This window comes from Pseudomonas sichuanensis, assembly GCF_003231305.1.
Lineage (GTDB): Bacteria > Pseudomonadota > Gammaproteobacteria > Pseudomonadales > Pseudomonadaceae > Aquipseudomonas > Aquipseudomonas sichuanensis.
Genome location: NZ_QKVM01000034.1, coordinates 1 through 56,791, shown reverse-complemented (window position 1 = coordinate 56,791; position 56,791 = coordinate 1). Strand labels below are relative to the sequence as shown.

50 protein-coding genes and 1 pseudogene (1 of these 51 cut by a window edge) are annotated in these 56,791 nt (G+C 64.4%); 23 read left to right on the top strand and 28 right to left on the bottom strand.

The genetic code is table 11. The annotated features are described in order from the left end of the window. The 4 genes from DM373_RS18055 to speB all read right to left on the bottom strand — a co-directional run. On the bottom strand, nucleotides 1-1,417 hold the 5' portion of the coding sequence (locus DM373_RS18055; RefSeq protein ID WP_110994875.1) for a purine-cytosine permease family protein. The gene continues 53 nt to the left of window position 1, outside the view; the window shows 1,417 of its 1,470 coding nt (coding positions 1-1,417); it begins with the start codon at nucleotides 1,415-1,417; its stop codon lies off the left edge, out of view. Next, nucleotides 1,414-1,593 (bottom strand): hypothetical protein, encoded by a 180-nt coding sequence (locus DM373_RS18050; protein ID WP_110994874.1) that lies wholly within the window; start codon nucleotides 1,591-1,593, stop codon nucleotides 1,414-1,416. The genes DM373_RS18055 and DM373_RS18050 overlap by 4 nt, the downstream gene beginning before the upstream one ends. A 92-nt stretch (nucleotides 1,594-1,685) precedes the next feature. Continuing rightward, nucleotides 1,686-3,194: an aldehyde dehydrogenase family protein gene (locus DM373_RS18045; protein WP_110994873.1), complete on the bottom strand. Its 1,509-nt coding sequence runs from the start codon at nucleotides 3,192-3,194 to the stop codon at nucleotides 1,686-1,688. Nucleotides 3,195-3,209: 15 nt separating this feature from the next. Further along, nucleotides 3,210-4,181: an agmatinase gene (gene speB, locus DM373_RS18040; RefSeq protein ID WP_110994872.1), complete on the bottom strand. Its 972-nt coding sequence runs from the start codon at nucleotides 4,179-4,181 to the stop codon at nucleotides 3,210-3,212. Nucleotides 4,182-4,445: 264 nt separating this feature from the next. On the opposite strand from speB, the gene DM373_RS18035 reads away from it, so the two are divergent. Beyond that, nucleotides 4,446-5,360 carry a LysR family transcriptional regulator gene (locus tag DM373_RS18035; RefSeq protein WP_110994871.1) on the top strand — a complete coding sequence of 305 codons (915 nt, stop codon included), beginning with the start codon at nucleotides 4,446-4,448 and terminating at the stop codon, nucleotides 5,358-5,360. Nucleotides 5,361-5,400: 40 nt separating this feature from the next. On the opposite strand, the gene DM373_RS29765 is transcribed toward DM373_RS18035, so the two are convergent. Both DM373_RS29765 and DM373_RS29760 read right to left on the bottom strand, forming a co-directional pair. Then, on the bottom strand, nucleotides 5,401-6,162 hold the full coding sequence (locus DM373_RS29765) for a methyl-accepting chemotaxis protein (RefSeq protein WP_425272598.1): 762 nt from the start codon (nucleotides 6,160-6,162) through the stop codon (nucleotides 5,401-5,403). A 141-nt stretch (nucleotides 6,163-6,303) separates the two neighbouring features. Continuing rightward, nucleotides 6,304-6,600 (bottom strand): annotated as a pseudogene (locus tag DM373_RS29760) (HAMP domain-containing protein); the annotation flags it as partial. 1,118 nt (nucleotides 6,601-7,718) lie between these two features. Here DM373_RS29760 and DM373_RS18025 point away from each other — a divergent pair. The 4 genes from DM373_RS18025 (at nucleotide 7,719) to DM373_RS18010 (ending at nucleotide 10,306) form a co-directional block, all read left to right on the top strand. After that, entirely contained in the window at nucleotides 7,719-7,991 is a 273-nt protein-coding gene (locus DM373_RS18025; protein WP_425272597.1) for a c-type cytochrome, read from the top strand. A gap of 166 nt (nucleotides 7,992-8,157) precedes the next feature. Beyond that, nucleotides 8,158-8,991, top strand: coding sequence for a phytanoyl-CoA dioxygenase family protein (locus DM373_RS18020; protein ID WP_110994868.1), 834 nt, complete (start codon nucleotides 8,158-8,160; stop codon nucleotides 8,989-8,991). 13 nt (nucleotides 8,992-9,004) lie between these two features. After that, nucleotides 9,005-9,421, top strand: a complete 417-nt coding sequence (locus DM373_RS18015) for a RidA family protein (RefSeq protein ID WP_110994867.1) — start codon at nucleotides 9,005-9,007, stop codon at nucleotides 9,419-9,421. A 180-nt stretch (nucleotides 9,422-9,601) separates the two neighbouring features. Continuing rightward, complete coding sequence (locus DM373_RS18010) at nucleotides 9,602-10,306, top strand: TetR/AcrR family transcriptional regulator (RefSeq protein ID WP_110994866.1); 705 nt, start codon at nucleotides 9,602-9,604, stop codon at nucleotides 10,304-10,306. Nucleotides 10,307-10,384: 78 nt separating this feature from the next. Here the strand turns inward: DM373_RS18010 and DM373_RS18005 are convergent, their stop codons facing one another. Then, nucleotides 10,385-10,654 (bottom strand): hypothetical protein, encoded by a 270-nt coding sequence (locus DM373_RS18005; protein WP_110994865.1) that lies wholly within the window; start codon nucleotides 10,652-10,654, stop codon nucleotides 10,385-10,387. 178 nt (nucleotides 10,655-10,832) lie between these two features. Here DM373_RS18005 and DM373_RS18000 point away from each other — a divergent pair, with 178 nt between their 5' ends. From DM373_RS18000 to DM373_RS17975, 6 genes are all read left to right on the top strand, one after another. After that, nucleotides 10,833-12,320 (top strand): flavin monoamine oxidase family protein, encoded by a 1,488-nt coding sequence (locus tag DM373_RS18000; RefSeq protein WP_110994864.1) that lies wholly within the window; start codon nucleotides 10,833-10,835, stop codon nucleotides 12,318-12,320. Next, the gene (locus tag DM373_RS17995; protein WP_110994863.1) at nucleotides 12,317-12,985 is read left to right on the top strand and encodes a c-type cytochrome; all 669 of its coding nucleotides are present in this window, start codon (nucleotides 12,317-12,319) and stop codon (nucleotides 12,983-12,985) included. The genes DM373_RS18000 and DM373_RS17995 overlap by 4 nt, the downstream gene beginning before the upstream one ends. A 337-nt stretch (nucleotides 12,986-13,322) precedes the next feature. Continuing rightward, nucleotides 13,323-14,822, top strand: a complete 1,500-nt coding sequence (locus tag DM373_RS17990) for a flavin-containing monooxygenase (protein WP_110994862.1) — start codon at nucleotides 13,323-13,325, stop codon at nucleotides 14,820-14,822. A gap of 73 nt (nucleotides 14,823-14,895) precedes the next feature. Beyond that, nucleotides 14,896-16,539, top strand: coding sequence for a 3-(methylthio)propionyl-CoA ligase (locus tag DM373_RS17985; protein ID WP_208642807.1), 1,644 nt, complete (start codon nucleotides 14,896-14,898; stop codon nucleotides 16,537-16,539). After that, the gene (locus tag DM373_RS17980) at nucleotides 16,536-17,477 is read left to right on the top strand and encodes an alpha/beta hydrolase (RefSeq protein ID WP_110994861.1); all 942 of its coding nucleotides are present in this window, start codon (nucleotides 16,536-16,538) and stop codon (nucleotides 17,475-17,477) included. The genes DM373_RS17985 and DM373_RS17980 overlap by 4 nt, the downstream gene beginning before the upstream one ends. 60 nt (nucleotides 17,478-17,537) lie before the next feature. Then, nucleotides 17,538-19,124 carry a GMC family oxidoreductase gene (locus DM373_RS17975; RefSeq protein WP_110994860.1) on the top strand — a complete coding sequence of 529 codons (1,587 nt, stop codon included), beginning with the start codon at nucleotides 17,538-17,540 and terminating at the stop codon, nucleotides 19,122-19,124. Between the two features lie 264 nt (nucleotides 19,125-19,388). On the opposite strand, the gene DM373_RS17970 is transcribed toward DM373_RS17975, so the two are convergent. The 10 genes from DM373_RS17970 to DM373_RS17925 form a co-directional block, all read right to left on the bottom strand. Then, nucleotides 19,389-20,813, bottom strand: a complete 1,425-nt coding sequence (locus tag DM373_RS17970) for a coniferyl aldehyde dehydrogenase (protein ID WP_110994859.1) — start codon at nucleotides 20,811-20,813, stop codon at nucleotides 19,389-19,391. A gap of 42 nt (nucleotides 20,814-20,855) precedes the next feature. After that, nucleotides 20,856-21,506, bottom strand: a complete 651-nt coding sequence (locus DM373_RS17965) for a hypothetical protein (RefSeq protein WP_110994858.1) — start codon at nucleotides 21,504-21,506, stop codon at nucleotides 20,856-20,858. 33 nt (nucleotides 21,507-21,539) lie between these two features. Beyond that, complete coding sequence (locus DM373_RS17960; RefSeq protein WP_110994857.1) at nucleotides 21,540-22,193, bottom strand: c-type cytochrome; 654 nt, start codon at nucleotides 22,191-22,193, stop codon at nucleotides 21,540-21,542. A 9-nt stretch (nucleotides 22,194-22,202) separates the two neighbouring features. Then, complete coding sequence (locus DM373_RS17955; RefSeq protein WP_110994856.1) at nucleotides 22,203-23,690, bottom strand: flavin monoamine oxidase family protein; 1,488 nt, start codon at nucleotides 23,688-23,690, stop codon at nucleotides 22,203-22,205. A gap of 84 nt (nucleotides 23,691-23,774) precedes the next feature. Next, on the bottom strand, nucleotides 23,775-24,491 hold the full coding sequence (locus tag DM373_RS17950) for a hypothetical protein (RefSeq protein ID WP_110994855.1): 717 nt from the start codon (nucleotides 24,489-24,491) through the stop codon (nucleotides 23,775-23,777). A 49-nt stretch (nucleotides 24,492-24,540) separates the two neighbouring features. Continuing rightward, nucleotides 24,541-25,902 carry an NAD(P)/FAD-dependent oxidoreductase gene (locus DM373_RS17945; protein ID WP_110994854.1) on the bottom strand — a complete coding sequence of 454 codons (1,362 nt, stop codon included), beginning with the start codon at nucleotides 25,900-25,902 and terminating at the stop codon, nucleotides 24,541-24,543. A 279-nt stretch (nucleotides 25,903-26,181) separates the two neighbouring features. Next, nucleotides 26,182-27,135, bottom strand: a complete 954-nt coding sequence (locus DM373_RS17940) for a WD40/YVTN/BNR-like repeat-containing protein (RefSeq protein WP_110994853.1) — start codon at nucleotides 27,133-27,135, stop codon at nucleotides 26,182-26,184. Between the two features lie 10 nt (nucleotides 27,136-27,145). Continuing rightward, nucleotides 27,146-29,560 (bottom strand): efflux RND transporter permease subunit, encoded by a 2,415-nt coding sequence (locus DM373_RS17935; RefSeq protein WP_110994852.1) that lies wholly within the window; start codon nucleotides 29,558-29,560, stop codon nucleotides 27,146-27,148. A gap of 8 nt (nucleotides 29,561-29,568) precedes the next feature. Further along, nucleotides 29,569-31,215 (bottom strand): DUF1302 domain-containing protein, encoded by a 1,647-nt coding sequence (locus DM373_RS17930; protein WP_341866392.1) that lies wholly within the window; start codon nucleotides 31,213-31,215, stop codon nucleotides 29,569-29,571. A 23-nt stretch (nucleotides 31,216-31,238) separates the two neighbouring features. After that, complete coding sequence (locus DM373_RS17925) at nucleotides 31,239-32,663, bottom strand: DUF1329 domain-containing protein (protein WP_110994850.1); 1,425 nt, start codon at nucleotides 32,661-32,663, stop codon at nucleotides 31,239-31,241. Nucleotides 32,664-33,088: 425 nt separating this feature from the next. Between DM373_RS17925 and DM373_RS17920 the strand changes: the two genes are divergently transcribed. Further along, nucleotides 33,089-33,649: a TetR/AcrR family transcriptional regulator gene (locus DM373_RS17920; RefSeq protein WP_110994849.1), complete on the top strand. Its 561-nt coding sequence runs from the start codon at nucleotides 33,089-33,091 to the stop codon at nucleotides 33,647-33,649. An 83-nt stretch (nucleotides 33,650-33,732) separates the two neighbouring features. Here the strand turns inward: DM373_RS17920 and DM373_RS17915 are convergent, their stop codons facing one another. From DM373_RS17915 to DM373_RS17905, 3 genes are read right to left on the bottom strand one after another with little or no spacing between them, the layout of a single operon-like run. After that, a complete protein-coding gene (locus DM373_RS17915; protein WP_110994848.1) occupies nucleotides 33,733-35,136 on the bottom strand; it encodes an efflux transporter outer membrane subunit in 1,404 nt (467 codons plus the stop codon). Beyond that, the gene (locus DM373_RS17910) at nucleotides 35,136-38,258 is read right to left on the bottom strand and encodes an efflux RND transporter permease subunit (protein WP_110994847.1); all 3,123 of its coding nucleotides are present in this window, start codon (nucleotides 38,256-38,258) and stop codon (nucleotides 35,136-35,138) included. The genes DM373_RS17915 and DM373_RS17910 overlap by 1 nt, the downstream gene beginning before the upstream one ends. Nucleotides 38,259-38,273: 15 nt before the next feature. After that, a complete protein-coding gene (locus DM373_RS17905; RefSeq protein ID WP_110994846.1) occupies nucleotides 38,274-39,413 on the bottom strand; it encodes a MexC family multidrug efflux RND transporter periplasmic adaptor subunit in 1,140 nt (379 codons plus the stop codon). A gap of 196 nt (nucleotides 39,414-39,609) precedes the next feature. On the opposite strand from DM373_RS17905, the gene DM373_RS17900 reads away from it, so the two are divergent. The 3 genes from DM373_RS17900 (at nucleotide 39,610) to DM373_RS17890 (ending at nucleotide 42,551) form a co-directional block, all read left to right on the top strand. Next, entirely contained in the window at nucleotides 39,610-40,122 is a 513-nt protein-coding gene (locus DM373_RS17900) for a cytochrome c-type biogenesis protein (protein WP_110994883.1), read from the top strand. A 1-nt stretch (nucleotide 40,123) separates the two neighbouring features. Beyond that, nucleotides 40,124-40,330 (top strand): YodC family protein, encoded by a 207-nt coding sequence (locus tag DM373_RS28785; RefSeq protein ID WP_157966857.1) that lies wholly within the window; start codon nucleotides 40,124-40,126, stop codon nucleotides 40,328-40,330. Between the two features lie 469 nt (nucleotides 40,331-40,799). Next, complete coding sequence (locus DM373_RS17890; RefSeq protein WP_110994844.1) at nucleotides 40,800-42,551, top strand: SH3 domain-containing protein; 1,752 nt, start codon at nucleotides 40,800-40,802, stop codon at nucleotides 42,549-42,551. Nucleotides 42,552-42,562: 11 nt separating this feature from the next. Here DM373_RS17890 and DM373_RS17885 read toward each other — a convergent pair whose 3' ends face one another. From DM373_RS17885 to DM373_RS17870, 4 genes are all read right to left on the bottom strand, one after another. Further along, a complete protein-coding gene (locus DM373_RS17885) occupies nucleotides 42,563-43,816 on the bottom strand; it encodes an OprD family porin (protein WP_110994843.1) in 1,254 nt (417 codons plus the stop codon). 67 nt (nucleotides 43,817-43,883) lie between these two features. Further along, a complete protein-coding gene (locus tag DM373_RS17880; RefSeq protein WP_110994842.1) occupies nucleotides 43,884-45,188 on the bottom strand; it encodes a CitMHS family transporter in 1,305 nt (434 codons plus the stop codon). A 120-nt stretch (nucleotides 45,189-45,308) separates the two neighbouring features. After that, entirely contained in the window at nucleotides 45,309-46,622 is a 1,314-nt protein-coding gene (locus tag DM373_RS17875) for a dicarboxylate/amino acid:cation symporter (protein ID WP_110994841.1), read from the bottom strand. A gap of 60 nt (nucleotides 46,623-46,682) precedes the next feature. Further along, entirely contained in the window at nucleotides 46,683-47,762 is a 1,080-nt protein-coding gene (locus tag DM373_RS17870; protein WP_110994840.1) for a 4-oxalomesaconate tautomerase, read from the bottom strand. Nucleotides 47,763-47,971: 209 nt separating this feature from the next. Between DM373_RS17870 and DM373_RS17865 the strand changes: the two genes are divergently transcribed. Next, nucleotides 47,972-48,865, top strand: a complete 894-nt coding sequence (locus DM373_RS17865) for a LysR family transcriptional regulator (RefSeq protein WP_110994839.1) — start codon at nucleotides 47,972-47,974, stop codon at nucleotides 48,863-48,865. A gap of 4 nt (nucleotides 48,866-48,869) precedes the next feature. Here DM373_RS17865 and DM373_RS17860 read toward each other — a convergent pair whose 3' ends face one another. Next, nucleotides 48,870-49,769, bottom strand: coding sequence for a MerR family transcriptional regulator (locus DM373_RS17860; RefSeq protein ID WP_110994838.1), 900 nt, complete (start codon nucleotides 49,767-49,769; stop codon nucleotides 48,870-48,872). Nucleotides 49,770-49,889: 120 nt separating this feature from the next. On the opposite strand from DM373_RS17860, the gene DM373_RS17855 reads away from it, so the two are divergent. From DM373_RS17855 to DM373_RS17825, 7 genes are all read left to right on the top strand, one after another. Beyond that, nucleotides 49,890-50,336: a PAS domain-containing protein gene (locus tag DM373_RS17855; RefSeq protein ID WP_110994837.1), complete on the top strand. Its 447-nt coding sequence runs from the start codon at nucleotides 49,890-49,892 to the stop codon at nucleotides 50,334-50,336. 128 nt (nucleotides 50,337-50,464) lie between these two features. Next, nucleotides 50,465-50,887, top strand: a complete 423-nt coding sequence (locus DM373_RS17850; RefSeq protein ID WP_110994836.1) for a nuclear transport factor 2 family protein — start codon at nucleotides 50,465-50,467, stop codon at nucleotides 50,885-50,887. Further along, entirely contained in the window at nucleotides 50,884-51,636 is a 753-nt protein-coding gene (locus tag DM373_RS17845) for an SDR family NAD(P)-dependent oxidoreductase (RefSeq protein WP_110994835.1), read from the top strand. The genes DM373_RS17850 and DM373_RS17845 overlap by 4 nt, the downstream gene beginning before the upstream one ends. Nucleotides 51,637-51,642: 6 nt before the next feature. Next, complete coding sequence (locus tag DM373_RS17840) at nucleotides 51,643-52,890, top strand: NAD(P)/FAD-dependent oxidoreductase (RefSeq protein WP_110994834.1); 1,248 nt, start codon at nucleotides 51,643-51,645, stop codon at nucleotides 52,888-52,890. Continuing rightward, complete coding sequence (locus tag DM373_RS17835; RefSeq protein WP_110994833.1) at nucleotides 52,887-53,699, top strand: DUF1365 domain-containing protein; 813 nt, start codon at nucleotides 52,887-52,889, stop codon at nucleotides 53,697-53,699. Before DM373_RS17840 ends, DM373_RS17835 begins: the two co-directional genes overlap by 4 nt. Then, entirely contained in the window at nucleotides 53,674-54,933 is a 1,260-nt protein-coding gene (locus DM373_RS17830) for an SAM-dependent methyltransferase (protein ID WP_110994832.1), read from the top strand. Before DM373_RS17835 ends, DM373_RS17830 begins: the two co-directional genes overlap by 26 nt. Before the next feature lie 2 nt (nucleotides 54,934-54,935). Next, the gene (locus DM373_RS17825) at nucleotides 54,936-55,424 is read left to right on the top strand and encodes a DUF2878 domain-containing protein (protein ID WP_110994882.1); all 489 of its coding nucleotides are present in this window, start codon (nucleotides 54,936-54,938) and stop codon (nucleotides 55,422-55,424) included. On the opposite strand, the gene DM373_RS17820 is transcribed toward DM373_RS17825, so the two are convergent. Genes DM373_RS17820 through DM373_RS17810 form a run of 3 tightly spaced genes read right to left on the bottom strand, consistent with a single transcriptional unit; the run spans nucleotide 55,374 to nucleotide 56,634 of the window. After that, complete coding sequence (locus DM373_RS17820; RefSeq protein ID WP_110994831.1) at nucleotides 55,374-55,544, bottom strand: DUF2256 domain-containing protein; 171 nt, start codon at nucleotides 55,542-55,544, stop codon at nucleotides 55,374-55,376. The two genes, DM373_RS17825 and DM373_RS17820, sit on opposite strands and share 51 nt — an antisense overlap. Beyond that, nucleotides 55,541-56,077, bottom strand: a complete 537-nt coding sequence (locus DM373_RS17815) for a DUF3833 domain-containing protein (protein ID WP_110994830.1) — start codon at nucleotides 56,075-56,077, stop codon at nucleotides 55,541-55,543. Before DM373_RS17815 ends, DM373_RS17820 begins: the two co-directional genes overlap by 4 nt. A gap of 2 nt (nucleotides 56,078-56,079) precedes the next feature. Further along, nucleotides 56,080-56,634, bottom strand: coding sequence for a chalcone isomerase family protein (locus DM373_RS17810; RefSeq protein WP_110994829.1), 555 nt, complete (start codon nucleotides 56,632-56,634; stop codon nucleotides 56,080-56,082). Nucleotides 56,635-56,791 lie beyond the last annotated feature (157 nt).

Below are 56,791 nucleotides of genomic sequence, written 5' to 3'. Positions count from 1 at the left end.
GGTAGCCGCCCCAGCCCAGGTGCGCCGCCAGCAAGCGGGTCAGGCCGTAGTGCACGAGCCCGGCCAGCAGGCAGGACGGCAGCGAGGCGGTGGCGAAGGTGAAGAAGCTGGTGTGGGCCAAGGTCTGCGGGTTGAACACCACCACGTAGATGGCGAAGCCCGCCGCCAGCGCCAGCAGCGCGATGGGGTTGAAGCCCCGGCAGAAACGCAGCGGCGAGGCGCTTTGTTCGGCGTAAAGGTGGCGCAGGTTGACCCGCTGGCGGCGCAGGAAGAAGTAATCGGCAATGCCGATGCCGGCCAGGGCGCTGTTGAGTGCCGAGGTCCACACCAGAAAGATGAAGAAGCCGTCGTAGATCCCCGGCAGCAGCACCACGATGGCCACCGGGATGATGCAGAACAGCCCGATCAACACCGCCCAGCCTAGGCTGCGCAGGCGCTCCCCGGCCAGCTGGCGCAAGCCGATCACCGCGGTGTAGAGGATGTTGACCATGCCGGTGAGGTTGGCCAGGGCCAAAAAGCCCAGGGCGATCACACCGAAGGCCATGCCCCCGGCCACCCGCATCCAGGCGGTGGGGTCGCTGCTGCCCAGGGTGGTGGCGGCGAACAGGCTGACCGACTCGCCCAGCACCGCCGCGCCGAAGATGCCCACCAGGTTCGGCCAGAAGGCCGTGCGCTGGTTGCTGCACAGGCGCGACAGGTTGCCGATGTAGGGCCACCAGGAGAAGCCGGCGGCGATGTTGATTTCCACCGCGACCATGAAGTTGACGTGGGGGTTCTCGAACGGCGGCTGCAAGGCCGGCATGGCCAGCAGTTCGGCGAGGCTGTGGCTGCGCAGGATGAAGTACATCAGCGCCAGCATGATCAGGATCAGGCTGGGCGCGATCAGCGCGCTCAGCAGGCGGATCATGTCCGGCCCGCGAATGGCCACCAGCGCCGCCAGCAGGATCGCCAGCAGCGCCCCGGCGGTCACCAGCCAGCCGTCGCCGTCGGGCTCGGCGTGCTGCACCAGGGTTTCAAGGTTATCCAGTGCCCGCCCGCACATCAGCCCGAGCACCGCCAGCCAGCCCATGGTCAGCACCACCACCGAAAGGAAGTACACCAGGCGGCTGCCGTTGAGGCCGAACATGCTGCGCAGGAAGGTGAACTGTTCGACGCCGTACTTGCCGCACGGCAGGCAGGTGGACGCGGAGGCCAGCACCACGCCGAGGATATTGCCGATGACGATCGCGGCGATGCCCTGCAGCGGGCCGACGAACAGCGCGGTGGCGCCGCCGATCAGGAACACCCAGGTGGCCACCGCCAGCGCCGAGTTGGCGTAGGCATAGCCCCAGAAGCCCCAGACCCGCTCACTGGGCAGCAACGGCGTGTCGCCGCGTTCGGCGGCCAGGCGAAACTCTTGATCCCGAGGCCCGCTCATGGCTGGCCTCCGAGCAGGTAGGCGCCGGCGACCATCACCAGCGTCAGCAGGGCCAGGGCAATCACGTCACGGGCGGTCAATGCGCCCGGCCACTGCGCCCTGCCCTCCAGTTCTTCATAGGCGCGCAGGCGCCGTTCCAGGTCTTGCGCACGCTCGACATCCACTTGGCTGTTCATTGGGCATCACCTCGACTTGTTCTTATTGTTGAAATTCGATGCGTTGATGAACCTGCGTCGCACGCCAGGCGACGCAGGCCGGCCTTGCTACCTCAAGGCAAGGTGATCCAGACTGCCTTGGTCTCCAGGAAGAACTCCAGTTGTTCCGCGCCCATGTCCTTGCCGTAACCGGACTGCTTGTAGCCACCGAACGGCATGGACGGGTCCAGGGTGCTGTGGGCATTGACGTAGACCGTGCCGGCGCGCAGGCGCGGGATCAGCCCGTGGACCTTGCCCAGGTCGTTGCTGTACAGCGCCGCCGCCAGGCCGTACTCGGTGTCGTTGGCCAGCGCCAGGGCCTGTTCCTGGGTGTCGAACGGCGCCGTCACCAGCACCGGGCCGAAGATCTCCTCGCGCACGATGCGCATGCTGTTGTCGCAGTTGGCGAAGATCGTCGGCTGCACGTAGTAGCCCGGGCCTTCGACCGGCTCGCCGCCGTAGTACACCTGCGCCCCTTCGGCCTTGCCCACTGCGATGTAATCCAGCACCCGCTGCTGTTGCTGGCGCGACACCATGGGGCTGATGAAGCAGTCCGGGTCCAGGCCGGGGGCGATCTTCAGGGTGGCGGTGTAGCGGGCCAGCGCTTGCAGGAAGGCCGGGTACACGCTGCGTTCGACATAGGCGCGGGTACCGGCATCGCACACCTGCCCTGAGTTGAAGAATACGCCGTTGGCCACCGCTTCGGCGGCGGCCTCGATATCGGCGTCGGCGAACACGATCACCGGCGACTTGCCGCCCAGTTCCAGGGTCAGGCGCTTCATCTGGTCCATCGCCGCCTTGCCCACCGAGCAGCCCACTGGCGTGGAGCCGGTGAAGCTCAGCTTGTCGATGCCCGGGTGGCGTGACATCGCCTCGCCGACCACGCTGCCGCGCCCGGTGACGATGTTGATCACCCCATCAGGGATGCCCGACTGCTGCACCAGTTCGGCGAAACGCAGGGCCGACAGCGAGGTCAGCTCGGCCGGCTTGACCACCACCGTGCAACCGGTGGCCAGGGCCGCGCCGAGCTTCCAGGCCATGGTCTGCAACGGGAAGTTCCACGGCACGATGGCGCCCACCACGCCGACCGCCTCCTTGCGGGTGTAGGCCAGGTAGTTGCCGGGCAGCGATGGCTCGACGGTGCGGCCGTGCAGCTTGCTGGCCCAGCCGGCGAAATAGCGCAGGGTGTCGATCGTGCCCTGGATGTCCACGGCGCGGGCCTGGGCCACCGACTTGCCCATGTCGATCGACTCGATCTGCGCCAGCTCGTCGCCATGGGTTTCGATCAGGTCGGCCAGGCGGTGGATCAAGCGCTCGCGTTCCAGCGGCTTGAGCTGGCTCCAGGGGCCGCCATCGAACTGCGCGCGGGCGGCCTGCACCGCACGGTCGAGGTCATCGGCCGTGCCCATGGGGATGCGTGCGAGCACGCCCTCGGTGGACGGCTCGATGACGTCGGCGCTGGCGCCGTCGCTGGCTTCGCGCCACTCACCGCCGATGAACATGCGCTGGGCCTTGCTCAGGAAACGCTGGGTGGCCTCGGAAACGCCATAGGCCTGCAGGTAGGTTTTGACCTTGTTGTCCACTGTCGAAGCTCCGGGTCAGCGCGCCTTGGCGCGGGCGTGGAAGATGAAGCCGAGGCTGTTCATCAGCAATTGCGCGGCGAGGATCGAGGTGACGCCGGCCGGATCGTACGCCGGGGCCACTTCCACCAGGTCCATGCCGACGATGCGCCCCTGGCTGCGCCGGGCCAGGGCCTGGATGATTTCCAGCACTTCGTAGTACTGGAAGCCGCCATGGCTGGGGGTGCCGGTGCCCGGGGCGATGGACGGGTCGAAACCGTCGATGTCGATGGTGATGTAGTAGTCGCGGCCTTCGGGGATCTTCGCCAGCACGCCTTCGCAGCCCAGGCGACGCACATCGCGCACCGAGAGGATCTGCGAGCCGGCCTCGCGGGCGGCGTCGTAGTCGTCGCGGTTGGAGGACGACACGTTGCGGATGCCCAGCTGGGTCATGCCGACGATGTGGTCCAGCTCCGAGGCGCGGCGCAGCGGGCTGCCGTGGCCGTAGCGCACGCCGTGGCGTTCGTCGACGAAGTCCAGGTGGGCGTCGAAGTGCACGATGTGGATAGGCCCGCGGCCTTCGAAGGCCTTGATCACCGGCGCGTGGATCGAGTGGTCGCCGCCCAGCACCACGGGCATGGCACCGGCCGCGAGGATCTGGCGCACGGCCGACTCGATGTTGGCGTTGCTGCTGGCCATGTCGGTGTGGACGATATCGGCATCGCCGACATCGACCATGCGCAGCTGGTCTTCGGTGAGGTAGGTGGCGTCGTCTTCGAAGTCGTAGGCGCCGGAATGGCCGAACGAGAACAGCGTCGATGCCTCACGGATGCCGCGCGGCCCGAAGCGTGCGCCGGAGCGCCATTGGGTGCCCATGTCGTTGGGTGCGCCAAGGATGGCCACATCGGCATCGATGGCCGCCCAGTCGGTGCAGATGGGCGCCTTGGCGAAGGTGCAATGGCCCACGAAGGGCAGGTTCAGGCGGCCGGATTCATAACCGTGCTTAGCCATGTGCGGGTTTCTCCACTTATTGTTCTGGTCAGGAGACGGCGTGCCGGGGCAGCGCCGTTGCAGCCACTATGGCGCCGGGTTGAACCTGGAAAAATGCGCAAGTGCAGATGCATACATCGCCACAGCCGAAGTATCTGCCGGCAGATGGACGCCAGACGCCCCAGGCATTGCGGCGATCCGCCGCGCATGGTTAGCTTCGGAAAAAACAGTGCGCGGACACTCATATCAGCCTTGGCGATGTGAGCAACCGCCCAGGAGGCCAGGGTGATCCAGCTCCACGATGTCGATCTGAAGCTTCTCAGGGTATTCACCACCATCGTCAGGTGCGGCGGTTTTTCCGCCGCCCAGGCCGCGCTGAACGCCGGCCAGTCGACCATCAGCGAACAGATGACCCACCTGGAAACCCGCCTGGGGGTCAAGCTCTGCCAGCGCGGGCGCAGCGGCTTTCGCCTGACCGAGCAAGGGGTGGCCATCCATGAGGCCACCCTGCGTCTGCTCAGAGCCGTGGAGAGCTTCTGCCTGGACGCCGACGTGCTCAAGCAGCACATCAGCGGCAAGCTCAACCTGGGCATCATCGACTCGACCCTGACCGACGCCGCCTCGCCGCTGCCGCGCACCACCCAGCGCTTCGTCTCGCGCGGGCACGATGCCCACCTGCACATCTACATCGGCGCCCCGGCGGAGCTGGAAGAGCGGGTGCTGGACAGCCGTCTGCACCTGGCCATCGGTCATTTCCCCCTGCGGGTGCCGGGGCTGTCCTACCTGCCGCTGTATGACGAAGCCCTGGGCCTGTACTGTGGCCGGCGCCACCCGCTGTATGCGAGCAAGGCAAGCAATGGCCGCCTGCTGGAAGAGGTGCGCGGCTGCCATATCGTCGTGCGCGGTTACATGCAGCAGTACGACCTGGAGCAGCTGGGCGTGAGCAAGGCCGCCGCCACCGTGGAGAACATCGAGGCGGCGGCGATCCTGATCATTTCCGGCGCCTACATCGGCTTCTTGCCGGTGCACTTCGCCGAGCAGTGGGTGAAGACCGGCGACATGCGCCGCCTGGGCGCCAGCAGCCTGGACCTGACTTCACCGTTCGACGTCATCACCCGCCGCGGGGTATCGCCACCGCCGATCCTGCAGGCGTTTCTCGAAGACCTGAATGCCTGCATGCATCAGCCTGGGCTGGGCTGAAAACAGCCCAGCAGTCATCAGCGCTTCGCACCGGCAGGCGTCACTGAACATGCCGAGGGTTGCTCGCCTGGATCACACGTTCTTTATCGGTCAGGTCGAAGCGGCCCACCAACAGTTTCATCTCACCTCCCAGCTGGGCAAGGTCAGCGCTGGCCGCTGAAACCTCCTCGCTGGCGGCTGCGGACTGCTCAGCGACATCGCGGATGCTGGCAACACTTCGGTTTACCTGCTGCGCCACCGTGCTTTGCTGTTCCGCCGTGATGGCGATCTGATGATTGAGCTGCTGGATATGCGATATCGATTGGTCGATTGCCGCGAATGAAAGACCGGCCTGGCGGGCGGCTTGGACGGTGTCGCCGGCCATGACGCGACTTTCTTCCATTTGCGCGACCGCATGCTGCGCGCCCTCCTGCAGGGTGCGAATCAACTGTTGGATCTGCTCGGTGGACTGTTGGGTGCGCCGGGCCAGTGCACGCACCTCTTCGGCAACCACGGCAAATCCGCGGCCCCCCTCGCCGGCCCTGGCCGCTTCGATGGCTGCATTGAGCGCCAGCAGATTGGTCTGCTCGGCAATCCCCTTGATGACGTCGAGCACCGTACCGATGTTGGCGCTTTCATCCTTGAGCCGGCCAATCGACTCGGCAGACTGTTCAACCGCCAGCGCCAGATGCTCGGTGTGCGCAATCGCCTGCTGCACTGTCAGGCCACCTGCCCGCGCCTGCTCGTCGGCATGGCGCGCCGATCCGGCGGCGCCGTCAGCGTTGCGCGCCACATGCTGCACACTGATCACCATCTCGGACATTGCCAGCACGGCCTGTTCGATCTCCAGGCACTGGGATTTCGCGCCCTGGCTGGTGGTGCGGGTGACGCCGGAAAGCCCCTGGGCGGCGCTGGCAATCTGCACGATCCCGCCTCCCAGCCGGCCAATCAACTGGCGCAGGCTCAGGGTCATGTCCTGCACAGCGTGCATCAGCAGCCCCAGTTCATCGCCGCGCTCGCCGTGAAGGTCTTCGGTCAGGTCGCCTGCCGCCACCTTGCGGGCTACTCCGACCAACCGTTGCAGCGGGCCCACGATTGACTGAGTCACCGTCAGCGCACCGGCCAGGCCGACCAGCAAGGCGACAATGGCTGCGCCAATGATCAGCGCCCTGGCTTCGCCCGCTTCTTTTTGCAGCGACTGCAACTCCAACGCCGACGACGCCTCGGATGATGCCACCACTTGCTGGGCTCGTTCGACCATCGCCTGCTGGGTCGAGTCGCGCGCGTCCAGGCTTTCGCGCAGCGCCTTGAATTGCAGGCTGTAGTCGGCCAACTGGCCAAGGGCGTGCTCGACGCTGGCACGCGCCTGGGGATCTTCGAGCCCCGCAGACAACTGCGCCCCTTTGAATTTGAGCATCGAGAAGAATTCCTGGACCTGCTCGGCATCGGCAGGCGATCGCTGCGTGAGGTAGTGAGTACTGGAACGCCTTGCCTCATGCAGCTCCATTGCCATTTCATTCGCCTGGCCGGAGTCCTCGAACAGGCGCATGACCATGGGATCACCGGACATTGCGACCCGATTGGCTGCTGCGCTATTGAGCAGCTCATCCAGTCGGTCGAACTCCTCGAATGCCTTGCGCGACGACTCATCCATGGCGCCCTGGGCAGTGGCGCTGGCCATGATGGCGCGCCCCAGCCCGACCAGCTTGTCACGGTAGCTGGCAACTTCGCTCTGGACCTTGCGCATGAGTGCCTTGTTTTGCGCAAGCTGCAGGCGCCCTTCGCAGCGTGCAGCCCTGGCCTGCACCTCATCGACCAGGGCCAAGGCCTGGTCAAGGTACTTGCCATCGCCCTTCATGATGAACTCCTTCTCGAACAGCTGCGCCTCCTTGAGCCCCAGGTTGATGGCGTTGACCTCAAGCAGGTCCTGGAACCGCTGCAGCGTCGTATCGAGCGCCGAGAGGCTTGCCCAGACAACGCTGAAGGTGATCGAGAGGGTCAGGCCAAAGCCTGCGAGCATTTTTTTCCGAACGCTCAGGTCACGGATGAAACCAACCAGAGCCTTCAAGCTGCACCCGCTGCAGCGCTTGCGAGCGGATAAGCCGACTGGGATCGACGCATCGAAAACCTCCATCACACGGGCGACGCCCGCGGGCAACGTTCTTGTTATGGGTTGGTTTTGAGTCTGCTGGCCTGACAGGCGCAAAAGCTTCATAGATCACACCAGAAAACAGGCATCTGCCCCTCTGCGTGACACCACTCATCTATTCGCGTCATGGCTGCGGCGTTTTGACGCAGACAGCCATGGCCAAAGTTAAAATAACATCAGTTATCTAAAAACAACACCTGATGAGGATAGTGATGAGAAGCATGCTGACAATGGCGATCTGCCTGGCCTTCGCGAGCCAGGCTCACGCGGCACAGGATCCTGCGACAGTGTTCAACCGTACTTGCCAGATGTGCCATAACGGGCAACTGCCGATGGCCCCGAGCAAAGGCGATACCGAGGCCTGGAGGCCCCGCTTGGCGCAAGGCAAGGAGACGTTGGTCAAGCATGTGACCGAAGGCTTCAATGCCATGCCGGCCCGTGGTTTGTGCATGGACTGCACACCTGAAGACTACCTGGCGGTGATCGAGTGGATGTCCAGGTAGCCTTTGCCGCGCCCGAGCATCCATGACTTGGCTGTTTCCTGGCGCGAAACGCCAAGTTCTCGAGTGCCCTGGCTGCTGAAATCAATTTTAATAACGATCGTTGCGCCAATACAGACTGCTTGCTAGGCTCCTGGCTACTTGTGCAACACATACCGGGAGAACATCCATGCAAGACTCGCTAAGCAAGGCGTTTCATGAACAGGGTGCAGTGCTGGTCAAGGGCCTGTTGAACCAGGAGCAGCTGGCCCGCTGCCAGGAGGCTTACGACTGGTCAGTGCTCAACCATGGCCCCCATGCCACCCGGATGTTTGCCGGAACCACCCAGCAATCCCACGTCGACAATGCCAATCCACTGGCCAAACGCCGCCTGGAAGCACTGGTGGCCAGCCTGCCATTCGGCGAGCTGTTCGCCAGGGTGTGGGGTTCGAAAAACGTCTGGTACTTCGCCGAGGAGGTGTTTCTCAAAGCCGGCGGCCAGGGCTGCAGAACGCTCTGGCACCAGGACACCTCCTACCTGCCCTGGGCAGGCAACCACTGGGGCAATGCCTGGGTCAGTTTCGATGCCGTGCCCAAGCGCAACGCGCTGGAGATCATCCGCGGTTCACACCGCGGGCCGCGCTACGATGGCACCACCTTTACCAACCCCGATGACCCGACCCAGCCACTGCACGGCAACGGTGCCCTGCCCCGCTTGCCGGACATCGAAGCCGAGCGTCAGTCGAACCCACAGGCCTACGACATCCTTTCCTGGGCCACCGAGCCTGGCGACGTGGTGCTCCTGCACCCCGGCTCCCTGCACGGTGGCGCGGCGGTCGATGCCGACTTCCCTCGCCGGCGGACCTTCGTGTTCCGCTTCTTTGGTGACGACGCCACCTTCAGCCCGCTGCCGGCACACAGCGATGCCGGCTATCCGCAGCAGGGTGTGCTGTTCACCAAGGAACTCGAGCAACTCACGGCCGGAGCCCCCTTCCGCCACCCGACCTTCCGCCAAGTCGTTTGACTGGAGCACGCTAATGATTGCCAACAGCCTCAAGCGCCAGTCCATCAATCCGCCCGAAACCCAGGCGTTCTACGACAACTTCCACTTCTCCCAGGCCACCCGCGTGGGTGACTTGATCTGGGTTTCGGGGCAAGTGGGGATCGACCCTCAGATGAAGCCTGGAGACGGTATCGTCGAACAGTCACACCTGGCGTTCCAGTCGCTCAGGCAGGTGCTGGAAGCAGCCGGCGCCAGCCTGGCGGATGTGGTCGAACTGACGACGTTCCACACTCACCTGCAAGCCGACATGGCGGACTTTTCGCGAATCAAGGACGAATACTTTCCGACGCGCTACCCCTCATGGACGGCAGTAGGCATCACCCAACTGGCGCTGGAGCCGCTGCGCGTCGAAATTCGTGCTGTGGCGGTTGCCGGTTGCGGCACTGCCTGACCCCGTGATATTGCGCCCCGACGATTGACCTCAAAGCTCGCAAGGCGGGTGCGAACGCTCCGCACCCTGCCTGGCCTGGATGTTTTCTTCGCGCAACTTCTCTATGCTGAGGCTCTTTTCGCCTGCATCGATTCTAGAGAACTGGTTCTTTCAACCGACTTCGTCATTTCTTGAGCGCCCATGCCTGATACCAAAGCCCGTTCCAAAGCTGCCATTCCAAGCGACTGCGAAATCGCGCCAGAGCCCGTTGCCCGCCGGGGCAGACCTGTTGGCGACCGTGATGCTAAACGGGCAGAACTGCTGGCAGCGGCAATCACGGTGATCGCTCAGGATGGCTATGCTGGTGCCTCCATGCGCAAGGTGGCCAAACAGGCGGGCTGTACAACGGGCGCCGTGACCTATTACTTCGCCAACAAGGAAGACATGATCGGCGAGGTCGCGCAGAACCTGTTCGACCAGGTCGACATGCTGCTGGAGTCCAACCAGGCACAGATCGACATCGCCGCCCTGCTGCGCCAATGGCTTCAGTGGGTCAGTTCCGACGAGTCGACCATCTGGCTGTCCTGGTTGCAATTGCTTGCCCACGCGCGGCATGAGCCGGTGTTCGCCGACATCATCAGGCAGCGTTACGCGCGATTCCGCCAGGTATTCACCCTGGTGATCGAAAAGGGCCAGGCCCAGGGCAAGATTCGCAACGATATTGCTGGCGAGATACTGGCCGACCAGATCAGCACGATCTGCGATGGCTGGCTGATGATGCTGCCCATCGAACCGGAGCGTTTCAGCGCAGAGCGCGGCCAAGCGCTGCTGGATGCGCTCATCGTGCTGATCTCCCCGTCCCTGGTCGCACCGGCGCCGCTCAAGAGCAAGGTAAAAGCCCGCTAAAGGTCTGTAATAGACGGGCTAGCAGAACAGGCGCTCGGCCTGTTCTGACAGCGAACGACCCGCGTACTGACTTCCCCGCTATTTCGATGCCGTCTTGTAAAGGCTGAGCGCCCTGCTGGCCGCGCTCAGGCACGCTTTGCCATCGCCCTTGGCCTTGGCTGCCTTGGCCTGCTCGACCAAGCGCCGGATATCCGTTGCCACGCCGCCCTGCAATGCTGCGCCCTCGCTGCGCTCGATGGCGTCGAGCTGAGCGAGCTTCGCATCGCAACTGCCTGATTCCGCCGCATGCGCAACCTGCAGCGCAGGGCTCAGGACTGATGCGATGGCCAACACCTTCAGTACATTCATCGGTATCTCCTCGGGCTTCTTCAGCATAAACATAACAACCGTTGTTTTTTTAGACTAACTGGCTTGCCCCTCCATCGCAAGGGCCGGCCAGGGGTATTCCCTTTGCCACATGAGCGCAGTAGGCTATTTACGTAACCATGGTTATCTAAATATAACAACAGCGTTGACCGAGGCGAAAATGGATCAGCAAAACACAGAGCTGTCATTGACCGCGCGCCAGCGGCGCGCGCTTGTGCAAGCGCTCGCAGGTGCAGCCGTGATCGGGGGCGCAAGCCTCAGTGGGCGGGCAATGGCGCAAGCCTTGCTGACTGATCGACAGCAAGTGCTGGACGTGGTGATCATCGGCGCCGGGCTGGCTGGCCTGACCGCCGCCCGCGACCTGCAGCGAGCCGGGTGCACATCGTACGCCGTGCTGGAAGCGCGGGATCGGGTGGGTGGACGCACTTACAACCACCCCCTCGACAACGGCGTGATCTCGGAAGCCGGTGGCGAATGGATCGGCCCTGGGCAGACCGCCATCTTCGACCTGGCTCGCGAACTCGACGTCGAGACCTTTCCTACCTACTACCAGGGCCGCAATGTCTACCTGGCTGGTGATGCTCGCTACGAGGAAGACTTGAGCAACGGCCAAGGCGGCAACCACGCCATTACCGAAAAGCTCAACCAGATGTCGCGGCAGGTCCCCAGCAAGGAGCCCTGGACCGCGGCGGATGCGCAAGCGATCGACAGACTGTCGGTGGGTGAGTGGCTGGCCAGCCAGGGAATCGACAACGCCGCCCGGATGAGCTTCGACACCTCCATAGGCCTGACGACCGGCACCCCGCCGTCCAACCTTGCGCTGCTGCACTACCTTTCCCTCATCAACTCCGCCGACTGCAGCATGGAGAAGCTCGAGGGTTTCAAGGGCGGCGCCCAGGAAACCCGTTTCGTCGGTGGCTCGCAAGTGCTCTGCACGCGCATGGCGCAGGCGCTGGGAGATCGGCTGAAACTCTCCAGCCCGGTGCGCAGGATCGTCGGCTGGGACAGGGACATCGTCGAGATCCATACAGACCAGGGGATCATCCGGACCCGTCAGGTCATCGCCGCATTGCACCCGGGCTTGTGCAACCAGATCGTCTTCGACCCGCCTCTGCCAGAGGGGCGTGCGCAACTGCAACGCCTCTGGCCCTGCCTCGCGCCCATGCGCAAGACCGTACACGTCTACGCGCGCCCCTTCTGGCGGGAAAAGGGGCTCAACGGCCAGGTGATCCAGGCCGATGGTCCGTTGATTCTCTCCTGCGACAACTCTCCGGCGGATGGCAGCATCGGCATCCTGATGGGGTTCGTGCGCAGCGCGCAGCTCACCGATGAGCCCGCCAAGGCCGAACGTATCCTCGCGCAAATCTATGCACGGGCATTGGGCAAGGAAGCCTTGGAAGTCCAGCAGTTCCATGATCACGACTGGGCCAAGGCCGACCCCTGGACCCTGACGTGCGTAGGCTCGATCCCTCCTGGTTTTCTGACCCGCTGGGGGCGTTACCTGAAACCCTCGGTTGGCCGCCTGATCTGGTCGGGCACCGAAACTTCGGATTTGTGGACCAGCAGCATGGATGGCGCTGTGCGCTCCGGCCACCGCGCAGCCCTGGAAGCCTTGCAGGCGCTCGCCGGCACCCGGAGGCAGGCATGAACAAGCGCACATGGCTTTTGAGTGCCACGATCGTCGCAGCCGGTTTGCTGGGTGGCGCAGCCCTCTATGGACCGCAGCTGCTCGCAGGCTACCGGTTCATGAACGCCCTCGACCGCCATTACTCAAGCTACGAGGCCAATGGTGGTGCCTGGCCGCAACCCCAGGATTCCTGTGCTCTGTGCCATGGGGTCCGCGGGCAGCCCGCAAACGCTCAGTACCCCGCACTTGCAGGGCAGCCGGTGAGCTATCTGCAGGCGCAACTGCGGGCCTTTGCCCAAGGCAAGCGGCACAGCCCGCAGATGCAGCCGTTGGCGGCGAGCCTGAGCGAGGAGCGCATCCTGGCCCTGGCAGAGTATTTCGCCCGCCAGGTTCCCCACGTCACCGATGCACCTGCAGCAAACGATGCCCTGCGGGCCCGTGGCCAGGCCAGTGTCGCTGCGCGCGGCTGCACCGCCTGCCACGCGCCAGACCTGTCTGGCAGCCCCGTTGGCCCGCGGATCGCAGGCCAGGGCCAGCGCTACCTGCTGGACCAGCTCAACGCTTTCAAGCAAGGCCTGCGTACCGACCCCAGCGGTGCCATGAACGCCACCGCCAGCCTGCTTTCGGAAGATGAGCTCGCCGCCCTGGCGCATTACATCGCAGGCCTTGCAACGACCGCCCGGTAAGCGCTGCGGCCTGCCCCGCGAGCAGGGTCGCCGCCAGGGCTGAAGCTGGTCCAAGCGCCGCAGGGACGGTATCGAATATTATACATAACACATGTTGCGCTAATATTCGCAGCGAATTACAGTCATGCAAAACAACAATAACCGGAGCTCATCAAATGAAAGACTCCATGCATCGCTCCACCGGGGAACACGCCTGCCAAGGCATACCCGGCACCTGGTCCCACGGACCACTCGATCGGAGCAGAGATGGGGCATTCCCCCGAGCTGCTCAACCCGCAGCAACGATGTCCCCCTCTCAATCAACTGCCCGGCTTGATCACACAAGCACGGAGACCTCATGAGCAACTCACACTTCGATACCTTGATCATCGGTGCGGGCCTGTCCGGCATCGGCACGGCCTGCCACCTGGCGCAAGAATTCCCGGACCGCAGCCTGGCGATTCTGGAGCGTCGCAATTGCATGGGAGGAACCTGGGACCTGTTCCGTTATCCGGGCATTCGCTCCGACTCGGACATGCTCAGCTATGGCTACAAATTCCGTTTGTGGGACAACCCCAAAGTGCTGGCCGATGGCGCATCGATCCAACGCTATATCCAGGACACGGCACAGCAGCATGGTCTGAGCGAGAAGGTCCATTACGGCCTGAAGATCACCAGCGCCAACTGGTCCAGCCAGCAGCGCCTGTGGCAGGTGAGCGCCTTGCACGAGGCGTCCGGCGCCGTGCGCCACTACACCTGCAAATTCCTGCTGTGCTGCACCGGCTACTACAACCACGACGACGGTTTCCTGCCGAGCTTCCCCGGCGAAGACGCATTCAAAGGGGTCCGGGTTCATCCGCAGCACTGGCCCGAAGACCTGGACTACGCCGGCAAGAACGTCGTCGTGATCGGCAGCGGTGCCACCGCGGCCACGCTGATCCCGGCCATGGCTGACAAGACCGGCCACATCACCATGCTGCAGCGCTCGCCCTCGTACATCTACTCGCTGCCATCGACCGACAAGCTCACCGCCGCACTGTCACGCATCATGCCGGCACGCTGGGCGCTTGGCCTGGCTCGCAAGCGCAATATCGTGCTGTACCGCGCCGCCTACATCGCCTGCCGGCAATGGCCTCGGCTGATGCGCCGGATCATCCTTGGGCACGTGCGCCGCCAGGTGGGCCCCGCTGTCGACATGCGTCACTTCACGCCCCATTACATGCCGTGGGACGAGCGCCTGTGCGCGGTGCCGGACGGCGACCTGTTCAAGGCCATTCGCAGCGGCCGCGCCTCGGTGGAGACCGACCACATCGAACGCTTCACCGATAACGGCATCCTGCTGAAGTCCGGCAAGCAGTTGCCGGCCGACATCATCATCGCCGCCACCGGCCTCAAGCTGCAGGTACTTGGCGGCTTGAGCGTCTCGGTGGACGGCACGCCCTACCCGGTGGGTGAGCAGATGACCTACAAGGGCGTGCTGCTGGAAAACCTGCCGAACATGGCGTGGATCTTCGGCTACACCAACGTGTCCTGGACCCTCAAGGTCGGCCTGGCCGCCACCTACCTGTGCCGGTTGATGCGTTACATGCAGCGCAACAACTTCGATGTCGTGACCCCCTACGACAACGCCAGCAATGCACTGGACGACGGGATCATGAACTCGATGAAGTCCGGCTATATCCAGCGCGACCAGCAGTTCCTTCCGCGCCAGGGCAAATCCTACCCATGGTTCGTCTTCATGCATTACGGCCGCGACAAGAAAATGCTGCTCAAGGACCCCGTCGAAGACGACTGCCTGGCCTTCCAGCGCAGCGCACAGAACGCCTATGACTCCCGGCCGTCTCGCGTAACCGGCTAATCGCGACACGCTCCTCGGCCACCTGGCGCCGTCCAGCCTGGCCGCGGCATGACAACAAGAAAGGTAGAACCCCATGCAAGGCCAAATGATGACGCTGCCGCTGACCCTCGCTTCACTGCTCGAGCACGCCGAGCGATATCACGGCGACACCGAAATAGTCTCCTGCACCCTGGAAGGTCCCGTTCATCGCTACACCTACGCCGACGCGCACCGGCGCGCCAGGCAGGCTGCCAGCGCCCTGACCCGCCTCGGTGCCAGGCCCGGCAGCCGCGTGGGAACTCTGGCCTGGAACGGCTTCCGCCATTTCGAGCTGTACTACGCGATCTCGGGTACCGGCGCGATTACCCATACCGTCAACCCGCGCCTGTTCCCCGAACAGATCAGTTGGATCATCGGCGACGCTGCGGACGAGGTGGTGTGCTTCGACCTGAGTTTTGCATCGCTGGTGGAGACGATTGCCAAGGACTGCCCGAGCGTGAAGCACTGGGTGGCGATGACCGATCGGGCGCATATGCCGGCCCTGCAGATCGCCAACCTGCTGTGCTACGAAGAACTGCTGGCCGCCGAGTCGGAGCATTTCAGCTGGCCTCGACTGGATGAGCAGTCAGCGGCGACGCTGTGCTACACCTCCGGCACCACCGGCAACCCCAAAGGGGTGCTCTATTCCCATCGCGCCACCCTGCTGCATACGCTGTCCAGCTCGCTGCCTGATGCACTGGCATTGTCTGGCCGAGATGTATTGGCCCCGGTGGTGCCGATGTTCCACGTCAACGCCTGGGGCTTGCCGTACTCGGCGCCGCTGGTGGGCGCCAAACTGGTGTTTCCGGGCGCCAACCTGGACGGCGAAAGCATTTTCAAGCTGTTCGAGCGCGAGGGCGTCACCTTTTCTGCCGGCGTCCCGACCGTGTGGCTGAGCCTGCAACAGTACATGCGCCAGCACTGCGTTCGCCTGCCCGCCCTACAACGCATGGTCGTCGGTGGCGCGGCGTGCCCGCCGGCACTGATGCGCAGCTTTGAGCAGGAGTTCGGTATTCGCCTGCAGCACGCCTGGGGCATGACGGAGTTATCGCCCACCGGGACCGTCAACACGCTGAAGGCATCGCAACTGCCCCTGGACGAAGAGGCCCGCTTTGCCATCGGCGTCAAGCAGGGCCGCCCGCCCTTCGGCGTCGAACTGAAAACGGTGGACGACGAAGGCAACGAACTTCCCCGCGATGGCAAGACGGCGGGCGCCCTGATGGTGCGCGGGCACTGGGTCATCGAGCGTTACTTTGGCCTCGAAAAGAGCCCACTGGTGGACGGCTGGTTCCCCACCGGGGACGTGGCCACCCTCGACGCCGATGGATTCATGCAGATCACCGACCGCGCCAAGGACGTGATCAAGTCGGGCGGCGAGTGGATCAGCTCCATCGACTTGGAGAACATCGCCATGAGTCACCCGGCAGTTGCCGAAGCGGCGGCACTGGGTATCGCGCACCCCAAGTGGGACGAGCGCCCGCTGCTGGTAGTGGCGCTCAAGCCAGGCCAGGCCGTCAGCCGCGACGAAGTGCTGGCCCATTACCCCGGCAAAGTCGCGCGCTTCTGCATCCCCGACGATGTGGTGTTCATCGAAGCCTTGCCACATACCGCTACCGGCAAGGTCAGCAAGGTGCTGTTGCGCGAGCATTTGCGCGACTACCGCTGGCCCGCGCCCCAGCGGCCCGAGGTGGCGTCATGACCTATACCCGTCTGATCGATCCCCCTGAAGGCCGCTGGAAAAGCCGGCTGGTCAATGGGCTGCTGCGCCTGCTGGTGAAGTCGGGGCACGGCCTGAACATCGATATCCGCACACTGCGCAAACAGTTCGGTCGGCTCGACGGACAGGCGCCCAAAGCGTTCCCGGCGGATGTTCAGCGTCTTGATGTGAACTGCAACGGCGTGGCGGCCCAATGGCTCACGCCGGCCCACAGCAGGGCCGAGCGGGTCTTGCTGTACATCCATGGCGGCGCCTTCGTCGCCTATACCCCCGAGGTCTATGCCGCGATGGTCACCGGCTGGTGCCGGCCGCTCAAGGCGCGGGCGCTGATGGTGGACTACCGCCTGGCGCCCGAGCACCCCTTCCCTGCCGCGCTCGATGAAGCGCTGAAGGCCTACTGCTGGCTGCTTGAGCAAGGCCACAAGGCGCAGAACATCGTCATTGCCGGCGACTCCGCAGGCGGCAACCTGGTGCTTGCGCTACTGCAACGCCTAAGGGACGACCGCCACCCGTTGCCGAGCTGCGCCGTGCTGCTCTCGCCGTTCCTGGACTTCACCCTCAGCGGTGCGAGCGCGCTCGGCAATGCGCGCCATGACCCGATCTTCACCCTGGCCTTCGCCATCGGCATCCGCGGTTTCTACGCACCCGCCGAGTTGCATGGGCAACCTGCGGTGTCGCCACTGTTCGGCAGTTTCGATGGCCTGCCGCCGCTGCTGTTCCAGGTAGGCAGTACCGAGATGCTGCTGGACGACTCGGTGCGCGCCGCAGCCAAGGCATCGGCGGCCGGCGTGCCCGTTCACCTGGAGATCTGGCAACGCCTGCCTCATGTGTTCCAGATGATCGCCGCGCTGCCGCAGGCTCTGACAGCGCAGAGGCACATCGTCAGCTTCGTCAATCGCTACACGGCTTGGGATGGATGAGCCAACCCGCCAGTAAAGCCGTGCGCCACACCCTCAAAGCCACCCTTCGAGAACAACAAGATGGAATTCGATTATCTGATCGTGGGCGCCGGCTCTGCCGGTTGCGTCCTTGCCAACCGCCTCAGCGCCGACCCGAGCGTCACCGTTGGCCTGCTCGAAGCCGGTCCCGAAGACCGCTCACCGCTGATCCACACCCCCGTCGGCGTGGCCGCCATTCTGCCGACCCGGCATGTCAACTGGGCATTCAATACCACCGCACAGCGAGGGTTGGGCGGCCGTCTGGGCTATCAGCCGCGCGGCAAGGTGCTGGGCGGCAGCAGTTCGATCAACGGTATGGTCTACATCCGTGGCCACCACGACGACTTCAACGACTGGCAGGCGCTAGGCAACGAGGGTTGGTCGTTCAACGACGTACTGCCCTACTTTCGCAAGAGCGAAATGCACCATGCCGGCAACGATGATTTCCATGGCGGCGAGGGCGAGCTTTACGTCAGCCCCGCTCATCGCCACGTCGCCACCGAGGCCTTCGTCGACTCGGCAATTCGCGCGGGGCACAGTTACAACGAAGATTTCAACGGCGCCCACCAGGAAGGTGTCGGCTATTACGACGTGACCATCCGTGACGGCCGTCGTTGGAGCACGGCCACTGCGTTCCTCAAACCGGTCCGCCAGCGCAGCAACCTCACGGTGCTGACCAACACCCATGTCGAGAGCATCGTGTTGCAGGGTGACCGCGCCACAGGCGTGCAAGCACTGATCAAGGGGTGTCGGGTCCACCTGAAGGCGCGCAAGGAAGTGCTGCTGGCAGCCGGCACCTTCGGCAGCCCCCACCTGTTGATGCTGTCGGGCATTGGCCCGCAGGCCGAACTCAGGCCCCAGGGCATCGCCGTGCGCCATGAGCTGCCGGGTGTTGGCCAGAACCTGCAGGATCACCCCGATGTGGTGCTGTGCTACAAGAGCAGCGACACCTCCCTGCTGGGTGTCTCCGTGGGTGGCAGCCTGAAGTTGGGCAAGGCGCTGTACGACTACCTGCGCCACCGGCGCGGCCCGCTGTCGAGCAACTGCGCCGAGGCCGGTGGTTTCCTGAAAACCGACCCGACCCTCGCAAGGCCGGATATCCAGCTGCATGCCGTGATCGGTACGGTCGACGATCACAACCGCAAACTGCACTGGGGGCATGGTTTCAGCTGCCACGTCTGTGTACTGCGGCCCAAGAGTATCGGTAGCGTCGGCCTGACCTCGCCGGACTCACGGGTGGCACCGCGCATCGACCCCAACTTCCTGGGCCACGACGACGACGTCAAGACATTGCTCAAGGGCTACCGCATGACCCGCGAGATCATCGCCCAGACGCCGATGGCCAGCTTCGGCCTGCGCGACGTCTACAGCACCGGCCTGCACAGCGATGAACAATTGATTGACCTGCTGCGCAAACGCACCGACAGCATTTACCACCCGATCGGCACCTGCAAGATGGGCCAGGACGAGATGGCGGTGGTGGACAGCCAGTTGCGGGTCCATGGCATCGAGGGCCTGCGTGTCATTGATGCCTCGATCATGCCTACGCTGGTCGGGGGCAACACCAATGCCGCGTCGATCATGATCGCCGAGCGCGGTGCTGAGTGGGTCGCCCAGGCCCGCCGATAGATTTGCAGCGCCGGTGAAATCGAGCGCCGCCCGCGCGGCGCATCGCCGGCAAGTCGCAGCGGCGAACCGCAGCTCCGACAGTCTATTTCGGGCCAGTCATGCCTGGGCGCCCCGCCTTCCGCTTTTGGGGCATGACGCGAAATCAAGGTGAGCATTGCTGACAGCAAAAAAAGCGCCCCGAAGGGCGCTAAAAAGGGGCGTGACGGTTGCTGGAGTAGCGTCAACTCATAGCAGCTTCGTCAGCCCGTCTCAGCAACCTTTGCATCAACGCAGCACCAGGCGCAGCAGGCCCTGGGTGAGGCGGCCGTAGGGCGGTTTGAGCAGGAAACTGCCGTTGTGTCTGGCCTGGTAGAAGATCGGGCGCATCTTGCTGAAGGTCTGGAAACCTTCTTCGGCATGGTAATGACCCAGTCCCGAGTTGCCGACGCCACCGAACGGCAGGTTCTCTTGCAGCACGTGGAGCATCACGCTGTTGACCGACACACCGCCGCTGAGCGTTTGCCGCAGCACTTGCTCGACCCGCCCCTTGTCCTCATCGAACAGGTACAGCGCCAGCGGGCGCTCGTGGGCATTGATGTAGGCCACGGCCTCCTCCAGCCGGCGATAACTGAGCACCGGAAGCACCGGCCCGAAGATTTCCTCTTGCATGATCAGCATGTCATCGCGCACGTCGAACACCAGGTGCGGCGCCAGCTTGCCGACCCGGCGAGCGCCTTCGGCATCGGCCAGAGCCACCACCCGCGCGCCCTTGTCGCGGGCATCGGCCAGCAGCGCCTCGACCCGCGCCAGCTGGCGGGCATTGATCATGCAGCTGTAGTCCGGGTTATCGGCCAGCACCGTCGGGTAATGGCGGCTGACCGCTGCCCGGGCATGCTCGATGAACGCCTCCTCACCGCCAGCCGGCAGAAACAGATAGTCAGGAGCGACGCAGGTCTGCCCGGCATTCAGGCACTTGCCCCAGAGGATGGTTTGCGCGGCTTGCTGTAGCGGGTACCCCGGGGCCACCAGGGTTGGCGACTTACCCCCGAGCTCGAGGGTAACGGGGGTGAGGTTTTCGCTACAGTTGCGCATGATCTGCCGGCCCACCGCAGGCGAGCCGGTGAAAATCAGGTGATCGAAAGGCAGGCGCGAGAAGCCATCGTTGATCCCAGGGCCAGGCTGGACGACCGCCACCAGGTCCTCGGCGAAGCGCTTGCCGAGCAAGTCCGCGATCAGCCGCCCGAAGTGGCTTGAATCGCTGGCCACCTTGATCATGGCGCGATTACCCGCGGCCAGCGCCCCGCACAGCGGGCCCAGGGTCAGGTAGAGGGGGTAGTTCCACGGCGCGGCAATGCCGACCACCCCGAGCGGTTGAGCCAGTACGGCGGCACGCCCAGGCTGGAACCAGAGGCAGACACCGCGCTTGCGGGGCTTCATCCAGCGCTTGAGGCACTTGATCGCATGATTGATTTCACTGACCAGGCCGAAGATATCCAGCAGTTTGGTCTCGTGAATGGAGCGATGGCCAAAATCGCTGGAGATGGCGGCCGCGATCGCGTCTGCATTTTCCAGCACCAACGCCTTGAGCGCCTGCAGGTTGGCACGACGCGATTCGAATGATGGGTAACGCTCTTTGGCAAACGCCTCGCGCTGAAGGGCGAAAACCTCGCGCATCTGCTCTACCGCCAGCGCGACTTGCTCTACGGACATGGGTGTACTCCGGATGTGATTCCAAGGATTTGCAACGGCTGATCAGTGCGCGTAAACCGCCTGCTGCTTTGCGCGTTCCAAGGCGAAGAAGGCGTAATACAGTTGGATCATCATGTAGGACCAAGTGACCAGGGCGATGGACAGGAATATGGCCTTGGAGTCGTCACCCGGGATTGGGTAGAAGTCATAGATGCACGCCACGAACAGCGCGGCCACCCCGGCTACAGTCACGCCCAGCGCATGCAGGTACTCGCCGGCGCTTGCCAGCCTGCTGATGAAGTACACCAGGTAGACCGTGTAGGCAGCCCACATGGCCACATAGAAGTAAGGCAAGGGCTTGACCATGAAATCGGCCTTGATCATGACGAAGGTGCTGGCAAAAGTGATGATGAACAGGGCCGCATCCTTCAGCTTGGACGGCTTGAAGTTGTGGGTGACCGCCATCAGGCCGAGCACCGTCACGATAGGTATGCCGAAACCTCGGGAGAAGGCATCCAGGAAGAACGAAATGCCATACGAAACTTGCGACTGGGTCAGCAGGAAAATCAGCAGGTTGCTGCCGGAGAACGCGACGATCAGCCACTCCAGACCCAACAGGAAGTTGCCTTTGCGCAGGAACTTGATGCCGTAGGTCCCTCCGGAAACAACCAGGAGCACACAGGTGAGCAATGCAACAACATCTCTGGTTTCCATAGCGAAATTCTCTTTTTTATAGGGTTCAGGGCGTCATTTCTGGGCGGGGGCGAGTGAAGCGAGGTAATGGGAAAGTGCTTTTCGATCCTGCGCCGACAAGGTTGCGGTGATCGCCTTCATGGAACCGGTAGGGTCAACTCGCCGCCCCTGCGCAAAGGCATCCAGCTGCGCCAGCAGGTAATCGGCACCTTGTCCGGCCAGGCGCGGGAACGGCCCCTGGCCCATCAGCCTCTGGCCATGGCAGGCCATGCAGGCGCCCGCCGTTGCCAGCCTGGCGCCCTGCTCGCGCAGCACGGGATCGGGCTGGAACGCAGGGTTTCCCAGCGTCGGTTGGCGAGCGTAGTAGTCGGCCAGCTTGAGGATCTCTTGTTCCGTGAGGCTCATCGCCAGGGGTTGCATGTTCGGGTTGAGCCGTTGGCCGCTGGCAAAGCTGTGCAGCTGCGCCTTCAGGTACTCGGCGGGTTGCCCCGCCAGGCTCGGATAACGTTGATGCAAGGAGGTGCCCTGCTTGCCGTGGCAGCCGTAACAGGCATCGGCCGTATGCGGCCAGGGGCCCTCTGCCTCATAGGCCTGGGTGGTGGTGTCGATGTAGTCCAGCAGACGGTACAAGCCCAGCAGGTCGCGCCCGAACAGGGCCAGCAGCAGCACCAGGATGACAGCCGTGCCCAACAACAGTTGCTTCTTCATGTCTGCCCCTCAAGCCTTGCGCAGCGAAGCGAGCGCCTGCAGCGCGCTGTGATGACCCGAGCGCACCGCGCCGTCCATGTAGCCCGCCCAGATTTCAGCGGTTTCGGTACCCGACCAGATCAGGTTGCCGCAGGCGGGCCGCAGCGACTCGCCATGCTGGCTCCAGAAACCGGGCGGGATGGCCGATACGCAGGTGAGGCTCCAAGGGTCGGCCTGCCCCCAGTCGTGGTCGTGATAACCGATGGGGCTCAGGGCCTCGTCACCCAGGGAGCGGGCATAGATGTCTACCAGCACACGCTGTGCGGCAGCGGGGTCGGAAGGCACCATGGCGTTGACGATAAAGGCGTTGATCACGCCGATTTCACCACCCGGTGGCGAATTGTCCCAGGCCCACAGCACCTGCCCTTTGACTTGCATGGTGTGGCCGTTCAAGCCCTTGTCCCGCCAGAACGGCCGGGTGTAGACCATGGCCGTCTTGCGCGCCGGGCTGTGGGCGGGCCAGGCGCGCTGCAGCGCAGCCCGGCCTTCGGGCAGGGCGGGGCTGAAGCGTACCTGGTTGCACAATGCAGGGTGGATCGCAACGATCACCCGGCGTGCACGTACTTCGCCCTGGTCGGTGATCAGCCTCACCACCTCACGATCCCAGTCGGCGATCTCGCGCACCGGGCAGGCCAGGCGAAGCTTGTCACCCAGGGCGTCGGCCATCCGCGTGCACAACAGCTGCGAGCCACCGACGAAGCGCGTGCCCTGGGCGCTGTCCTTGATCGAGTCGAGCTTCATGTAGTCGCAGCCCGCCGAATTGATCATCGACAGGAAATGCAGCAGCCCCATCCTGGCCGGCGCCACACCGCCCGTGAGCGTGAGGCTGGTGTCCCAACCGGAACGGTCCTCGGGCTTGATCCCTTGCTGGGCCAGCCAGTCGCCCACCGACAGTTTGTCCAGTTCGGCAACCCTCGGCGACGTCCAGGGTGCGCCCGACGGCACCGCCCGAGACAGCTCGCTGAGTTTGGCCACGACGCTTTCATCGGTGCCGAAGGTGCCCTCGAGATCGATCTCTAGCCGCCCCTCCCCGCCAAGCACCACGGTCTTGCCCTGGTGGTAGGTTGGGAAGGTATCCACCTGGAGCTCACGCGCAAGGTCAGCCACGGCCGTCTGGCCAGGCCCTATCCACTGGCCGCCGGCTTCGGAGATCTGTCCCGCGCCCAGGTCATGGTTCAGCACCCGGCCGCCCACACGGTTGCGTGCCTCCAGCACCGCGAATGATTGACAACCGGCATGCTGCAGATCGCGGGCGGCCGTAAGCCCGGCCATGCCGGCACCGATGATCACGACGTCCAGCACGCCATCTTCGCTGCCGCGAACGCTGTCCGTGCCTTCGCCGGCACTTGCCAGCGTCGCTTGCAGGCCCAGGCCACCGACGGCCGCCGTGGCGCCGGCGAACTTCAGCAGTTGCCGACGTTTGAGATCGAATGTGTTGGAGGGGGGACTTGCAGCCATACCAGGAGCCTCACGCTGTTGTTGTTTGAAAGCGCCCCGTGATCGGGCAGCGCTTTTAGAGCGGTTGCGGGAGTGGCGCCAGTGTCATGCGCCGAGCGCTAGACGTAGCGAACGCCGGCGTAGCTGCAGGCCGAACAGCACCATCCAGAAGGGGAAAATCAGCACCACGATCACCAGCAAGGCGTTGGTCAGCGCATCCAGCTGCGGGAAGAAACCGGCGATGAAATACAGGCCAAAACACCAGCCTACGATTTTCAAAGGCAGCAGGATCGAAGCGCCCCAACCGGCGTTCTTCAAATGGCTGCCAACGATCACACCCCAGAACAGCACGACCGGCCCTTCGCACCACCACAGACCACGTTGACTGCCCACCGCGATGCTGGTCCAAGCCACTTCGGCGGCAGCCTGCACAGCCGGCGTGCCGCCCTGGTGAATCTCGGCGAGGGGATTGAGTACCGAGAGCTGCAGGCCGGCGCCCACCACGCCCAGCACCACGTAGGTAGCAATGGCCAGGACGGCGATGTCGCCCAGGGCACCGGCCTGTTCACGAAAAACCCGCCACAGGTAGCCGCCGATGACCAGTAACGGCAGGTAGAAACCCAAAAGGTCGGCGAACATTGACAACCTGAAGTACTGCCGGAACTCCTCTGGCAGGCTGAGCATCTGCGCGCCATCCAGGGTCACTGTCATGTCGCCGTGGGTCACCATCAGCATGAAACCCACGTTCAAGTAGGCGAACAGACCGCCAAGGATCGCCGCCCAGGCCGTCACCCGGACGGCCTCGTTCGAAGAGTTGTTCATTGTTGCTCCAGGGTTGGAAACCTGCAGCCGGGACCCCGGCTGCGGGGAATTACCGTGCGAGGGATGCACGGACTCTGCGGTTGAGGTGGCGATCCAGCCCGTTGACACCCGCCAGGGCGGCCTTCATGGCACACCACTGCAGCGGCTCGGGCAGCGTCGACGGGGTCTTGTGGCGCAGCGCCGCCAGCAGCGGGTGCTCGATACCGCCAATGCGCTCGGCCAGCAGGTAGCCGACCAGCGATTGCGTACCGACGCCGTGCCCGGAACAACCTGCGGTATAGAGAATGTTGTGCCTGGAGCCGGTGGCGCCGACCACCGGCAAGGCGTCATAGGCCAGGCTGATATAGCCGCTCCAGCAAGCGCGGATGGCGGTGCCGCGCAGGGTCGGAAAGCGCTCGTCCAGAGCTTGGCACAAGGCCTTGTAGGCGGCGGTGTCAGGCTGGTTGGGGGTACCCGAGCCATAGGCGTAGCCGAGCTGCTTAGTGGTGACCAGCAGGGTGTCACGCGCCGTCAGCCGGTGGCTTTCCATGGTCCAGTGAGGGGTGACGATACCTTCCCTGCCCTGCCACCCAAGGCCTTTCAGTTGAGCCTTGGACAAGGGCTCGGTCTCGATCGCCGAAACCCGCAACGGCACCACCTTGTCGCGCAGCAAGCCCAGCTGCGGGGTATAGGCGTTGGTGGCCAGTACCATGAACGGCGCGCTGGCGCTACCGCGCTCGGTGCGGCAGGTGATGGTCGGGCCTTCGCTGTAGGACAACAGCCTGGTCTGCTCGAACAGCCGCACCCCGGCCTGCAGTGCAGCACGGCGCAGGCCCATGACGTACTTGCCAGGGTCGAGCGTACCGCCGTGCTGCGTACAGCCGAACAGGAACGCAGGTGGAATGCCGCGGGCGCGCATTTCATCGGCATCGACGAACCGTGTAAGCGAACCCAGTTCATGCCCCAGCGCCATGCTGTGGCGCAGTTTCTTTTCCTGGGACGGATGAACCGCTGCGCGAATGATGCCGGATGGGTTGTAGTCGCAATCGATGCTGAGCTCACGCAGGCGCCTTTCCACATAGCTGACGCCTTCGTCGTAGAAAGAGACCATCTTCCTGGCCTGCTCCAGGCTCACTCGTTTGTGGAACAGCTCGAATTCCACACCCATGCTGCCGGCCAGATACCCGGCATTGCGCCCGCTGGCGCCGAAGCCTGCGAAATCCTGCTCAAGGACTACCACGCTGGCACCCAGCGCGGTCAATTCAAGCGCCGTCGAAAGGCCGGCAAAGCCTGCACCGATGATGACCACGTCGGCGCTGATATCGGCTTCAAGGGCCGGTTGCAGGTCAGCTGGACGTTCTACCCATCCGCCCAGCAAGCGGAAGCGGCCTGTGCCTGGATTGGGCTGCTTGGTTTCGCTGAAAGTGTTCATGCACGCTCTCCGGTCAGCGGGAATCCGCTGGGCGACAAGCGCATAGGGAGGTTGCAGACACGCATGGCATCCTCCTACGACTTGTTGTTGTTTTTTCAGACTCTACTGCTGCATTTGATTTAGCGCAACTAGTGTTATGTATTTAATCGAGACCTCGATACCGAGGGCTGATTGCAGGTTGGTGGCCAAATGCCGGGCAGTAGATTTGCAGCGTTCGATCTCATGGGCGCTACAACTCTCCCGCCGAAAACCTTGCAGTCATCCGCAGGCGAACCAGACTCACGGCGAAGCCAACCCAACCACCCCATGGCGGGAGAACAACAACGGGCCATCACGCCCCCCAGGCAGCGCTGCCGTAAGCGACGCACCCTCCTCGCTGCGCGACGCCGCGAAGGTTCGCCCCCCATCGCCGCTGCGCACTTGCAGCCCATCCAGCCCTACCGCAAGCACCTGCCCCCCCTCCACCGCAATGGCGGTAATCGAGCTGCGACTGTCGAGGGCGATACGCTGCCACGACCTGCCATCGGCCGATCCCCGCAACAAGGTGCCGCGCTGCCCGCCCACCAGCAGCCCGCCATCGGGCAGCACCGCGCCGGTCCAAAGCGTGCCCTCGTAACCGGTATCCAGGTATCGCCAGGTCTGCCCCTGGTCATCGGAGCGCAACAGTTGCCCCCGTTCGGCAGTGGCATAAAGCCTGTGATGGCCATCGACGAACAGGCTCATCAGGTTGAGGTCCGCACGGCTGGAACCCGGTGGCGGCGACAAGGTGCGCTCGGTCCAGGTGACGCCGCCATCGTCGGTGGTCAACACCAGCGACCACAGCCCCACCGCCACGCCCCGTCGGCTGTCGAAGAAGTGCACGGCGAACAGCGGCCTGTCCTGGTCACTGGCCAGGCGCTGGACCCGCCAGCTTTCACCGCCATCGTCGCTGGCGAGGATGGCGCCCCAATGGCCGACGGCCCAGCCATGGCTCGCATCCGCGAAGCTGACCCCGGTCAAGGTGCTGGAAACCGGTACGGCACGCGCCTGGCTGTAGCTGCGCCCGTGGTCGTCCGAGACCAGCACCACGCCATGGTCACCCACTGCGACCACACGCTCTTTGGCCCAGGCGGCCGCCAACAGCATTGCCTGGACCGCGTGCGCGGACGGCTCCGCCGGTACTGCCTGCAGCGCCGACGCCAAGGGCATGGCAGCAAACACTGCAAGACCCAGGATGGTTTTCAGGTACCCCATACCACTCTCCTCAATGCGCCAGCGCGCCGATCATGCGCACCGGGCGCTTGCGTGGGAAAACTCGCTCCAGCCAGACCGCAAACGCCGGCAACACGGTCATGGCCATGACCATGTTGACCATGAACATGAAGGCCAACAGCTTGCCCATGTCCGCCTGGAACTTGAGGTCGGAAAACGCCCAGGTGGCGACACCGACCGCCAGGGTGATGGCGGTGAAAATGGTCGCCATGCCCACCTCGCGCAGCGAGAGGGCCACAGCGATGGCAATCGGCTGGCCATGGGCCTGGTGCAGCTGGATGCGGTTGTAGATGTAGAAGGCGTAATCCACGCCGATACCGACGGCCAGCACCATCACCGGCAGCGTGGCGATGGTCAGGCCGATCTGCAGCTCTTTCATGAACCAGTAGCCGATGAAGGTGCCGATGGTCAGCGGCAGGCAGCACACCAGCACCGCCCGCAGGTCGCGGTATACCACCAGTACCAGCAAGGCAATGGCGGCATAGACGTACAGCAGCATCGGCGCCTCGCTCTTCTCCACTTCCTCGTTGATGGCGGCGATCACCCCCGCATTGCCCGATGCCAGGCGCACGCTGACCCCGGCCAGCGGATGCTCGCTGCGAAAGGCCTTGGCCGCCTCGATCACCCGGCCGATCGTGGTGGCCTTGTGGTCCGCCAGGTACAGGTGCACGGCGGTCATAGTGCAATCGTTGCGCATCAGCCCCGGGGTACGCGCCACCTCGGCGGCCAGGGACGAATAGTTCATCGCGTCGATTGGCACCGCACTCATCTTGGGGTTGCCTTCGTTGTAACCCTCGTTGAACTGGCGCATGGCCGTCGAGAACGACGCCACCGACAGCACGCCCGGCACCCCTTCCATCGCCCAGGCGAAGCGGTCCTGGTACTGCCCCAGCTCCACGTCCTCGCAGGCATTTTCGCCACCCTGACCCAGCCGGGCCGGCTGTACCTCGAACACCACGCTCAGCCAGTCCAGGCCAATGTCGTAATGGCTGGCGATGGCCAGCGCATCACGGTTGAAGCGCGAGTCCTCACGCAGCTCTGGTGCCCCCGCCTGCAGTGAACCGACCACACGGTCGTGGCTCTGCCATACGGCCGTTGCGAATACCACCAGGGCAACCACCATCACCCAACGGGCATTGCGCCATTCGGCCAGCCTCGCCAGCCATTCCAGCCAGCCGGCACGGCGTTGGCGGGCGGCTTCTTCGGCGGTGGCATAGCGCCCATCGACCTTGAGCATCGAGGCCACCAGCGGCAACATCACCAGGTTGGTGGCGATCTTGAAGGCCACCCCGAGCGAGGCGGTAATCGCCAGTTCGCGCACCATCGGGATGGGGATCAGCAGCAAAGTGATGAACGACACGAACGCCGTCACCAGCGCCAGGGTGCCAGGCACCAGCAACCCCCTGAAGCTTGAACGGGCCGCCACCTCGACAGAGCTGCCGGTGGCGATTTCACGAACGATGTAATTGATCTGCTGCACCCCGTGGGAAACACCGATGGCGAACACCAAAAATGGCACCAGCACCGCCAGCGGGTCGAGCCCATACCCCAGCAGGCGCAGGCTGCCGAATTGCCAGATCAGCGAGGTCATCGAGCAGCCCAGCGCCAGCAAAGTGAAACGCAGCGAGTGGCAGTACCAGTAGACCGCCGCCGCCGTCAGCAGCAACGCCAGCAGGCAGAACTCCAGCACCGCCGCCGCGCCATCGGCGATGTCGCCAATCTGCTTGGCAAAACCGATGATCTGGATTTCGAAACCTGCATCCTCGAAGCGCTGACGGATGTGAGTTTCCAGCACGTGGTTATAGGCCACGTAATCCAGGCGCTCACCGTTGGCGTCACGCTCGTTCAGCTCGGCGGTGATCATCGCGCTGCTCTGGTCGCGGGAAACCAGGGTGCCAATAAAGCCACCCTGGGCGGTGGAGTCGGCGATGCGCGCAATGATGCCAGGGTCAAGGCGCTCGGGCGTGACCGTGCCGGGTACCAGCGGGTCGGCGCGAAAGCCGTCCTCGGTGATCTCGTTGACGAACGCGTTGGGCGTCCACAGCGAGCGCACGCTGCTGCGCGAGATGCCGGGCAAGAAAGTCACCGCCTGGGTGACATCGGCCAGGCGGCGCAAGCCGGCCTCGGTCCAGATGCTGCCCTGACGAGCCTTGACGACGAGGGTCAGGCGGTTGGCGCCGAGCAGGTCGGCGCGATACTGCTGGAAGGTTTCGACGTATTCGTGGCCGATTGGCAACTGCTTCTCGAACCCCGCGTCCATGCGCAATTGCACTGCGAACCAGGCCATGGCGGCGGTAAACAGCGCCAGGATGACCAGCACTAGACCACGATGCCCGAACAGCCCGGCCTCGATGCGCGGCAGGACGCCACGCACCGGTTGTTTCGACAGATCGATAGAGATGTTCACTACAGGCCTCACAGGGTGCGTGAAAGAACCAGACCGACGTAATCGCGGTCACGCAACAGCTGGTCGTACGCCGTATCGCCCCCCATGAACTTCGCGTAGTTGAACGACACCTGCCAACTGGCCGGGTTGCGCACGAAGTTGAGGTACAGATTCATGCTGCTGGCATCCTCAGTGAAGGTCGCCGCCAGGTTGGGCGTGCGCCCGCCCAGCGAGCGCGAATAGAAGATCCCCGGGGTGACCTGCCAGCCAGGCAGCAACGTACCGTCATAGGTCAGGCTGAAGTCCAGGTTGACCCCCGAAGAGGTCTTGTCGCCGTGGGCCTTCGGCGCTGTGGCGGGGTCCAGCTGCCAGGTGTTCGCACCCGCCGCGATCACCTCACCGTTGTAACTGTCGTGCAGCCCCGGGTACTTGATGACCACCAGTTCGGTGAGCAAGGTGCCGGTGCTCGCGCCGGTGAAATCCAGCAGCATCGGTGAGTTCGACGGGGTCATGCTGTACAGCCCGGTGAGGTGCCACTGGAACTTCTTCTCGTCCTTCCAGCACTTGCCACCATGGTTGCTGCACAAGTCGAGGACGGGGTTCAGCGGCACCGCGTCCTTAGGCCGGTAGGACAGCTCCGTGCCCACCGCCCAGTCACCGATCGGCATGTTGGCGCTGATGCCGTAGAGCATCCGGTCTTCGGGGTAGACCCATTTCTGCGACACGGCGAAGGTGTCCGGGTCCAGCAGTTGCGTGGTCAGCGAAGGCAGCTTGTCGTGATAGCGCATCACGTACACGCCGAAGTTGACATCGCTGTCCTCGGGCTGCCAGCGCAGCGAAAGGCCCCACTGGCCACTGTCTCGGGCATTCTTGTCGTCGAAACCGTAGGACTTCATGCCCTTGCCCAGCGCCGAGGTGTAGGACCAGTAGCTACCCACCGGCGGCAGTTCGCTCTTGTTCCAGGCGAACTGGTAATAGGCCTCGATGTTGACCCCCGAACCGAGGCCGGAAGCCACGCTCAGCATGGGCGCCGGCAGCACGGCCTCCTTCAGTTGCACACCAGGGCGTGAAAGCGCCTGGACATCGTAGGCGTTGGTGTTGTTGATGCCGCCCTGAACGAACAGGCTTTCGCCCCAGTTGATCACCTGGTTGCCCAGCCGTGCACGCACGCGCTGGTCACCCACATCGAAGCTCTTGCTCACCCACAGGTCGAGCAGGCGCGCCTTGAACTCGAGGTCATCGCGGGCCGAGCGAGTCAACCCGTCGCTGCCCACATCAGCGGGCGTGTTGAAGGACAACGCGCCCGTGGTGTCGCTGGCAGCGAAATCACGAATCCAGCTGCCACGGGCCATGAAGGTGAAATCTTCAGGCATCTTGAGCAGCAGTTCATGGGTGCCCTTGAGGTAGTGGGTGAACAGATCGCCCTTGTCGTAGTTCAGGTCGCCCTGGTCACCGATGCCGGAGGTCTGCGCCAGGCACCCGGCGGGTGGATGATGGCCGGTGGCGCCCTGGTTGATCAGGTTGCAGCCCTGGGCTTCAGTACGCACGCCCATGCCGTAGGAAATCGTCGAATCGAACGAGCCGCGGATCGATTCGGTCTCGAAAGTGAATCCCATTGCCAGGGGAGTCATGCACGCAATAGCAAGGCCAGAAGCTTTTGTGATTGTTGTTTTCATGTCGGCGCTCGAAAGGTGATGGATCAACGTTCGCTGATAGCCCGCAGGTTGTCGGAGGTATAGAAGTCACGCTTCAGGCGAGGGTTGCCGGCATCCTCGGTGAGCCAGCGGTGGTCCTTCTTGCCCACGCCGATCGAGGTCATGTCGTAGAGGTAGCGGCCATCGACCAGGTTGTACTGGGCCTGAGCCTCCATATCGCAGGTGCCGGTCTCGTAGACCGGGATGGTGTAGCCCTCGCGGACTTTCCAGATCTGCCCCTGTTTGTCGTAGTCGACCGCCATCAGGCCGTTCCAGCTGTCCTCGTCGATGTAGAACACGCGCTTGGGCGCCTGGTGGCGCATGCCCTGGCGCACGTTCGCTTCCACCACCCACACCCGGTGCAATTCGTAGCGCCGCGCCTCGGGGGCCATGGCACTTTGCTGGGCCACATCCTCGATACGCTTGGAGCCGTCATAGGCACCGAACGCGTTGTAAGGCACCAGCAGTTCCTGCTTGCCGATCAGCTTCCAGTCGAAACGGTCCATGGGGCCGAAGAAGATATTCGACTCATCGATGGTGTACTGGTTATCCAGGCCGATCTGCGGCGCATCGTAGGAATACGAGGGCATCCGCCGCACACGGCGCTGGCCGGGGAAGTAGTAGAAGGTACTGGCCTGCTCACCGGCCTTGGTGGTGACCACGCCGGCCTGGCCAGCCAGGGCCGCGGGCTCGTTGTAGTTGAAGTAGGTGGCCACTTCCAGGCGGTCGAACGACGAGAACAGCGCACTGCCCTTCTGGCCCCACGGGGTGTACATGAACCAGTCGGTAGAGGTGCGCAGCCAGCTGCCACCCGCGTCGCGCGGCGATAATCCGGAAACGGTCTTGGACATGTCGAAACCGACACCGCGGTAGCGCATCTTCATGTTCCACATGACCTCGGCGCCAGTCGTGGGCATGGGGAACGGAGTGCCGGGCACATGGGCATCCTGCAGTGCCACGCCAGTGGCATCGAGGGTGGCGAAGCCGACGTTCTTGCGCGTGTTGTCCGCCACGAAATCCGGCGCGCCGCAGGTACGCCGGGTGGGGTAGACATCCATGCGGTAACCCGGGATTTTCTTGAACAGCTCCAGCTGGCCGGGCGAAAGCTGCTTGGCGTACTGCGCCACGTTGCCGGCATCGATGCTGAACAGCGGCTTGTCGTCCTTGAACTTCCAATACTGGCCACGCACTTCGCCGTAACGCCATCCCGATTCCTGCTTGCCGGGTGCCACCCAGGCAGGGATCGAGCCGTTGGCATTGGCAGCCACCTCGCCGCCCAGCGGGTTCAGCTTGCCACCCAGCTGTGCCGCGTTGTTCTCGGCTGCCTGAGCCGAGCCTAGGGCGGTCATGGCCGCGAGCGCCACCACCAAGGGCCTGATTACCCCTACCGAGGCATGGCCGACATCAAGGCGCTGAATCACATCTTTCATTGGAAGGTCCTCATGGGCTCTGAACTGCCGTTGCCCACGCCCCTGGATCAGGAAGAGCAACGACAGGGTCTGAACGACAACCTGGGCAAGACCCAGGCACCAAGCCCTTGAGCAAACCACATGCCAATTACATAACAGTTGTTTTGTTGTTATTTATCATTTAGTTACGTTTTTATAACATTTGATATTTGATACCTGGAAACCCAACCGCGCACCTTCATGCAGCAACGCACGCACCAAAAACGTGAATTTACGAAACATTTGTTACTTCAAATGAGGCAGAGGGAGGGAGGACGGAGGATCAACACGAATGCTCAAACCCATAAGGCAAACATGCTTCAAATGATGCTTTTTCTATCAGACGGGTGTCTCCATGATGCATTTGCTTCACAATGCCGACACAGCAAGCAAAGTGAGCAATTTCGATGACTTCTCCGGTAACCGACGAGCGCCTACTCAAGGCGCTGGCCGATGCAATCGTCGTCCACCCCAGGGCCACCCTCAAAGAGCTGGCCGAAGCCGCCGGCGTCAGCAAGGCCACCCTGCACCGCTTCTGTGGCACCCGCGACAACCTGGTGAGCATGCTCGAGAGCCATGGCGAGCAGATCCTCAACAAGGTCATCCGCGAGGCGGACCTTGCCCATGCCGAGCCGTTGCCGGCGCTGCGCCACCTCATCACCGAGCATCTCAAGCACCGCGAGATGATGCTGTTCCTGCTGTTCCAGTACCGCCCGGACACCTTTGACGGCAGCGAGACCAACCGCCGCTGGCAGGACTACGCCGACGCCTTGGATGCATTCTTCCTGCGGGGCCAGCAGACTGGCGTTTTCCGCATCGACATCAGCGCCGCCATTTTCACTGAAATGTTCCTGAGCATGGTCTACGGCATCGTCGATGCCGAGCGTCGCGGGCGTGCCGCCAGTGCCACCTCCGTGCAGACCCTTGAAGTGCTGTTCCTGCACGGCGCCTTGGCGCCGCGCCGATAACCTTTGCAGCGCTCATAAAAAAGCCCCTGGACATCACATCCAGAGGCAAAGGCGGTTGGACTCGCCAACCAAAGGGCCCGTTCTCAGCCCTTGTTCGACCAACCACCGCCCAAGGCGCGGAACAGGTCGACCAGGGCCAGTTGGCGCTGGGTGCTGGCCTGGATATAGGCCGCCTCGTTCACGAAGTTGCTGCGCTGCGCATCCAGGTAGCGCAGATGGTTATCCACCCCACCCTCATAACGCGCCTTGGCCAAGGCCTCGGTCGCCCGGCTGGTATCGACCAGCGCTCGCCGCGCGGCTTCCTCGCGGCGTAGCGTGTCGGTGGCGGCCAATGCATCGGCCACCTCACGGAAGGCGATCTGGATCGTGCCCTCGTAGGCAGCCACCGCCGAATCCTTGCGCGCCTCGGCCAGGCTCAGCCCGGCGCGGTTGCGGCCGGCATCGAACAATGGCAGCGACAGCTGCGGCATGAAGCTCCAACTGCGCGAACCGCCGTCGAACAACCCGGACATCTGCGCACTGGAGGTACCGAAGCTGCCGGTCAGGCTGATGCGCGGGAAGAACGCCGCCCGCGCCGCGCCGATATCGGCGTTGCGTGAACGCAAGCGGTGCTCGGCGGCAAGGATGTCCGGGCGGCGCTCGATCAGCGCCGACGGCAGGCCAGGGGTGATGTCCTGCAGCACCATCGGCTCGTCCGGGCGCTCACCGGGGATCACCTTGGTCGCCTGCGCATCGCCCAGCAGCAGCACCAGGGCGTTATAGGCATGGCGTTGCTGGCGCACCGTAGCTTCGAGGTCCGCCCTGGACTGCTCGACCAACCCCAACGCCTCCTGATGGTCCAGCGCGGTGGCTGTGCCGGCGGCGCGGCGCTGGCCGACCAGGGCCAGCGAATCCTCGCGGCTGGCGAGGGTCTGGCGGGTCAACGCCAGGCTGCGCTCGGCGCCATCCAGGGTCAGGTAGGCCTGGCTGACTTCGGCGATCAAGGCGATGTGCGCGGCACGGCCGACCTCCTCGCTGGCCAGGTACTGCTCCAGCGCCGCATCGCTCAGGCTCTTGACCCGGCCGAACAGGTCCAGCTCGTACTCCGGCAGCGACAGCCCCACCTGATAGGTGCTGTTGACGCCCTCACGGCCATTGCCCGAGAGGTCCGCCGGCAGATGCTGGCGATTGCCCGATGCACCGGCATTCAACCCAGGTACCCGGTCGGCGCGCTGGATACGGTATTGCGCGCGGGCCTGCTCGATGTCGAGCAGGGTCTGGCGCAACGAACGGTTGTTGCCCAGTGCGGAGCCCACCAGCTGACGCAGCACCGGGTCGACGATGAATGCCTGCCAGTCAAGCTGCTCCACCACCGGGCCTTGATGCCCGGCAGCGTCGCCCCACTGCGCCGGCACCGGCGCCTCGGGGCGCTCATAGGTCGGCGCCAGGGAACAGCCCGCCAGGGTCAAGGCCAGGACCAACGGAAGAACACGATTACCCACGAACATCACTTGGCCACCTCGACAGCCTGTGGCGCTGGCTTGCGCTTGAGCAACGACAGCACCCAGACGAAACAGATCGGTACGAACACCACCCCCAGCAGCGTGGCGCTGAGCATGCCGCCGATCACCCCTGTGCCAATGGCACGCTGGCTAGCCGCACCGGCGCCGCTGGCGATGGCCAGCGGTACCACGCCGAGAATGAAGGCCATGGAGGTCATCACGATCGGGCGGAAACGCAGGCGCGCGGCCTCGATGGCGGCGTCGCTCAAGCTGTAGCCCTTCTCCCACAACTCCTTGGCGAACTCGACGATCAGGATCGCGTTCTTCGCGGCGAGGCCAATGATGGTGATCAGGCCGACCTTGAAGTACACATCGTTGGGCAGCCCGGTAAGCATCACCGCCCACACCGCGCCCAAGGCGCCGATCGGCACGATCAGCATCACCGTCAGCGGGATCGCCCAGCTTTCGTACAGTGCCACCAGCAGCAGGAACACCAGCACGATGGCCAGGGCGAACAGGCCGGCGGCCTGGCCGCTGGAGACTTTCTCCTGATATGACAGGCCGGTCCATGCATAGCCGATGCCGGGCGGCAGCTCGCTGACCAGGCGCTCCATCTCGGCCATCGCCTGTCCGGTGCTGTGGCTTGGCGCAGCATCGCCGGCGATACGGATCGAGGGATAGCCGTTGTAGCGCACCAGTTGCACCGGGCCCTCTTCCCAGGTAGTGGTGACGAAGGCACTGAACGGCACCTGTTCGCCATTGGCGTTCGGTGCATACAGGCGCAGCACGCTCTCCGGCGTCATGCGTTCGCCCTGCTCGGCCTGCACCACCACGCGTTGCTGGCGCCCGGCATTGGTGAAGTCGTTGATCACCGCCGAACCGAACGCCGTGGCCAGGGTGCTGTTGATCGCCTCGAACGACACACCCAGGGCACGCGCCTTCTCACGGTCGATGTGCAAGCGCAGTTGCGGCGCCTCGGCCAGGCCTTCCATCATCGCGTAGAGAATCACCGGATTGCCGTTGGCGCGCGCCAGCAGTTGGTCGCGGGCGGCCAACAGCGCTTCGCGGCCCAGGCCACCCCGGTCCATCAGGCGCAGGGCGAAGCCACCGGCGTTACCCAGGCCGTCAATCGGCGGAGGCATCACAGCGGTGATCGCACCGTCGCCATGGGCCGCGAACTGGGCGTTGATGGCTGCGGTTTCCGCGTCTGCCGACTGCTGTGCGTTACGCACCGACCAGTCCTTGAAGGTCGGAAACGCCAGCGCCGCGTTGTCGCCCTGCCCCGAGAAGCTGAAACCGCTGACGATGAACGAACTGCCCACCGCCTCGCGCGACATCAGGAATTTCTCCAGGGCTTCGGCGGTATGATCGGTACGCACCCGGCTCGCGCCCGGCGGCAGTTGCACATCGACGATGGTGTAGCCCAGGTCTTCCGAGGGCACGAAGGCCTCAGGCAGACGCAGGTAGGAATAACCCAGCACCACCAGGATGCCGACGTAGGCCAGCATCCAGCGCCCCGCGCGGGCCACCAGGGCGCTGTTCAGCACAGAGTAGCGCTCGGTCACCCGTGCGAAACTGCGGTTGAAGGCGCCGAAGAAACCACGCTTTTCATGGTGACCGTGAGGCACCGGCTTGAGCAGCGTGGCGCACAGAGCCGGGGTGAAAGTCAGGGCCAGGAAGCCGGAGAACAGGATCGATACCGCCAGCGACACCGAGAACTGCTGGTAGATCACCCCCACCGAACCGGACATGAACGCCAACGGCATGAACACCGCGGCCAGCACCAGGGTGATACCGATGATCGCTCCGGATACCTGCCCCATCGCCTTGATGGTGGCATTCACCGGCGACAGGCCTTCTTCGGCCATCAATCGCTCGACGTTCTCCACCACCACGATGGCGTCGTCCACCAGGATACCGATGGCCAGCACCATGCCGAACATGGTCATCATGTTCACCGAGAAACCCAGCAGCTTCATGATCGTCAGCGTGCCCAGCAGGCACACCGGCACCACGATCGACGGGATCAGGGTGTAGCGCACGTTCTGCAGGAACAGGAACATCACCAGGAACACCAGCACCATGGCTTCGATCAGGGTGTGGATCACCTTCTCGATGGCCACGTCGACGAAGCGTGAAGTGTCGTAGGGCACCGAATATTCGACGCCCTCAGGAAAGAACTGGGACAGCTCGGCCAGGCGTTCCTTGACCAGTGTCGCGGTCTCGATGGCGTTGGCGCCGGGCGCCAGCTGCACCGCGCCGGCCACAGCCGGATTACCGTCCAGGCGTGAAGACAGGTTGTAGTTTTCGCTGCCGATGGCCATGCGCGCGACGTCGCCCAGGCGCACGCTGGAACCATCCGGGTTGGCGCGCAGCACGATGCCGGCAAAGGCTTGCGGGGTATCGAGGGTGCCCTGCACCGCCAGGGTCGCGGTCAGTTCCTGTTCGCTCGCGCCCGGCGTGCTGCCGAAGCTGCCGGCCGGCACCTGGACGTTCTGGCCACGGATGGCGTTGTTGATGTCGTCGATAGACAGGCCGTAGCCCACCAGCTTCTGCGGATCGACCCAGACCCGCATGGCCGCCTCCGAGGCGAAGAACTGCAGCTTGCCCACACCGGGCACGCGCAGCAGCTCGTTGTTGATGTTGCGCGCGGCGTAATCGGCCAGCGCGGTGGTATCACCGCTGTCACCCTCCTTGCTGGTCAGGGCGTAGATCAGCAGGAAACCGGAACTGGCCTGCTCGACCTTGAGCCCTTGGGTCAGCACCGCCTGGGGCATGCGTGCCTCGGCCTTTTTCAGACGGTTCTGCACGTCGACTTGAGCCATGTCCGGCGGGGTGCCGGGCTCGAAGGTCACCAGCACCTCGGCCACGCCGTTGGAGTTGTTGGTGGACTCGTAGTACAACAGGCCCTTGGCACCGTTGAGCGACTCTTCGATGATGCTGGTCACCGACTCGACCAGCACTTTGGCCGAGGCCCCCGGATATGTGGCGGTGATGGAGATCTGTGGCGGTGCCACGTTGGGATACTGGGCCACCGGCAGCGTGGGGATCACCAGCAGACCGGCCAGGGAAATGAGCAACGCCACGACCCAGGCGAAGTTCGGCCGATTGATGAAGAACTTGGACATTAGCTTTACCTCGCCTTACTGCGCCGCAGCCTGTTGTGCCTGGGCCGGTACCACGGGCATGCCCGGGGCCAGGCCGGCTGGGCTACCGACGATCACCTGATCGCCGGCGTGCAAGCCCTCGACGATCTGCCAGCGCGCACCCTGCATCACACCAGTGCGCACGCTGCGCGCCTCGGCCAGGCTCCCGGTACCGACCACCATCACCCGCGCCTCGCCATCGCTGCCGCGCTGCACCGCTCGTTGCGGTACCAGCAGGGCTTGCCGATCGGTGCCTTGCGGGGTGCGCACGCGCACGTACATGCCCGGCAACAGGGTGCCGTCGGCATTGTCAAAGCGCCCGCGCAGGGTGACCTGGCCAGTGCCGCGATCGACCGCCACATCGGTGAACATCAGCGCGCCTTGGCGCTGAAAATCGGTGCCTTCCACCTGGGCACTCAGTGCCTTGTCGTCGCCACCCGCCAGGGCGCCGTCCTTCAAGGCCTGACGCAAGCGCAGGGCATCGGCGGCAGACTGGGTGAAGTCGACATAGATCGGGTCGAGCTGCTGAATCCGCGCCATCAGCGTGGCGTCGCCCTGCCCCACCAGCGCACCTTCGGTGGCCAGTGCCCGACCGATACGCCCTGAGATCGGCGCAGTGACGGTGGCGTAGCCCAGGTTCAGGCGTGCAGTCTGCACATCGGCCTGGCCGGAACGCACGGCTGCCTGGGCACTGCGCAGTGTGGCGGTGGCGCTGTCGAAATCCTGCTGACTGACCGCTTCGATCTTGACCAGCGGCGCATAGCGCTTGACCCGCGCCTCGGCCTCCTGCTGCACCGCCTGGGCGCGGGCCAGGTCGGCCTCGGCACGGGCCAGGGCCACCTTGAACGGCGCCGGATCGATCTGGAACAGCACGTCGCCGGCCTTGACGTCGGCGCCCTCTTCGAAGCGCTTGTGCAGGACGATGCCCGCCACCCGCGCGCGCACCTCGGCCACCCGCATCGGCTCAACCCGCCCCGGCAACTCCGAGGCCAGCGTCAACGACTCGGCCACCAGGCTCACCACTTCCACCGGGTAGCGGGCCTCAGCCGCACTTTGCGGCTCCTCGGCCGGGCCACACCCAGCCAATGCCATTGCGCCTGCCAGCACACCCATCCTTAACGCACGTGTCTTGCCCATCACTCACCCGAGCCTTGATTGAAAACGGGTCGGATGCTACCTTTTCGACCTTAATGAGTCAAATTTGTCTCATAAGATTATTTAGAGGCTTATATTGGACCTAGTAAAAGCGAGAACTGATTGCCCCGGCCTGTCGTTGCCCGGCACCCTGCTGAACACACTGTTTGCAGCAGCTGCCCTGTATCCGCGGGCGTCCATGCAGGAACTTGCCGAACTTGCCGGCATCAGCCGGGCGACCTTGCATCGCCTGTGTGGCACACGGGACAACCTCGACAGCCAACTCGAACAGCATGCCAGGGCAACCCTCGAATGCATCCTCGACAGCGTCGCGCCGCTGGCGCCGTCGCCGTTGGCTGCACTGCGCCAGCTGATCCGTGAGCACCTGGCTCGAGGCGAACTGATCGCGTTCATGATGTCCCGCTACCACGCCAATCTGCAGGCCAATGGGCAGCGGGAAGCGGATTGGCAGTTCTATCTGGACAAGCTCGACGCGCTATTCTTGAGTGGTCAGCAACAAGGAACCTTTCGCATTGATGTCACGGCCGCGCTGCTGACCGAGCTGTTCATTACGTTGCTGTACGCAACAGTGGATGCACGCCAGCGGGGCCGCATGCCCAGCGCGGACGACAGGATCATGGAGCAGTTTTTCCTGCAGGGGAGCGCGACCCGATTACCCTCCCCAACCTTGCAGTCGACCGTGGGGTATTGAAATGAGCGAGTTCCTGAAAGGTGATGTGGTGCTGCTAAAAAGCGGTGGGCCATTGATGACGATTGCCAACATCAGGCAGCAACGTGCGATCGGCGGGTTTGCGCCTACGGTGTTTGTCTTTTGTCAGTGGTTCGAAGGCAACAAAGCGATGGAGAAGTGGTTCGATATCACCACATTGGAAGTCGCCATTCACGCGCAACAGTGCTGAGGCAAAGGGCCTGTAAGCTCCAGTTTCAAGCGGCTGGGCTGCGACCTTCGATGTTTGAATAAGCTCATTGCCCGCTATTAGAAAATGGACGTTCGGCCTTACCCCACTGCCTTGCTTTTTCAGCGTCATTGACTTGAATTCAGTCAGTAGCGTTGAAACGTTTCGCCCGCACGGCCCGATCTGGATTGCGGCCGCGCGGTCCTTTCATGCGCAGCCATCAAGCCCAGAGAAGGGTAAACGACGACCCTGAGCAGTTCGCCAGACGGAACTTGTTTCAGGGAGACGTTCATGTCGCCTTTTGTGCCTCCAACGGCGTATGAGCACGCACCGCAGCGTGCCGACCATCATCTGCCCGCCCCCTCCATACGCCTCACGCCCTGTGCGCTGCGCAATGGCGATTGCCCATGCCCCGCCCCTGAGAAATACCCCCACACCTTGCGCAACCGCCCCTTCACCGGAGGGTTCTGACATGCCAGGCACTCAGGATATTCGCTGGTTCAAGGAGCAGTTCCAGCAGGACATGACCCAGGCGATCATCGGCACACCCTTGACGGTGGACCACCTCACCGCACTGGCCTGCCAGGAGACCGGCAGCATCTGGCCGTTCCTGCGCAAGGCCAAGCTGCCCTTGGCCCAGGTCACCGCGCTGTGTGTCGGCGATACGCTGGACGACACCGCCGGGCGCAAGGCCTTCCCGCGGAACAAGGCCGAACTGCTGCTGCGCCCGCGTGGCGACCTGATGTTCGCCATGGGCCACCAGGCACTGGTGGACATGGCCAGGTTCGTGCCGGGTTACCAGGACGTGGCCAAGAAGCCCAACAAGTTCTGCCACGGCTATGGCGTGTTCCAGCTGGACCTGCAGTTCTTCAAGCCCGAGCCCGATTTCTTTCTCGATCGCCACTGGGCGACGTTCAGCGGCTCCCTGGGCCGCGCGATGGACGAACTCAAGGGCGCGCTTCGACAACTGGGCTTCGAGCAGCGCCGGCAACCGCTCAGCGACCTGGAATTCGCCCAGGTGGGCATCGTCTACAACACCGGTGGTTTCGTCCCCTCGAAAGGCTTGAAGCAGGGGCACAAGAGCGATGATCGATTCTATGGCGAGAACCTGTTCGACTTCATTCGCCTGTGCCACACGGTAGCAACCGACCCGGCACAGCCTGCCCTGCCCACGCCAGCCCCCGGCCAGGCCATCGTGGCGCCGCCCAGCCCGCTCTCCGGCAAGGGTACGGCGATGCGGGTGGATACCCGCGAAGGCATGCTGCGTGTGCGCAGCCAACCCTTCATCAGTACACCGGAACAGGCCAACGTCGTGGCGAACCTGCCGGATGGGCACCCGGTACGGGTCTTGAGCAAAACGGCTGAAAACGGCTTCGTCAGCATCGAAACCAGTTTGTCCGGCGCACGCGTGCGCGGTTTCTGCGCCAAGCGTTTCCTGGTGCCGGCGGCTGACGACGCGGTGATCGAGATCACCCAGCCCGCCCCTCAACCCAGCGCCGTACAAGACCAGAGCGCCCTGCTGGCGAGCATACCAGGTGGCTTTGCGATCCCCGCCGTGTTCATGCCGCGCAAGAACGGCGTGGTCACCCGCAGGGCCAACCCGGCTGACGCCCATTCGCTCAACGAAGCCCGGCAGCCCACCCGCCAGGGCTCCAGCGCAGACGAGTTGCGTGAGTCGCTTGCCGCCATCATCCAATGGCTGGCAGTCGACAACACGGCTCACCTTCGCTACCAGCCGCATGACGGGCTGACCTTCTGCAACATCTACGCCCACGACTACTGCCTGCTCGCCGGTGCCTACCTGCCGCGCTGCTGGTGGAGTACGCCGGCCCTGCTCAAGCTCGCCGCAGGCCAACCGGTAACGCCACTGATCGGCGACACCCTGCGGGAAATGCGCGCCAACGACCTGTTCAGGTGGCTGCGTGATTTCGGCCCCGGCTTCGGTTGGCGCCAGACCGGCACGCTGAGCACCCTGCAGGCCGAGGCCAACCAGGGCGCCATCGGCCTGATCGTGGCGCGGCGCAAGGAAGATGGCCGGTCGGGGCACATCGTCATGGTCGTGCCCGAAACCGCCGAGCAAACCGCGCGCCGCGACACCGCCGGCAATGTCATCGCGCCGCTGCAGAGCCAGGCCGGCGCCAGGAACTTCCAGTACGGCCGCGGAACCGCGAACTGGTGGAACGGCGAGCAGTTCGCCGAATTCGCGTTCTGGCTGCATGCCTAGGCCAGGATGCGCTACCACAGGGCGATGTCGTAAGTCAGGTAGATGCGGTTGCTGTCCCGACCACGGGCGAAGTCCGCCCGGTACACATAGTTGCGCAGCTTCACCCCCAGGCCTTTGAAGCTGCCCGACTGCACCACGTACGCCAGTTCCATGTCGCGCTCCCACTCGCTCAGGCCCGCCGTTCCGGAGCGGCCATTGTCGCCACTCAGGTAACGGGCCATGAACGTCAGCCCCGGCACGCCGGCAGCGGCAAAGTTGTAGGCATAGCTGGCCATCCAGGTTTTCTCTTCTTCCTCGATGAACTTACCGATGCCGACGTTGCTGAACGAATACACCGTCGCCCCGCTGATATAAGGCAGCCCTGCCTCGCCATCGAGCACCTGGTAGCCCGTGCCCAAGGTGTGGCCGCTGTGGGTATAGGCCAGTTGGCCGCTGAACATGTCGTTGTCGATGCGGCCGCCGTAGGCCGCGCCGCTGTCGTGGCTCTTGAAATAGCGCAGGTCGGTGGTCAGCACGCCGCCCGCCAGCGGCAGGTCATGCTGGACCCCGCCGAAGTCCTGGCGATAGAAGTGCTCCAGCTCGCCGTGGAAGTAGCTCAAGCGCAGTTGCTTACTGACTGCGTACTCGGCGCCGGCGTAGGTGAAGTCACCCGACGCGCCACCGCCGTAGCCGTCGGCATACAGCCCGGTGCTGTCGGAGGAGTCGCGCTGTTTGAAACGGTCGAGGTGGCCGGCGCTCAGGGTCAGGCCGCTGATGTCGGTGCTGACCAGCTGGGTGCCCTGGTAGGTCTGCGGCAGCAGGCGGGCGTCGTTGTAGACCAGCACCGGGGTCTTGGGCAGCAAGCTGCCGTGCTTGATCACGGTGGCGCCCAGCCGGGCCTTGGCGGTTATCCCGGCACTGGCGAATTCGTCCGCCGCACGGCCGTCGTCATGTACCGGCAGCAGGCCGGTGCCACTGCGCCCGCGCCCCGAATCGAGCTTCACCCCCACCAGTGCCAGGGCATCCACCCCCAGGCCGAGCGGGCCTTGGGTGAAACCGGACTGGTAGTCCAGCAGAAAACCCTGCGCCCATTCCACCCGCTCGCTCTTGGCGTTGGCGGCGGCGCGGGCGCTCAGGCCCTGCTCGTCGCGAAAGTTCTCGTTGAAATACACATTGCGCAGTTGCAGCTTGAGGCTGGCGTCATCGATGAAACCGGCCGCCTGGGCCGCAGGCAAGGTGCAGAACAGCAGGCCGCAAGCGGCCCCACGCTGAAGGGCTCGTGTCATGTTCGGGGACTCTTTTATTGTTATTGGCGCGTTACCGGGCGGCCGCTCGGCCACCCGTCAGGGAGGGTCAGACGAAGAAGGACAGGGCCCCGGTCAGCAGGGCCAGCGCGGTGATCACCAGCGAAGTCAGCACCGCCCACTTCACCGTGGCTTTCTGGAACTCGCCGATGTCACGGTCGACCATGCCGACCAACAGCAAGGTGGACGCCACCAGCGGGCTCATCAGGTGTACCGGTTGCCCAAGCACCGAGGCCCGGGCGATCTCCACCGGGTCGATGCCATAGGCGGCGGCCGCGTTGGCCAGGATCGGCACCACGCCGAAGTAGTAGGCATCGTTGGACAGCACGAAGGTCAGCGGCATGCTGGTGATCGCCACCACCAGCGGGAACCAGTGGCCCCAGGCTTCAGGGATCCAGTCGACCAGGGTCTGCGCCAGCGCATCGACCATCTTGGTGCCAGAGAAGATGCCAGCGAAAATGCCGGCGGCGAATACCAGCAGCACCACGGTCATGGCGTTGCCGGAGTGAGCGAGGATGCGTTCCTTCTGCAATTCGAGCTGCGGGTAGTTGATCATCAAGGCCGCGACGAAGCCGATCATGAACAGGATCGCCGCATGCATCAGGCCCATCACCAGCGCGACCATCACCGCGATCACCAGCACCAGGTTGACGTAGGCCAGGCGCGGGCGCTTGTGCGGTGTGTCTTCCAGGATTGCCTTGATGTAGCAGTTGCCGCCGCCGGATTCGAGCTTGATGTTGCCGATGCGCTTGCGCTCGGCGCGGCCCAGCAGGAAGGCGGTGAACACCACCCAGGCGGCGCCGCCGACCATGGTCGGCAGCATCGGGATGAAGTACTCGCTGGCATCCAGGCCCAGGGCGGCGATGGCCCGGGTGGCCGGCCCGCCCCAAGGGCTCAGGCCGCTCATGATGCTCAGCGACAGCATGGCGATGGTGGCCAGGATCATCGGGTTCATGCCGATGCGCTTGTACAGCGGCAGCATGGCGGCGCAGGTGATCATGTAGGTAGTGGTGCCGTCGCCGTCGAGGGCTACCAGCAGCGACAGCAGCGCAGTGCCCATGGCGATCTTGATCGGGTCGCCGTTGACCCGCTTGAGGATCTTGCGGATCAACGGGTCGAACAGCCCGGCATCGATCATCAGGCCGAAGAACAGAATGGCGAACAGTAGCAGGGCGGCGGACGGCGCGACCGTTTTCAGGCCGTCGAGCATCATCTTGCCGAGGTCCGGGGCAAAGCCACCGATCACGGCGAAGACAATGGGCACCACGGTGAGCGCGACGATCGGCGACAGACGTTTGCTCATGATCAGGTAGGTGAAGGTCACCACCATGACCAGGCCAAGCAATGCGAGCATGGGAATATTCTCTTGTTTTTATGGGGTGTGGCCGCCGCGAGCGCGAACGGCCCCTGCCCCACCCGCGCCTCGCGGCGCTGGGTGGAAGTTTATGTCATTCAGTGCTTGTAAGCGGGCGGGCTAGCTGTGCCGGCGCGGCTCGCCGGCCGGCCAGTGGGCTGGGTTGTCAGCGCTGGCGGCGGGCTGCGGGCCTTCGGCCAGGGTGCGCATCAGCGTCTGCCGGTCACAGGCGTTTTCCGACAGCGAGATGACCACCGTGGCTACCGCGTTGCTGGCAAGGCTAGTCAGCGCCCGCGCCTCGGACATGAAGCGGTCGACACCGATCAGCAGCGCCAGCCCCGCCAGCGGGATGTCGTGAATCACGGTCAGGGTCGAGGCCAGCGCAACAAAGCCGCTGCCGGTCACCCCCGCCGCGCCCTTGGACGACAGCAACATGATTGCCAGCATGGTCAGGGTCTGGCCCAGGGTCAGGTCGATGTTGCAGGCCTGGGCGATGAACACCGCGGCCAGCGACAGGTAGATGGCCGTGCCGTCGAGGTTGAATGAATAGCCGGTGGGCAGCACCAGCCCTACCACGCCCTTCTTGCAGCCCAGGGCTTCGAGCTTCTGCAGCATGCGCGGCAGCACCGGCTCGGTGGACGAAGTACCGAGCACCACCAAAAACTCTTCGCGCAGGTAGCGCAGCAGCCTCCACAGGCTGAAGCCATTGGCCCGGCACACCCCGCCAAGCACCACCAGCACGAAGAAGGCGCAGGCGATGTACAGGGTCATGACCAGCTTGGCCAGCGCGCCGAGCGAGCTGATGCCGTACTGCCCCACGGTGAACGCCAGGGCGCCGAAGGCGCCCACCGGGGCGAAGCGCATCAGGTAGCCGAAGATCTTGAACACCATCTGCGAGGCCGATTCCAGCACCGTGAGCACCGGCTGGCCGCGCTCGCCCATGGCCGACAGGGCAAAGCCGCACAGCACGGCGAGGAACAGCACCGGCAGCACTTCGCCTTTGTTGAATGCACCGATGAAGGTGTCGGGGATGATGTGCATGAAGAAGTCGACCACACCGAGCTTGGCCGCCGAGTCGGTGTACTGGCTCAGGCCTTGGGTGCTGAGGGTCGACGGATCGATGTTCATGCCCTCGCCCGGACGGAAGATATGCACCGCGGCCAGGCCGATCGCCAGGCTGATCACGGTCAGCACCAGGAACAGCAACAGCGTCTTGCTCATCAGGCGGCCCAGCGAGCGTCGGTCGCTCATGCCGGCGATGCCGGTGACGATGGTGCAGAACACCACCGGTGCGATCATCATCTTGATCAGCTTGATGAAGGCATCACCCAGCGGCTTCAGGGCAACTGCCTGTTGCGCCCAGAAGTGCCCGACCAGCACGCCCAGCAGGACGGCGCAGAGGATCTGGAAGTACAGCGATTTGACCAGTTTCATAAGGCATCACCCATTGTTGGATTTGTGCGGATGCGCTGTGTCGTCCTTGGGTACAGCGGCTCAGCCAGCCAGCCGCCGTGCCGTTGGCGCGTAGACGAAACCTGAGAACAGCCGGCGGGCGGTACGCACCACGGACGCCTGGATCGTCTTGCCGTCCGGCCCGCTGCGCGAAAGCGCCACATCAATGCCGCCGCTGGGGTGCTCGAGGCGCACTTCCTGCAGGCCTTGGGCTGCATCGCCAAGCAGGTTCATGGTGACGGTGCCGGGGCTGACGCAGGCGGTCGCCAGCCCGATTGCACCGGTGATGGCCAGGGCCCGGTGGCAGTTGTGCGGCATGAAGTAGCGCACCTGCAGCGTGCCGCCGAACTTCGCCGGGCTGACCAGCACCGGCTTGGGGATGACCATGCCGCTGACATCACCCAGGCCCATGGCCCGCCCAGCTTTGATGCGCAGTGCTTCCAGGCGCTTGAGCAGGCGGCTGTCGGCATCCAGTTCGGCGGGGCTTTCGCCGCCGTCCAGGCCCAGCTGGCTGGCCTCGACGATCATCATCGGCATGGCCATGTCGATGCAGGTCACCGTCACACCGTCGATCACATCGCTGGTTTGGCCTGTGGGGAACAGTTGCCCGGTCTTGCTGCCGACCGCGTCGAGAAAGGTCAGGTGGATCGGCGCCGCCGTGCCCGGCACGCCATCGATGGCCGTGCGGCCTTCGTAACGGACGATGCCGTTGGGCGTCTCGACCAGGGAATTGACGAAGGTGTTGGTGTTGAGATTGCGGATGCGCACCAGGGTCTTGCCCTCGACGGCCTTGACCAGGCCTTGCTCGATGGCGAACGGGCCCACGGCGCAGAGCATGTTGCCGCAGTTGGGCGCGGTGTCCACGCGGCGCTGGGCCACCATCACCTGGACGAACAGGTAGTCGACATCGGCGTCGGCGTGCAGAGACGGGCTGACAATCGCCACCTTGCTGGTCTGCGGGCTGCCGCCGCCGATGCCGTCGATTTCCAGCTCGTGGCCAGAGCCCATCAGGCGCAGCAGCACTTCATCACGCTCGACCACATTGGTGGGCAGATCCCAGGCATGGAAGATGGGGCCTTTGGAGGTGCCGCCGCGCATGAGCACACAGGGGATTCGTTGCATGTCTAGTGACTCTTGTTGATCAATCGGCTGAATTGATGTTGTGATCGAAAGAGTGACAGGCATGGATAAATCAATCCAATGCAAAGATCGTAGCTATTATTGCGCTTGATAAATCAATCAAACGTAGCTGTTGGTCCCGTGTTCAACCACTGTTTTGTGTGGCGAGCATTGGCCTCATCGCTATATCAAGGACTAAACCGAGAACCGCCATGGAATACGAGCTCCAAGACATCAGATCTTTCGTGAAAATCGCCGAACTTGGCAGCTTCCACGAAGCGGCAGAGGTGCTGCACCTGTCGCAGCCGGCGCTGAGCAGGCGTATCAAGAAGCTCGAAGAGGGCCTGGGCACGCCGCTGCTCGAACGCACCACTCGGCGCGTCAGCCTGACCAGCGTCGGCCGGGATTTTTTGCCCAAGGCACGCCGCCTGCTCGATGATTTCGAGGACTCGATCCTGAGCATCCGCGAGCTGGCCGAACGCCAGAGCGGCCAGGTCACCCTTGCCTGCATCCCCACGGCGGCCTTCTACTTCCTGCCCTCGGTGATCCGCCTGTACAACCAGCAGTACCCGAAGATCCGCATCCGCCTGCTCGACCTCAGCGCCAACGACGGCCTGGAGGCGGTGCTGCGCGGCGAAGCGGACTTCGGCATCAACATGATGAGCGGCCAGCACTCGGACATCGAGTTCGTCTCACTGGTGCAGGAGCCGTTCGTCCTGGCCTGCCGACGCGACCATGAACTGGCATCGCGCAAAGCGGTGACCTGGTCGGAACTGGCCGACTACCGGCTGATCGGCGTTGGCCGCCTGAGCGGCAACCGCATGCTGCTGGACCACGCATTGAGCGGGCTGAGCCTAAGGCCCAAATGGTTCTACGAGGTGCAGCACCTGTCCACGTCCCTGGGGATGGTCGAGGCCGGGCTGGGAGTCTCGGCAATGCCCAGCCTGGCGATGCCCGGGCCCGACCACCCGACCCTGGTCAGCGTCCCGCTCACCGAACCGGAGGTCACCCGCACCCTCGGCCTGGTCTACCGGCGCGGCGCCTCGCTGTCGCCGGCGGCGGAAAAATTCGTGGCGATACTGCTTGAGAAGTGGCGCAGCGGCTGAGCCTTTACAGCTCCAGTTTGCCCCTGAGCAAGGCCGCAAGCTTGGGCCCGGCCTCGGCGCCCTCGCCCTCCAGCAGCGCCAGCGGGATGCCCTGCAACAGCGAGGCAAACTCGGCCAGGCCGTCGCCCAGCAACGCCATCGGGCAGGCGATTTCCAACTGCAAGCTACGCAGCCGCGTGGCCAGGGCCAGGCTGATCGGGCCCTGCACCCTGATCACCAGTGCCGCCGGGCGCATGGCCACGCACAGCAGTGGCAGCTCGTCCAGCGGTTGGCCGTTGCCGAGCACCTCGATACTCTGCTGCTCCCCCCCCAGCAACAGGGCGCTGCACAGCAGCTCCAGCTCGCTGACGCCACCGGCTGCGCTCAACAGCACGCGTGGGGCGGCGGCCTGGTTCAGTTGCAGGCGCAGCAACAGCCGAGCGCGCAGGAAGGTATCGAGGAACAGCCACTGGCTGCGTTGGCCGAACGCCGTGCCGGCTGCCAACTGGCGCCACACCGGCATCAGCACTTCGCGCAGTGCGACGGTTTTGGGGAACAGGGTGAACACCTGGCCATGCAGCGCTTCGAGCGCCTGCCCATCGAAGGCCTGGGTGGCACGCAGCACGGCAGCGCGCCAGTCGTCGAAGGCATCGCTGCCCTGCTCGACCGCCCGGCCCCCTTGCTCGTGCTGACGGGCCAGCAACTCGCCGACCTTGCTGATCGGCAGGCCACTGCCCGTCCAGTGCAGGATGTCGCGGATGCGCTGTACATCCTCGGGGGTGTACAGGCGATGGCCGCCTTCGGTGCGCTGGGGGCTGATCAGCCCGTGGCGGCGCTCCCAGGCGCGCAGGGTCACCGGGTTGATGCCGGTCAGGCTCACCACATCGCGCATGGGCAGCAAATCAGGGGAAATCGCTTCGGTCATCGGGCACGTGGGGGTCTAAGGGCCGGGAACGCCATTCTAAACCCATCCCCGCCTTTTGCGCCGAGCGTTCGTGCGTCATCATGGCGGCCAGCGCGCACGCCACCATTACCCGAGGTTCACATGATCGACGCAAAGCTTCTGCAACTGATGGTCGAGACCTCCAACGACGGCATCGTCGTCGCCGAACAGGAAGGCAGCGACAGCATCCTGATCTACGCCAACCCGGCATTCGAACGCCTGACCGGCTATGCCGTCGACGACATCCTTTACCAAGACTGCCGCTTCCTGCAGGGCCAGGACCATGACCAGCCGGGGCTTGCGAACATCCGCGAGGCGATCCGCGACGGCCGCCCTTGCCGCCAAGTGCTGCGCAACTACCGCAAGGACGGCAGCCTGTTCTGGAACGAGCTGTCGATCACCCCCGTGCACAATGAGGCCGACCAGCTGACCTATTTCATCGGCATTCAGCGCGACGTCAGTGCACAGGTATGCGCCGAGCAGAAAGTCCGCGAGCTGGAAGCCGAGGTGGCGCAGTTGCGCCAGCAGCTGGCCAACAGCAACCACTGATGTACACGCCTGTGGGAGCGGGCCCTTCTAAAATTGTACAAATTGATTGACTTGTATAGTTTTGCACATAGGCTTCAGGTATACCTGTACAAAAATCGCTCCGTGTACAGGATTGCCTGGAGCCGTGCATGTCCGACTACCTGCAAACCTTCGCCGAACGCTTCGCCGGCTTGAACGCTGGCAACCTCCAGCGCCTCGACGAGCTGTACAGCGAAGCGGTGACCTTCCGCGACCCCCTGCACCAGATCGAGGGCCTGCCTGCCCTGCGCGCCTACTTCGCCACGCTGTACGCCAACGTGCAGGACATCCGCTACGACTTCCACGGCGCCGACCAGGTACAGCCGGGCCACGGCTACTTGCGTTGGACCCTGCATTTTTGCCACCCGCGCCTGGCCGGCGGAAGGCCGATCAGCCTTGACGGCTGCAGCCACCTGCGGTGGCGCGAGCACGTCGATTTTCACCAGGACTACTTCGATGCCGGCGCGCTGCTGTACGAGCACGTGCCCGTGGTCGGTGGGCTGATCGGCTGGCTCAAGGGCCGGCTGGCATGAGCCGCTGCTGGTTGACCGGCGCCAGCAGCGGTATCGGCGCCGCCCTGGCGCTGCGCTTGCTGGAACAAGGCCATCAGGTCGCGCTGGGTGGCCGCCAGGCCAGCAACTTGCAGCCACTGACCGAACGCTTTGCAGGCCAGGCGCTATTGGCCGTCGGTGATATCGGCGAGACGTCGCAAGTGGCGCAGATCGCCGCGGATATCGAGCAGCACTGGGGCGCCCTCGACCTGGTGATCCTCAACGCCGGCACCTGCGAGTACCTGGAGCCCGGCCACTTCGACCCGGCGCTGGTCGAACGGGTGATGCGCACCAACCTGCTGGGCCTGTGCCATTGCATCCAGGCCGCCCTGCCCCTGCTACGGCGCGGCCAGCGGCCACATCTGGTGGTGGTGGGCAGCTCGGTGAGCTGGCTGGCGCTGCCACGGGCCGGTGCCTACGGCGCGTCCAAGGCCGCGGTGCGCTACCTGGTCGAGTCGCAGCGCATCGACCTGATCGACGAAGGCATCGATGTCACCCTGGTCAGCCCCGGCTTCGTCGATACCCCGCTGACCCGGCGCAACGACTTCGCCATGCCGCAACTGTGGAGTGCCGAGCGCGCCGCCCGTCATATCGCCGCACGCCTGGCGCAGCGGCCACTGGAAATCAATTTCCCCGGCCTGTTCACCTGCGTGTTGCGCCTGCTCGGCGCGCTGCCGGTGCGCTGGCGCCTGAAGCTGGGCCAGCGCATGGCCCGCCGTGAACAGGGGTAGCCGAACATGCGAATCGCCATCATCGGCAGCGGCATCGCCGGCCTGACCTGCGCCCACCTGCTGTCGCGCCGGCACCAAGTCACGGTGTTCGAGGCCGCCGACTGGATCGGTGGCCACACCCACACCGTCGATGTGCACTGGCGCGGCCAGCACTATGCCGTGGACACCGGGTTCATCGTGTTCAACGACTGGACCTACCCCAGCTTCATCCGCCTGCTGGGCTACCTGGGGGTGGCCTCGCGGCCCACGCAGATGAGCTTTTCAGTGCACGATCCGCGCACAGGCTACGAGTACAACGGCCACACCCTCGACAGCCTGTTCGTCCAACGGCGCAACCTGCTGTCAGCGGGCTTCTGGGGCATGCTGCGGGACATTTTGCGCTTCAACCGCCAGGCCCTCGCCGACCTGGACAACCAGCGCATCGAAGCCACCACCACCCTTGGCGACTACCTGCGCACGCAGCGCTACGGCCAGCATTTCATCGACCACTACATCGTGCCCATGGGGTCGGCGATCTGGTCGATGTCGCGCAGCGACATGCTGGGCTTCCCGCTGCAGTTCTTCGTGCGTTTTTGCCGCAACCACGGCTTGCTGTCGGTCAACCACCGCCCGCAATGGCGGGTGGTCGAAGGCGGTTCGCGCAGTTACCTGGCGCCGCTGTGCCGGCCGTTCGCCGAGCGCATTCGCCTGAACTGCGCAGTCAGGCGGGTCTGCCGTGACGAGGGCGGCGTAACGCTGAACAGCACGGCCGGCAGCGAACGGTTCGACAGCGTGGTGTTCGCCTGCCACAGCGACCAGGCCCTGGCGCTGCTGGAGGCCCCCAGCAGCGAGGAACGCGCGGTGCTCGGCGCCATCCGCTACGCCAGCAACGATGTGCTGCTGCACACCGATACCCGCCTGCTGCCAAGGCGGCGCAAGGCCTGGGCCAGCTGGAACTACCGCCTGGGTGGCAGCGAACAGGCCCCCGCCGCGCTGACCTACGCCATGAACATCCTGCAGGGCATCGAGGCACCGGTGACGTTCTGCGTCAGCCTGAACCAGACCGCCCTGGTGGACCCGGCGCAGATCCTCGCCCGCTTCCAGTACGCCCACCCGCAATACAGCCTGGCGGCACTGGCCGCCCAAGCCCGCCAAGGCGAGTTGCAGGGGCGCCAGCACAGCTATTACTGCGGTGCCTACTGGGCCAACGGCTTTCACGAGGACGGCGTGGTCAGCGCGCTGCAAGTGGCCGAACACTTTGGAGAGCGCCTGTGAACAGCAGCCTGTGCCGCGGCTGGGTCAGCCACCGGCGCCTGACTCCGCGCCCGCATGCCTTTCGCTACCGCATCGGCATGTTCTACCTCGACCTGGCCGAACAGCCCTGGCTGCTCGGCCTGTCGCGCTGGCTCGGGCAGTCGCGCCTGGCCCCGCTTTGCTGGCGTGAAAGCGACTACCTGCCGGCCCTCACCCGCAGCGGCATGCCGCTGGCCCAGGCCGCCCGCCAGCTGGTCGGCCAGGCTACCGGGCAGGCCCCCGAGGGCGCCGTGCACCTGCTCACCCAGCCACGCTGCTGGGGGCTGTCGTTCAACCCGGTGAGTTTTTACTTCTGCCATGACCGCGAGGGCCAGCTCGCGGCGATTCTGCTGGAGGTGCGCAACACCCCCTGGCGCGAACGCTTCCACTATGTGCTGCCGGTGCAGCCAGGCCTGCCCCGGCGGTTCTGCGTGGCCAAGGCCTTCCATGTGTCGCCGTTCATGCCACTGGACATGGAGTACCGCCTGCGCTTTTTCCTCGATGGCCAGCGGCTGCGCATCCACATGGAAAACCACCGCGCAGGGCAGCCGGTGTTCGCCGCCGACCTGGCCCTGGAGCGCCGGGTGCTGAACCGCAGCACCTTGCACCAGCACGTGTTGGCCTTCCCGTGGATGAGCCTGCGCACGCTGTCGGCCATCTACTGGCAAGCCCTGCGCCTGCTGTTCAAGCGCACGCCCCTCCACGATCACCGCGCAAGCCAGGGCAACCTGCGCCTTGGCCAGACCACCCGCGAGGAACCCGAACATGCCCGAACCCACGTTGAGCGTTAGCAAGTCGGCGGGCCTGACACCGCTGCTCGGTGGCCTGGTCAGGAGCGCGGTGCTGGCCCAGTTGCGCCGGATCAGCCGCGGCCAGCTGCGGCTGATCGGCAACGACCGCCAATGGACCTTCGGCGAAACCGGCAGCGCGCTGTACGCCGAAGTCGAGATCGTGGACGAGGCCGCCTGGGGCATGGTTGCCGGCAATGGCTCGATCGGCGCAGGCGAAGCCTATATCCACGGTTACTGGCGCAGCCCTGACCTGGCGGCCGTGACCCGTCTATTCGTCGCCAACCTCGACGTGCTCGATGCCATGGAACGCGGCCTGGCGCGCTTCGCCCGCCCGGCCCTACACCTGTTGCACAGCCTGAATCGCAACAGCCGGCGCGGCGCGCGGCGCAATATCCTGGCCCATTACGACCTGGGCAATGCCCTGTTCGAACGCTTGCTCGACCCGACCATGATGTATTCCGCGGCGCAGTTCGACAGCGCCGAGCAAAGCCTGGAACAGGCGCAGTTGAACAAGCTCGAACGCATCTGCCAGAAGCTCGAGCTCAAGCCCCGCGACCATTTGCTGGAGATCGGCAGCGGCTGGGGCAGCCTGGCCATCCACGCCGCCACCCGCCATGGCTGCCGGGTCACCACCACCACGCTGTCCCAGGCGCAGTACAGCCATACCCTGCAGCGGGTCAAGGCGCTGGGCCTGGAGCGGCGCATCACCGTGCTGTGCGAGGACTACCGCGACCTGCGCGGGCGCTTCGACAAGCTGGTGTCGATCGAAATGATCGAGGCCGTGGGCCACCGTTACCTGCCAACCTATTTCCGCCAGTGCGCCGCGCTGCTCAAGGACGACGGCCTGATGCTGCTGCAGGCCATCACCATCCGCGACCAGCGCTACGCCCAGGCGCGCCGCTCGGTGGATTTCATCCAGCGCTACATCTTCCCCGGCGGTGCCTTGCCCTCGCTCAGCGTGCTGCTCGACACCGCCAGCCGGCAGACCGCGTTGAACCTGCTGCACATGGAGGACTTCGGCCAGGACTATGCACGCACCCTGCGCCACTGGCGCGACAACCTGCGCCTGGCGCGCGGGGCGCTGAGTGAAATGGGTTACGACGACACCTTCCAGCGGCTGTGGGAATTCTACTTGTGCTACTGCCAGGGCGGCTTCGAGGAGCGGGTGATCGGTGTGGCGCAATTGCTGTGGGCCACACCCCAGGCACGCCGGGCACCGCTGCCGGGCGCCTGAGCATGCCGCGCGCCTGGCTGCTGGGCAATGCGCTGTGGCTGCAGGCTGGCTGGTGGGCCTGCGTGCTCGGCGCAACGCGGCCCTGGCTGTTGCTGCTGGTGCCTGCCGGGCTGGCGCTGCACCTGGGCTATTGCCATGACCGCGTGGCCGAAGCACGGGCGCTGTTGCGCGTGACCCTTGCCGGTTGCCTGCTCGACAGCCTGCTGGGCGCACTGGGGGTCTTCAGCTTTGCGCAATGGCCGCTACCCGGCTGGCTGGCCTTGCTGTGGCTGGTGCTGGCCAGCGGCTTGCGCCACAGCCTGGCCTGGGCCATGCGACCGGCCTGGCGTGGGGTGCTGCTGGGTGTGCTGGGCGGCCCGCCGGCCTATCTGGCCGGTGCGCAGCTTGCGGGCGTCGGCCTGCCGCTGGGCTCGCTCGCCACGGCCCTGATGCTGGCGCCGTTATGGGCGCTCGCCTTGCCGCTGGCCTTGCGCCTGGCCGCGTGGCACTGAGCGGCGGCAGCGCTCGGAGCAGTAGCGCACCTGCTGCCAACAACGCGCCCAGCGCTTGCGCCAGGCGAACGGCCGGCCACAGGCCGCGCAGAGCTTGCTCGGCAACAGGCTTTTGTTCATCCGCCGGCCTGGGGCAAACGCCGGAAGAACAAGGTGATCTGCCCGATCTCCACGCCGAACTTGCGCATGCTCGAGCGGTTGATCAGGGTGTCTTCATCCATCAGGTACATCCAGTCGTCCAGGTCCACCTGCCAGTGCTTGCCATCCACCGGCAGATCCAGGCGGTATTGCCAGCGCAGCGCATTGCCCGCCACCTCGCCACGGGCCTCGCCGATCACGTCCCCTGCCCGCCCGCGCCAGCGCCCGGGGCCGTCCGGGGTGAGCGTCCAGGTGCGCTGCTGGCGGGTGCCGTCGCTGTAGACGAAGTGCTCGTCGAGGATCAGCCGCTCGCCTTCACGGCGGCTGTCGATGCGCACGTGGAAGCGCTTGGCCACCTCGCCGTTGCGCTTCTGGAACATACCCCAGGCTTCTACCGGCGTGGCAAAGAACGCCGCCAGGTCCAGGCCCGGTTGCTGCCCGCGGTAGTGTTCGACGCCGACATTGCCGCAACTGCCGAGCAGCAGGCAGGCAAGCACGAATACAAGGTTACGCATGGTCAGCCTCCACGATCTTCTTCAGCCAGCCCGAGCAGGCGTTGGCGCAACTGTGGGTCTCGGGCTCGAGGGTCGAGCCAGATGGCGAAGAACGCCCGGGCGAAGGCCGGGTCGGTGACCTCGGCGCGCAGTTGGCCATCGACATAGAAGCGGCAGCCCTGCCCGGGCAGGTACAGCCCGGTGATACGCATGCCCGGGCGCACGTCGACGAACGCGGCGCGCATGTTGAGTGCCCAGAGTTCGAGGGTTTGCGGGCTCGGCAGCTGCCCGGCCAGGCGACGCATTTCGCTGAGGCTGGCGTCGACCAGCGTGTCGCGGGACAGTGCCCGGTGGTAGCGCAGTTCGAGGGCAAAGGGTTGATCCCAGTGTTGCGGCGAGCCGGCACTGAACAGGCGGGCGCTGTACAGGCGCAGGCCGAACCAGCTGAAATCGCCGCTGCCGGTCAGGTGGACCGGTGGCAGGGCGCTGCGCCAGTCTGCGCAGGCGGGCTGGGTCAGGGCCATGGCCAGGAGGATGGCCAGGGTAATCAGCGTTTGCCTTGCGGGGTTGTGGGCCATTTAGCGAACACCCGGGCGTGTGCGGATACTGTACAAGTATATTTTCTTGTACAGATATTCGTGGCTGAAATCTTGATTTTGTATAGATTTTTTTAGGGTGAGGTTTGGGGCTTAGTGTGTTTGTTTTGATGGATGTATGCGCATTCATTCGTGATGT

Excerpts from the sequence above, each read along its gene's own strand:
- DM373_RS17985 (WP_208642807.1), top strand. The coding sequence starts at position 14,896 with ATGCAAGGCCAAATGATGACGCTGCCGCTGACCCTCGCTTCACTGCTC.
- DM373_RS17990 (WP_110994862.1), top strand. The coding sequence starts at position 13,323 with ATGAGCAACTCACACTTCGATACCTTGATCATCGGTGCGGGCCTGTCC.
- DM373_RS17910 (WP_110994847.1), bottom strand. The coding sequence starts at position 38,258 with ATGTCCAAGTTCTTCATCAATCGGCCGAACTTCGCCTGGGTCGTGGCG.
- DM373_RS17965 (WP_110994858.1), bottom strand. The coding sequence starts at position 21,506 with ATGGAAACCAGAGATGTTGTTGCATTGCTCACCTGTGTGCTCCTGGTT.
- DM373_RS17995 (WP_110994863.1), top strand. The coding sequence starts at position 12,317 with ATGAACAAGCGCACATGGCTTTTGAGTGCCACGATCGTCGCAGCCGGT.
- DM373_RS17960 (WP_110994857.1), bottom strand. The coding sequence starts at position 22,193 with ATGAAGAAGCAACTGTTGTTGGGCACGGCTGTCATCCTGGTGCTGCTG.
- DM373_RS17850 (WP_110994836.1), top strand. The coding sequence starts at position 50,465 with ATGTCCGACTACCTGCAAACCTTCGCCGAACGCTTCGCCGGCTTGAAC.
- DM373_RS17920 (WP_110994849.1), top strand. The coding sequence starts at position 33,089 with ATGACTTCTCCGGTAACCGACGAGCGCCTACTCAAGGCGCTGGCCGAT.
- DM373_RS17840 (WP_110994834.1), top strand. The coding sequence starts at position 51,643 with ATGCGAATCGCCATCATCGGCAGCGGCATCGCCGGCCTGACCTGCGCC.
- DM373_RS17870 (WP_110994840.1), bottom strand. The coding sequence starts at position 47,762 with ATGCAACGAATCCCCTGTGTGCTCATGCGCGGCGGCACCTCCAAAGGC.
- DM373_RS17925 (WP_110994850.1), bottom strand. The coding sequence starts at position 32,663 with ATGAAAGATGTGATTCAGCGCCTTGATGTCGGCCATGCCTCGGTAGGG.
- DM373_RS17980 (WP_110994861.1), top strand. The coding sequence starts at position 16,536 with ATGACCTATACCCGTCTGATCGATCCCCCTGAAGGCCGCTGGAAAAGC.
- DM373_RS17970 (WP_110994859.1), bottom strand. The coding sequence starts at position 20,813 with ATGTCCGTAGAGCAAGTCGCGCTGGCGGTAGAGCAGATGCGCGAGGTT.
- DM373_RS18005 (WP_110994865.1), bottom strand. The coding sequence starts at position 10,654 with ATGAATGTACTGAAGGTGTTGGCCATCGCATCAGTCCTGAGCCCTGCG.
- DM373_RS18025 (WP_425272597.1), top strand. The coding sequence starts at position 7,719 with ATGGCGATCTGCCTGGCCTTCGCGAGCCAGGCTCACGCGGCACAGGAT.
- DM373_RS17845 (WP_110994835.1), top strand. The coding sequence starts at position 50,884 with ATGAGCCGCTGCTGGTTGACCGGCGCCAGCAGCGGTATCGGCGCCGCC.
- DM373_RS28785 (WP_157966857.1), top strand. The coding sequence starts at position 40,124 with ATGAGCGAGTTCCTGAAAGGTGATGTGGTGCTGCTAAAAAGCGGTGGG.
- DM373_RS17855 (WP_110994837.1), top strand. The coding sequence starts at position 49,890 with ATGATCGACGCAAAGCTTCTGCAACTGATGGTCGAGACCTCCAACGAC.
- DM373_RS17825 (WP_110994882.1), top strand. The coding sequence starts at position 54,936 with ATGCCGCGCGCCTGGCTGCTGGGCAATGCGCTGTGGCTGCAGGCTGGC.
- DM373_RS18050 (WP_110994874.1), bottom strand. The coding sequence starts at position 1,593 with ATGAACAGCCAAGTGGATGTCGAGCGTGCGCAAGACCTGGAACGGCGC.
- DM373_RS17880 (WP_110994842.1), bottom strand. The coding sequence starts at position 45,188 with ATGCTCGCATTGCTTGGCCTGGTCATGGTGGTGACCTTCACCTACCTG.
- DM373_RS17940 (WP_110994853.1), bottom strand. The coding sequence starts at position 27,135 with ATGGGGTACCTGAAAACCATCCTGGGTCTTGCAGTGTTTGCTGCCATG.
- DM373_RS17915 (WP_110994848.1), bottom strand. The coding sequence starts at position 35,136 with ATGTTCGTGGGTAATCGTGTTCTTCCGTTGGTCCTGGCCTTGACCCTG.
- DM373_RS17865 (WP_110994839.1), top strand. The coding sequence starts at position 47,972 with ATGGAATACGAGCTCCAAGACATCAGATCTTTCGTGAAAATCGCCGAA.
- DM373_RS17975 (WP_110994860.1), top strand. The coding sequence starts at position 17,538 with ATGGAATTCGATTATCTGATCGTGGGCGCCGGCTCTGCCGGTTGCGTC.
- DM373_RS29765 (WP_425272598.1), bottom strand. The coding sequence starts at position 6,162 with ATGTCCGAGATGGTGATCAGTGTGCAGCATGTGGCGCGCAACGCTGAC.
- speB (WP_110994872.1), bottom strand. The coding sequence starts at position 4,181 with ATGGCTAAGCACGGTTATGAATCCGGCCGCCTGAACCTGCCCTTCGTG.
- DM373_RS17945 (WP_110994854.1), bottom strand. The coding sequence starts at position 25,902 with ATGAACACTTTCAGCGAAACCAAGCAGCCCAATCCAGGCACAGGCCGC.
- DM373_RS17885 (WP_110994843.1), bottom strand. The coding sequence starts at position 43,816 with ATGACACGAGCCCTTCAGCGTGGGGCCGCTTGCGGCCTGCTGTTCTGC.
- DM373_RS17875 (WP_110994841.1), bottom strand. The coding sequence starts at position 46,622 with ATGAAACTGGTCAAATCGCTGTACTTCCAGATCCTCTGCGCCGTCCTG.
- DM373_RS17820 (WP_110994831.1), bottom strand. The coding sequence starts at position 55,544 with ATGAACAAAAGCCTGTTGCCGAGCAAGCTCTGCGCGGCCTGTGGCCGG.
- DM373_RS17900 (WP_110994883.1), top strand. The coding sequence starts at position 39,610 with ATGCAGGAACTTGCCGAACTTGCCGGCATCAGCCGGGCGACCTTGCAT.
- DM373_RS17950 (WP_110994855.1), bottom strand. The coding sequence starts at position 24,491 with ATGAACAACTCTTCGAACGAGGCCGTCCGGGTGACGGCCTGGGCGGCG.
- DM373_RS17830 (WP_110994832.1), top strand. The coding sequence starts at position 53,674 with ATGCCCGAACCCACGTTGAGCGTTAGCAAGTCGGCGGGCCTGACACCG.
- DM373_RS18010 (WP_110994866.1), top strand. The coding sequence starts at position 9,602 with ATGCCTGATACCAAAGCCCGTTCCAAAGCTGCCATTCCAAGCGACTGC.
- DM373_RS17815 (WP_110994830.1), bottom strand. The coding sequence starts at position 56,077 with ATGCGTAACCTTGTATTCGTGCTTGCCTGCCTGCTGCTCGGCAGTTGC.
- DM373_RS18020 (WP_110994868.1), top strand. The coding sequence starts at position 8,158 with ATGCAAGACTCGCTAAGCAAGGCGTTTCATGAACAGGGTGCAGTGCTG.
- DM373_RS18015 (WP_110994867.1), top strand. The coding sequence starts at position 9,005 with ATGATTGCCAACAGCCTCAAGCGCCAGTCCATCAATCCGCCCGAAACC.
- DM373_RS17930 (WP_341866392.1), bottom strand. The coding sequence starts at position 31,215 with ATGAAAACAACAATCACAAAAGCTTCTGGCCTTGCTATTGCGTGCATG.
- DM373_RS17890 (WP_110994844.1), top strand. The coding sequence starts at position 40,800 with ATGCCAGGCACTCAGGATATTCGCTGGTTCAAGGAGCAGTTCCAGCAG.
- DM373_RS17955 (WP_110994856.1), bottom strand. The coding sequence starts at position 23,690 with ATGGCTGCAAGTCCCCCCTCCAACACATTCGATCTCAAACGTCGGCAA.
- DM373_RS17860 (WP_110994838.1), bottom strand. The coding sequence starts at position 49,769 with ATGACCGAAGCGATTTCCCCTGATTTGCTGCCCATGCGCGATGTGGTG.
- DM373_RS17905 (WP_110994846.1), bottom strand. The coding sequence starts at position 39,413 with ATGGGCAAGACACGTGCGTTAAGGATGGGTGTGCTGGCAGGCGCAATG.
- DM373_RS17810 (WP_110994829.1), bottom strand. The coding sequence starts at position 56,634 with ATGGCCCACAACCCCGCAAGGCAAACGCTGATTACCCTGGCCATCCTC.
- DM373_RS18000 (WP_110994864.1), top strand. The coding sequence starts at position 10,833 with ATGGATCAGCAAAACACAGAGCTGTCATTGACCGCGCGCCAGCGGCGC.